This window comes from Leclercia sp. UBA1284 (assembly GCF_002308415.1).
GTDB classification, from domain to species: Bacteria; Pseudomonadota; Gammaproteobacteria; order Enterobacterales; family Enterobacteriaceae; genus Enterobacter; species Enterobacter pneumoniae.
The window spans coordinates 1-57,671 of the sequence record NZ_DBUS01000007.1; the positions used below are offsets into that span (position 1 = coordinate 1).

At 54.4% G+C, this 57,671-nt stretch carries 51 protein-coding genes (1 of these 51 running past the window's edge); 16 read left to right on the forward strand and 35 right to left on the reverse strand.

Going from position 1 to position 57,671, the window contains the following annotated elements:
- Window positions 1-159: 159 nt before the first annotated feature.
- Window positions 160-720, reverse strand: a complete 561-nt coding sequence (gene gmhB / locus B3511_RS14760; RefSeq protein ID WP_286783687.1) for a D-glycero-beta-D-manno-heptose 1,7-bisphosphate 7-phosphatase — start codon at window positions 718-720, stop codon at window positions 160-162.
- A 188-nt stretch (window positions 721-908) separates the two neighbouring features.
- Between gmhB and metN the strand changes: the two genes are divergently transcribed.
- The 6 genes from metN (at window position 909) to proS (ending at window position 6,487) form a co-directional block, all read left to right on the forward strand.
- The gene (gene metN / locus B3511_RS14765; RefSeq protein WP_040077066.1) at window positions 909-1,940 is read left to right on the forward strand and encodes a methionine ABC transporter ATP-binding protein MetN; all 1,032 of its coding nucleotides are present in this window, start codon (window positions 909-911) and stop codon (window positions 1,938-1,940) included.
- Window positions 1,933-2,586, forward strand: a complete 654-nt coding sequence (locus B3511_RS14770; RefSeq protein ID WP_040077067.1) for a methionine ABC transporter permease MetI — start codon at window positions 1,933-1,935, stop codon at window positions 2,584-2,586. Before metN ends, B3511_RS14770 begins: the two co-directional genes overlap by 8 nt.
- Before the next feature lie 38 nt (window positions 2,587-2,624).
- Window positions 2,625-3,440 (forward strand): methionine ABC transporter substrate-binding lipoprotein MetQ, encoded by an 816-nt coding sequence (gene metQ, locus B3511_RS14775; protein ID WP_040077068.1) that lies wholly within the window; start codon window positions 2,625-2,627, stop codon window positions 3,438-3,440.
- 107 nt (window positions 3,441-3,547) lie between these two features.
- Window positions 3,548-3,952, forward strand: coding sequence for an Rcs stress response system protein RcsF (gene rcsF, locus B3511_RS14780; RefSeq protein ID WP_040077069.1), 405 nt, complete (start codon window positions 3,548-3,550; stop codon window positions 3,950-3,952).
- The gene (gene tsaA, locus B3511_RS14785; RefSeq protein ID WP_207293035.1) at window positions 3,949-4,656 is read left to right on the forward strand and encodes a tRNA (N6-threonylcarbamoyladenosine(37)-N6)-methyltransferase TrmO; all 708 of its coding nucleotides are present in this window, start codon (window positions 3,949-3,951) and stop codon (window positions 4,654-4,656) included. The genes rcsF and tsaA overlap by 4 nt, the downstream gene beginning before the upstream one ends.
- A 112-nt stretch (window positions 4,657-4,768) precedes the next feature.
- On the forward strand, window positions 4,769-6,487 hold the full coding sequence (proS, locus tag B3511_RS14790; RefSeq protein ID WP_040077071.1) for a proline--tRNA ligase: 1,719 nt from the start codon (window positions 4,769-4,771) through the stop codon (window positions 6,485-6,487).
- A 37-nt stretch (window positions 6,488-6,524) separates the two neighbouring features.
- Here the strand turns inward: proS and nlpE are convergent, their stop codons facing one another.
- Genes nlpE through B3511_RS14805 form a run of 3 tightly spaced genes read right to left on the reverse strand, consistent with a single transcriptional unit; the run spans window position 6,525 to window position 8,221 of the window.
- Window positions 6,525-7,223, reverse strand: a complete 699-nt coding sequence (gene nlpE, locus B3511_RS14795; protein ID WP_040077072.1) for an envelope stress response activation lipoprotein NlpE — start codon at window positions 7,221-7,223, stop codon at window positions 6,525-6,527.
- A 33-nt stretch (window positions 7,224-7,256) separates the two neighbouring features.
- Window positions 7,257-7,679: an alternative ribosome rescue aminoacyl-tRNA hydrolase ArfB gene (gene arfB / locus B3511_RS14800; protein WP_207293032.1), complete on the reverse strand. Its 423-nt coding sequence runs from the start codon at window positions 7,677-7,679 to the stop codon at window positions 7,257-7,259.
- Window positions 7,676-8,221 carry a YaeQ family protein gene (locus B3511_RS14805; RefSeq protein ID WP_040077074.1) on the reverse strand — a complete coding sequence of 182 codons (546 nt, stop codon included), beginning with the start codon at window positions 8,219-8,221 and terminating at the stop codon, window positions 7,676-7,678. Before B3511_RS14805 ends, arfB begins: the two co-directional genes overlap by 4 nt.
- 198 nt (window positions 8,222-8,419) lie before the next feature.
- Between B3511_RS14805 and B3511_RS14810 the strand changes: the two genes are divergently transcribed.
- Together B3511_RS14810 and rof are read left to right on the forward strand one after the other, a co-directional pair.
- Window positions 8,420-8,620, forward strand: a complete 201-nt coding sequence (locus B3511_RS14810; protein ID WP_040077076.1) for a YaeP family protein — start codon at window positions 8,420-8,422, stop codon at window positions 8,618-8,620.
- The gene (gene rof, locus B3511_RS14815) at window positions 8,607-8,867 is read left to right on the forward strand and encodes a Rho-binding antiterminator (protein ID WP_040077077.1); all 261 of its coding nucleotides are present in this window, start codon (window positions 8,607-8,609) and stop codon (window positions 8,865-8,867) included. The genes B3511_RS14810 and rof overlap by 14 nt, the downstream gene beginning before the upstream one ends.
- A gap of 28 nt (window positions 8,868-8,895) precedes the next feature.
- Here the strand turns inward: rof and tilS are convergent, their stop codons facing one another.
- The 20 genes from tilS to rpsB all read right to left on the reverse strand — a co-directional run bounded on the left by tilS (window position 8,896) and on the right by rpsB (window position 32,386).
- Window positions 8,896-10,194 (reverse strand): tRNA lysidine(34) synthetase TilS, encoded by a 1,299-nt coding sequence (gene tilS, locus B3511_RS14820; protein WP_286783688.1) that lies wholly within the window; start codon window positions 10,192-10,194, stop codon window positions 8,896-8,898.
- A 56-nt stretch (window positions 10,195-10,250) separates the two neighbouring features.
- Window positions 10,251-10,640 carry a VOC family protein gene (locus B3511_RS14825; RefSeq protein WP_040077080.1) on the reverse strand — a complete coding sequence of 130 codons (390 nt, stop codon included), beginning with the start codon at window positions 10,638-10,640 and terminating at the stop codon, window positions 10,251-10,253.
- A 59-nt stretch (window positions 10,641-10,699) separates the two neighbouring features.
- Window positions 10,700-12,838, reverse strand: a complete 2,139-nt coding sequence (locus tag B3511_RS14830) for a lysine decarboxylase LdcC (RefSeq protein WP_040077081.1) — start codon at window positions 12,836-12,838, stop codon at window positions 10,700-10,702.
- Window positions 12,839-12,940: 102 nt separating this feature from the next.
- Window positions 12,941-13,900: an acetyl-CoA carboxylase carboxyl transferase subunit alpha gene (accA, locus tag B3511_RS14835; RefSeq protein ID WP_040077082.1), complete on the reverse strand. Its 960-nt coding sequence runs from the start codon at window positions 13,898-13,900 to the stop codon at window positions 12,941-12,943.
- A 12-nt stretch (window positions 13,901-13,912) separates the two neighbouring features.
- Complete coding sequence (dnaE, locus tag B3511_RS14840; RefSeq protein ID WP_286783689.1) at window positions 13,913-17,395, reverse strand: DNA polymerase III subunit alpha; 3,483 nt, start codon at window positions 17,393-17,395, stop codon at window positions 13,913-13,915.
- 38 nt (window positions 17,396-17,433) lie between these two features.
- Entirely contained in the window at window positions 17,434-18,030 is a 597-nt protein-coding gene (gene rnhB, locus B3511_RS14845; RefSeq protein ID WP_040077084.1) for a ribonuclease HII, read from the reverse strand.
- The gene (gene lpxB / locus B3511_RS14850) at window positions 18,027-19,175 is read right to left on the reverse strand and encodes a lipid-A-disaccharide synthase (RefSeq protein ID WP_286783690.1); all 1,149 of its coding nucleotides are present in this window, start codon (window positions 19,173-19,175) and stop codon (window positions 18,027-18,029) included. Before lpxB ends, rnhB begins: the two co-directional genes overlap by 4 nt.
- A complete protein-coding gene (gene lpxA / locus B3511_RS14855) occupies window positions 19,175-19,963 on the reverse strand; it encodes an acyl-ACP--UDP-N-acetylglucosamine O-acyltransferase (RefSeq protein ID WP_286783691.1) in 789 nt (262 codons plus the stop codon). The genes lpxB and lpxA overlap by 1 nt, the downstream gene beginning before the upstream one ends.
- A 3-nt stretch (window positions 19,964-19,966) precedes the next feature.
- On the reverse strand, window positions 19,967-20,422 hold the full coding sequence (gene fabZ / locus B3511_RS14860) for a 3-hydroxyacyl-ACP dehydratase FabZ (RefSeq protein ID WP_007373234.1): 456 nt from the start codon (window positions 20,420-20,422) through the stop codon (window positions 19,967-19,969).
- Between the two features lie 103 nt (window positions 20,423-20,525).
- Window positions 20,526-21,551, reverse strand: coding sequence for a UDP-3-O-(3-hydroxymyristoyl)glucosamine N-acyltransferase (gene lpxD, locus B3511_RS14865; protein ID WP_040077087.1), 1,026 nt, complete (start codon window positions 21,549-21,551; stop codon window positions 20,526-20,528).
- A gap of 3 nt (window positions 21,552-21,554) precedes the next feature.
- Entirely contained in the window at window positions 21,555-22,049 is a 495-nt protein-coding gene (gene skp, locus B3511_RS14870) for a molecular chaperone Skp (protein ID WP_286783692.1), read from the reverse strand.
- 118 nt (window positions 22,050-22,167) lie between these two features.
- Window positions 22,168-24,585 carry an outer membrane protein assembly factor BamA gene (gene bamA / locus B3511_RS14875; RefSeq protein ID WP_040077089.1) on the reverse strand — a complete coding sequence of 806 codons (2,418 nt, stop codon included), beginning with the start codon at window positions 24,583-24,585 and terminating at the stop codon, window positions 22,168-22,170.
- 31 nt (window positions 24,586-24,616) lie between these two features.
- A complete protein-coding gene (gene rseP / locus B3511_RS14880; protein ID WP_040077090.1) occupies window positions 24,617-25,969 on the reverse strand; it encodes a sigma E protease regulator RseP in 1,353 nt (450 codons plus the stop codon).
- Window positions 25,970-25,980: 11 nt separating this feature from the next.
- Window positions 25,981-26,838: a phosphatidate cytidylyltransferase gene (gene cdsA / locus B3511_RS14885; RefSeq protein WP_040077091.1), complete on the reverse strand. Its 858-nt coding sequence runs from the start codon at window positions 26,836-26,838 to the stop codon at window positions 25,981-25,983.
- 12 nt (window positions 26,839-26,850) lie between these two features.
- Window positions 26,851-27,609 (reverse strand): (2E,6E)-farnesyl-diphosphate-specific ditrans,polycis-undecaprenyl-diphosphate synthase, encoded by a 759-nt coding sequence (gene ispU / locus B3511_RS14890; RefSeq protein WP_040077092.1) that lies wholly within the window; start codon window positions 27,607-27,609, stop codon window positions 26,851-26,853.
- Window positions 27,610-27,794: 185 nt separating this feature from the next.
- Window positions 27,795-28,994 carry a 1-deoxy-D-xylulose-5-phosphate reductoisomerase gene (gene ispC / locus B3511_RS14895; protein ID WP_286783693.1) on the reverse strand — a complete coding sequence of 400 codons (1,200 nt, stop codon included), beginning with the start codon at window positions 28,992-28,994 and terminating at the stop codon, window positions 27,795-27,797.
- 95 nt (window positions 28,995-29,089) lie between these two features.
- On the reverse strand, window positions 29,090-29,647 hold the full coding sequence (frr, locus tag B3511_RS14900; RefSeq protein WP_040077093.1) for a ribosome recycling factor: 558 nt from the start codon (window positions 29,645-29,647) through the stop codon (window positions 29,090-29,092).
- A gap of 168 nt (window positions 29,648-29,815) precedes the next feature.
- Entirely contained in the window at window positions 29,816-30,541 is a 726-nt protein-coding gene (gene pyrH / locus B3511_RS14905) for a UMP kinase (protein ID WP_004098747.1), read from the reverse strand.
- Between the two features lie 150 nt (window positions 30,542-30,691).
- The gene (gene tsf / locus B3511_RS14910; protein ID WP_028015579.1) at window positions 30,692-31,543 is read right to left on the reverse strand and encodes a translation elongation factor Ts; all 852 of its coding nucleotides are present in this window, start codon (window positions 31,541-31,543) and stop codon (window positions 30,692-30,694) included.
- Between the two features lie 117 nt (window positions 31,544-31,660).
- Window positions 31,661-32,386: a 30S ribosomal protein S2 gene (gene rpsB / locus B3511_RS14915; protein WP_040077096.1), complete on the reverse strand. Its 726-nt coding sequence runs from the start codon at window positions 32,384-32,386 to the stop codon at window positions 31,661-31,663.
- 321 nt (window positions 32,387-32,707) lie between these two features.
- Between rpsB and map the strand changes: the two genes are divergently transcribed.
- The 4 genes from map to B3511_RS14935 all read left to right on the forward strand — a co-directional run bounded on the left by map (window position 32,708) and on the right by B3511_RS14935 (window position 37,598).
- Window positions 32,708-33,502 (forward strand): type I methionyl aminopeptidase, encoded by a 795-nt coding sequence (gene map, locus B3511_RS14920; RefSeq protein WP_040077097.1) that lies wholly within the window; start codon window positions 32,708-32,710, stop codon window positions 33,500-33,502.
- Between the two features lie 62 nt (window positions 33,503-33,564).
- The gene (gene glnD, locus B3511_RS14925) at window positions 33,565-36,240 is read left to right on the forward strand and encodes a bifunctional uridylyltransferase/uridylyl-removing protein GlnD (protein WP_207293027.1); all 2,676 of its coding nucleotides are present in this window, start codon (window positions 33,565-33,567) and stop codon (window positions 36,238-36,240) included.
- A 32-nt stretch (window positions 36,241-36,272) separates the two neighbouring features.
- On the forward strand, window positions 36,273-37,097 hold the full coding sequence (dapD, locus tag B3511_RS14930) for a 2,3,4,5-tetrahydropyridine-2,6-dicarboxylate N-succinyltransferase (RefSeq protein WP_008501915.1): 825 nt from the start codon (window positions 36,273-36,275) through the stop codon (window positions 37,095-37,097).
- A 111-nt stretch (window positions 37,098-37,208) separates the two neighbouring features.
- Window positions 37,209-37,598, forward strand: coding sequence for a DUF3461 family protein (locus tag B3511_RS14935; protein ID WP_008501916.1), 390 nt, complete (start codon window positions 37,209-37,211; stop codon window positions 37,596-37,598).
- Between the two features lie 55 nt (window positions 37,599-37,653).
- Here the strand turns inward: B3511_RS14935 and cdaR are convergent, their stop codons facing one another.
- From cdaR to dgt, 3 genes are all read right to left on the reverse strand, one after another.
- Complete coding sequence (gene cdaR, locus B3511_RS14940; protein ID WP_040077098.1) at window positions 37,654-38,811, reverse strand: DNA-binding transcriptional regulator CdaR; 1,158 nt, start codon at window positions 38,809-38,811, stop codon at window positions 37,654-37,656.
- Between the two features lie 154 nt (window positions 38,812-38,965).
- Window positions 38,966-40,393, reverse strand: a complete 1,428-nt coding sequence (gene degP, locus B3511_RS14945; RefSeq protein ID WP_040077099.1) for a serine endoprotease DegP — start codon at window positions 40,391-40,393, stop codon at window positions 38,966-38,968.
- A gap of 131 nt (window positions 40,394-40,524) precedes the next feature.
- Window positions 40,525-42,039: a dGTPase gene (dgt, locus tag B3511_RS14950; protein WP_046884953.1), complete on the reverse strand. Its 1,515-nt coding sequence runs from the start codon at window positions 42,037-42,039 to the stop codon at window positions 40,525-40,527.
- Between the two features lie 83 nt (window positions 42,040-42,122).
- Here dgt and mtnN point away from each other — a divergent pair, with 83 nt between their 5' ends.
- The 3 genes from mtnN to B3511_RS14965 are packed head-to-tail and all read left to right on the forward strand — an operon-like array spanning window position 42,123 to window position 44,258.
- Window positions 42,123-42,821, forward strand: a complete 699-nt coding sequence (gene mtnN, locus B3511_RS14955; RefSeq protein ID WP_286783694.1) for a 5'-methylthioadenosine/S-adenosylhomocysteine nucleosidase — start codon at window positions 42,123-42,125, stop codon at window positions 42,819-42,821.
- The gene (gene btuF / locus B3511_RS14960; RefSeq protein WP_286783695.1) at window positions 42,814-43,614 is read left to right on the forward strand and encodes a vitamin B12 ABC transporter substrate-binding protein BtuF; all 801 of its coding nucleotides are present in this window, start codon (window positions 42,814-42,816) and stop codon (window positions 43,612-43,614) included. Before mtnN ends, btuF begins: the two co-directional genes overlap by 8 nt.
- Window positions 43,615-43,634: 20 nt before the next feature.
- Entirely contained in the window at window positions 43,635-44,258 is a 624-nt protein-coding gene (locus tag B3511_RS14965; protein WP_040077103.1) for a TRIC cation channel family protein, read from the forward strand.
- 54 nt (window positions 44,259-44,312) lie between these two features.
- Here the strand turns inward: B3511_RS14965 and erpA are convergent, their stop codons facing one another.
- Complete coding sequence (gene erpA / locus B3511_RS14970; RefSeq protein ID WP_040077104.1) at window positions 44,313-44,657, reverse strand: iron-sulfur cluster insertion protein ErpA; 345 nt, start codon at window positions 44,655-44,657, stop codon at window positions 44,313-44,315.
- Between the two features lie 80 nt (window positions 44,658-44,737).
- Window positions 44,738-46,126, reverse strand: a complete 1,389-nt coding sequence (gene clcA / locus B3511_RS14975; RefSeq protein WP_046884956.1) for a H(+)/Cl(-) exchange transporter ClcA — start codon at window positions 46,124-46,126, stop codon at window positions 44,738-44,740.
- Between the two features lie 278 nt (window positions 46,127-46,404).
- Between clcA and hemL the strand changes: the two genes are divergently transcribed.
- The gene (gene hemL, locus B3511_RS14980; RefSeq protein WP_040077106.1) at window positions 46,405-47,685 is read left to right on the forward strand and encodes a glutamate-1-semialdehyde 2,1-aminomutase; all 1,281 of its coding nucleotides are present in this window, start codon (window positions 46,405-46,407) and stop codon (window positions 47,683-47,685) included.
- Between the two features lie 183 nt (window positions 47,686-47,868).
- Here the strand turns inward: hemL and fhuB are convergent, their stop codons facing one another.
- The 6 genes from fhuB to hrpB form a co-directional block, all read right to left on the reverse strand.
- Entirely contained in the window at window positions 47,869-49,851 is a 1,983-nt protein-coding gene (gene fhuB / locus B3511_RS14985; RefSeq protein ID WP_286783696.1) for a Fe(3+)-hydroxamate ABC transporter permease FhuB, read from the reverse strand.
- Complete coding sequence (fhuD, locus tag B3511_RS14990) at window positions 49,848-50,738, reverse strand: Fe(3+)-hydroxamate ABC transporter substrate-binding protein FhuD (protein WP_412098725.1); 891 nt, start codon at window positions 50,736-50,738, stop codon at window positions 49,848-49,850. Before fhuD ends, fhuB begins: the two co-directional genes overlap by 4 nt.
- Window positions 50,738-51,535, reverse strand: a complete 798-nt coding sequence (fhuC, locus tag B3511_RS14995) for a Fe3+-hydroxamate ABC transporter ATP-binding protein FhuC (protein WP_233802014.1) — start codon at window positions 51,533-51,535, stop codon at window positions 50,738-50,740. The genes fhuD and fhuC overlap by 1 nt, the downstream gene beginning before the upstream one ends.
- Window positions 51,536-51,583: 48 nt before the next feature.
- On the reverse strand, window positions 51,584-53,833 hold the full coding sequence (fhuA, locus tag B3511_RS15000; RefSeq protein WP_286783697.1) for a ferrichrome porin FhuA: 2,250 nt from the start codon (window positions 53,831-53,833) through the stop codon (window positions 51,584-51,586).
- 234 nt (window positions 53,834-54,067) lie between these two features.
- Window positions 54,068-56,593, reverse strand: a complete 2,526-nt coding sequence (gene mrcB / locus B3511_RS15005) for a bifunctional glycosyl transferase/transpeptidase (protein WP_286783698.1) — start codon at window positions 56,591-56,593, stop codon at window positions 54,068-54,070.
- Window positions 56,594-56,681: 88 nt separating this feature from the next.
- Window positions 56,682-57,671 carry the end of an ATP-dependent helicase HrpB gene (gene hrpB / locus B3511_RS15010; protein WP_286783699.1) on the reverse strand. The gene runs 1,440 nt beyond the window's last position, so the window shows 990 of its 2,430 coding nt (coding positions 1,441-2,430); its start codon lies off the right edge, out of view — the gene reads right to left on this strand; its stop codon occupies window positions 56,682-56,684.

Consider the following 57,671-nt stretch of genomic DNA (forward strand, 5'->3'; position numbering starts at 1 on the left):
TTTCAGGATTTTTTCTCTTCAACCGAACCGGCTGTTTGTGTGAATTGATTCAGATCAGCCGTGTCGCTGGAGGCGCATTATAGGGTGCTCCCGAGGAATGACAAGCGGAAAAATACAATTTTATTTCAACCGCTCACCTTTTCACCAAAACGACCGTTTTTAGCGCTTTTTAATGGCCTGAGGCAGCTCCGCAAGGCTATTAATCACCCAGTCTGCAGCATTCTCTGCTTCTGGCGTCACAGGTTTACCGGTACGTACCAGCACTTTATTACCTACACCCGCCGCTGCAGCTGCCTGCATATCTTCCAGTCTATCGCCCACCATATAAGAAGAAGCCATATCGATGTTCAGGAACTCTTGCGCTGAAAGCAGCATTCCCGGATGCGGCTTACGGCAGTCACAAGTCTGACGAAACTCTTCAACGGTTCCTTGAGGGTGGTGAGGACAGAAATAGATACCGTCCAGATCAACACCGCGATCGGCCAGAGACCAGTCCATCCACTCAGTTAATGTCTCAAACTGCGCCTCGGTAAATTTGCCACGCGCGATCCCAGACTGGTTGGTCACGACCACCAGCGCATAACCCATCTCTTTAAGTTCGCGCATGGCATCAATGACGCCTTCGATAAATTCGAATTCATCGATCTCATGTACGTAACCGTGATCGACATTAATAGTGCCGTCACGATCGAGAAAAATTGCTGGTACTGATTTTGCCACCGCTTTGCTCCTGAAAAAGGCATGTACGCTTAGTATCTCATGAATCCGGAGACAAGAAAGTGCTCATCGAACAGAGTTACATTGATTTAGACGTCTGGATGCCTTAACATCCATTTCGTTGACGGTTAACACCCGTATCAGGCAGAAGAAAATGCCACGGCAAACTCACATATGATTAAAAAAGTCTAATGATCAAACTTTCAAACATTACTAAAGTGTTCCAGCAAGGAACCCGAACGATTCAGGCGCTGAACAACGTTAGCCTGCACGTTCCGGCTGGACAGATTTATGGCGTTATTGGCGCCTCTGGCGCAGGTAAAAGTACGCTGATTCGTTGCGTCAACCTGCTTGAGCGTCCAACCGAAGGCAGCGTCCAGGTTGGCGGTCAGGAGTTGACCAAACTCTCTGAATCAGAATTAACCAAAGCACGCCGTCAGATTGGCATGATCTTCCAGCATTTTAACTTGCTGGCTTCCCGCACCGTTTTTGGAAACGTTGCGCTGCCTTTAGAACTGGATAACACGTCTAAAGATGAGATCAAACGTCGCGTTACTGAACTGCTGGACCTTGTCGGTTTGGGTGATAAGCATGATAGCTATCCCGCCAACCTGTCCGGCGGTCAAAAGCAGCGTGTCGCAATTGCCCGAGCGCTGGCAAGCAACCCAAAGGTGCTGTTATGCGATGAAGCCACCAGTGCGCTCGACCCGGCAACAACACGCTCTATCCTGGAATTACTGAAAGATATTAACCGTCGCCTGGGACTGACCATTCTTCTTATTACGCACGAGATGGATGTCGTTAAACGTATCTGCGACTGTGTCGCCGTTATCAGTAATGGTGAACTGATCGAGCAGGACACCGTCAGTGAAGTCTTCTCGCATCCGAAAACGCCGTTGGCACAGCAGTTTATTCAGTCCACGCTGCATCTGGATATTCCGGAAGATTATCTTGAACGTTTAAAAGCGCAGCCTGAAGCCAGTAGTGTGCCGATGCTGCGTATGGAATTTACCGGCCAGTCCGTCGATGCGCCGCTGCTGTCGGAAACGGCGCGTCGTTTCAATGTAAATAACAACATTATTAGCGCGCAGATGGATTATGCCGGCGGCGTGAAGTTCGGCATTATGTTGACCGAGATGCACGGCACGCAAGAAGAGACGCAAGCGGCCATTGCCTGGCTGCAAGAACACCATGTAAAAGTAGAGGTACTGGGTTATGTCTGAACCGATGATGTGGCTGCTGGTTCGCGGCGTATGGGAAACGCTGGCAATGACCTTTGTATCCGGCTTTTTCGGCTTTGTGATTGGTCTGCCGGTTGGCGTGCTGCTGTACGTTACGCGCCCGGGCCAAATTGTTGAGAACGCAAAGCTCTACCGCGCTCTTTCCGCCGTGGTGAATATCTTCCGTTCCATTCCTTTTATTATCCTGCTGGTGTGGATGATTCCCTTTACTCGCGTTATCGTCGGGACGTCTATCGGCTTACAGGCCGCTATTGTTCCGCTGACCGTTGGGGCTGCCCCCTTTATTGCCCGTATGGTGGAAAACGCCCTGCTGGAAATCCCGACCGGTTTGATTGAAGCCTCCCGCGCAATGGGCGCCACGCCGATGCAGATCGTACGCAAAGTGCTGCTGCCTGAAGCGCTGCCCGGACTGGTGAATGCCGCAACCATCACCCTGATTACCCTGGTCGGTTATTCCGCGATGGGCGGTGCCGTCGGCGCTGGCGGTCTGGGTCAGATTGGTTACCAGTACGGTTATATTGGTTATAACGCTACCGTAATGAACACCGTTCTGGTATTGCTGGTAGTACTGGTCTATCTCATTCAGTTCTCGGGCGATCGCATCGTTCGTACTGTGACGCACAAATAACGTTAAACATTATAAACACGACGAATTAAGGAAATATCATGACGTTTAAATTTAAGACCTTTGCAGCGGTAGGCGCGCTGATCGGCTCTCTGGCACTGGTGGGTTGCGGTCAGGACGAGAAAGACCCGAACCACATCAAAGTGGGCGTTATCGTAGGTGCAGAACAGCAGGTTGCTGAAACAGCAGTGAAAGTCGCTAAAGAGAAGTATGGCCTGGACGTCGAGCTGGTTACATTCAATGATTACGTACTGCCTAACGAAGCGCTGAGCAAAGGCGATATCGATGCCAACGCCTTCCAGCACAAACCGTATCTGGATCAGCAGATCAAAGATCGCGGTTATAAACTGGTTCCAGCGGGTAACACCTTCGTTTATCCGATTGCCGGTTACTCTAAGAAAATTAAATCTCTGGACGAACTGCAGGATGGCTCTCAGGTCGCGGTACCAAATGACCCAACCAACCTGGGCCGCTCTTTACTGCTGCTGCAGAAACAGGGTTTGATCAAACTGAAAGACGGTGTTGGCCTGCTGCCGACCGTTCTGGACGTGACCGAAAATCCAAAAAATCTGAAAATTGTTGAGCTGGAAGCGCCACAGCTGCCACGCTCTCTGGACGATGCACAGATCGCGCTGGCCGTTATCAATACCACCTATGCTAGCCAGATCGGCCTGACGCCGGCGAAAGACGGTATCTTCGTAGAAGATAAAGACTCCCCTTATGTGAACCTGATCGTGACTCGTGAAGACAACAAAGACGCAGAGAACGTGAAGAAGTTCGTTCAGGCTTACCAGTCTGATGAAGTTTACGAAGAGGCGAACAAAGTCTTTAACGGTGGTGCAGTTAAAGGCTGGTAATCTTCTCTTTGTGTAATATCATTCAGGACGGGCGAAAGCCCGTCTTGTCATTTATGCGGGCAACTGATTCAATAACTGACGTTTTGATTATTCATTGAGGAAAGAATATGCGTGCTTTACCGATCTGTCTCTTAGCATTGATGCTGAGCGGATGTTCTATGCTAAGCAGATCTCCTGTTGAACCTGTTCAAAGCACTGCAACCCCGCCAAAAGCGGAGCCAGCAAAACCGAAAGCGCCACGCGCTGCGCCGGTACGCATTTACACCAACGCGGAAGCTCTGATTGGCAAACCGTTCCGCGATCTGGGTGAAGTTTCAGGCGACTCCTGTCAGGCAACAAATCAGGACTCCCCACCAAACATCCCAACGGCGCGTAAGCGTATGCAGATCAACGCCTCCAAAATGAAAGCGAACGCCGTGCTGCTGCACAGCTGCGAAGTAACCAGCGGTACGCCGGGTTGTTATCGTCAGGCTGTGTGCGTAGGTTCTGCCCTTAACGTTTCGGCGAAATGAGTACATTCCAGTTCGAGCAGATAGGTGTTATCCGCTCACCCTATAAAGAGAAGTTTGCCGTACCTCGTCAGCCAGGGCTGGTGAAAAGCGGTGGCGGTGAACTTCACTTAATCGCTCCGTATAACCAGGCTGATGCTGTGCGCGGACTGGAAGCTTTTAGCCATCTCTGGGTGCTGTTTATCTTCCATCAAACGATGGAAGGCGGCTGGCGCCCAACGGTACGCCCTCCCCGGCTTGGCGGCAACGCCAGAATGGGGGTGTTTGCCACGCGTTCTACTTTCCGCCCTAACCCGGTGGGGATGTCGCTCGTCGAACTAAACGGCATTCGCTGCCAGAAGGATCAGGTCATTCTGGAGCTCGGCGGGCTGGACCTGGTGGATGGCACCCCCGTCGTCGATATCAAACCTTATCTGCCGTTTGCCGAAGCCCTGCCCGATGCCCGCGCCAGCTATGCCCAACAGGCGCCACAGGCCGATATGCCGGTTTACTTTACCGACGCGCTGGCTGCCGAACTGGTTCACCTTGAAAAACGCTACCCACGTCTGCGTGAGTTTATCGTCGATGTGCTGGCGCAGGATCCTCGCCCCGCCTATCGTAAAGAGGAAGACGCCGGGAAAGCGTATGCCGTCTGGTTGCTTGATTTTAACGTCCGCTGGCGCGTAACGGACTCAGGCTTCGAAGTGTTTGCGCTTGAGCCGCAGTAATTTTATTGTCCTCTCTTTTGGCATCTTTGCCACACTGGTAAACTAAACCACTTTTTTTGTGTCAGGCTGGCGTTTCAGCCTGTTCCAATAGTCGAAATGGAACCGTAACAACATGCGTACTAGCCAATATCTGCTCTCCACTCTGAAGGAGACACCTGCCGACGCCGAAGTGATCAGCCACCAGCTGATGCTTCGCGCCGGGATGATCCGCAAGCTGGCCTCCGGGTTATATACCTGGCTGCCGACCGGCGTGCGCGTCCTGAAAAAAGTCGAAAACATCGTGCGTGAAGAGATGAACAACGCCGGTGCAATCGAGGTGTTAATGCCTGTGGTTCAGCCCTCTGAACTGTGGCAGGAGAGTGGTCGCTGGGAACAGTACGGTCCTGAACTGCTGCGTATTGCCGATCGCGGCGATCGTCCGTTTGTTCTCGGTCCAACGCATGAAGAGGTCATTACCGATCTGATCCGCAACGAGCTGAGCTCTTACAAGCAGTTGCCGCTGAACTTCTTCCAGATCCAGACCAAGTTCCGTGACGAAGTGCGTCCACGTTTTGGCGTCATGCGCTCCCGCGAATTCCTGATGAAAGATGCTTACTCTTTCCATACCTCTCAGGAGTCTCTGCAGGAGACCTACGACAAAATGTATGAGGCTTACAGCAAAATCTTCTCCCGCATGGGTCTGGATTTCCGTGCTGTCCAGGCTGATACCGGCTCTATCGGCGGTAGCGCATCCCACGAGTTCCAGGTTCTGGCGCAGAGCGGTGAAGACGATGTAATCTTCTCTGACTCCTCTGATTACGCCGCTAACATCGAGTTTGCAGAAGCCCTGGCTCCAAAAGCGCCACGCGCCGCCGCAACCGAAGAGATGACCCTGGTTGATACCCCGAACGCAAAAACCATCGCCGAACTGGTTGAGCAATACAACCTGCCCATCGAGAAGACGGTAAAAACTCTGCTGGTCAAAGCGGTAGAAGACAGTGCCTACCCGCTGGTCGCTCTGCTGGTACGTGGCGATCACGAACTGAATGAAGTGAAGGCAGAAAAGCTGCCGCAGGTTGCCAGCCCGCTGACCTTCGCTACCGAAGCAGAAATCCGCGCGGTTGTTAACGCGGGTCCTGGCTCTCTTGGCCCGGTGAACATGCCTATCCCGGTCGTTATCGACCGTACCGTTGCCGCGATGAGCGATTTCTCTGCGGGTGCCAACATTGATGGCAAACACTACTTCGGCATCAACTGGGATCGCGACGTCGCCACGCCAGAAGTGGCAGATATCCGTAACGTGGTTGCCGGCGATCCGAGCCCGGATGGTCAAGGCACACTGATGATTAAGCGCGGCATCGAAGTGGGTCACATCTTCCAGTTGGGTAACAAGTACTCTCAGGCGATGAACGCGGCTGTGCAGGGTGAAGATGGTCGTAACCAGATCCTGACGATGGGCTGCTATGGCATCGGTGTCACCCGTGTGGTTGCCGCTGCTATTGAGCAGAATTACGATGACCGCGGTATTGTCTGGCCGGATAATATCGCGCCATTCCAGGTTGCGATTTTGCCGATGAACATGCACAAATCCTACCGTGTGCAGGAGCTGGCTGAAAAATTCTATAACGAACTGCGCGCGCAGGGCATTGAAGTGCTGATGGACGACCGTAAAGAGCGTCCGGGCGTAATGTTTGCCGATATGGAATTGATCGGTATCCCGCACACCATCGTTATTGGTGACCGTAACCTCGACAACGATGATATCGAATACAAATATCGTCGCAACGGCGAGAAGCAGATGATTAAGACCGGTGACGTTGTGGATTACCTTGTTAAAGCCATCAAAGGCTAATTAAAAAACCCCGCCGCGGCGGGGTTTTTTATCGCTGTTATTGGCTGTTGCAGTCTTTACCCTGCTCAAACCTGGCGTTGCGATCCGCCACCAGCGTTTTCACGCTCTCACCGCTATCCGGGTTCGCTTCCAGCGTGAAGTGACCGTCTACCGTCAGCAGCACCGGCTTGGTATCGCCTCCGCGTGCCGCGGCGTAATCCCGTTCCAGTTGTGCGTTATTGGCCACGCTCACCTTCTTACCGGTGGCGCAGTCCGTAAAGATCGCCGCATCCGCCATATAGAAATACATGCCGCGCATCGCCATCGGTGTCGTCGGCAGCGCCGCTTTTACTGGCTGAAGCGTATAGTTAAATTGCGATTCAATGGGGTTTCCCTCGGTATCGAGCATTTCCAGCCCTTCGCCTTTAGCCCGGAAGTAGTGCTTTTCCCCTTCATTATCGGTCAGCACCAGCTTCTCTGCGGTACGCGCCCAGTTGCCGTAACTGGCGAATGTGGCAGGTTCTTTAGCGCCCTGATAGCGCTGGTTCATTACCCAGGTACCATCTTTTTCAAGGAACAACGAGGTTTCAATGCCTTCGCAATCGGCACATGGCAACACGCCGCGCCAGCTTTGCTGCATGGGGGCCAGCGCTTCAGATTGCGTAGGCTGAAGCGTCTGCGTTTCCGAACGGTGGTTACAGCCCAGTAATACAAACAGTGTGCTTGCGGCCATCACTGAAAAAATCGCTGTTTTCACGCTACTTTCCTTCTGAAATATGTGTGTCACGCCCTACTCCTGGGGTCGACGAATTTTACCGCGCAAAGATTTAACGGTCGATTTTTGCGATTTTGCAGACAAGCGACGCTCTTTCGACGCACGCGTCGGCCGGGTGGCTCTTCGGCTTTTCTGCTCGGTCGTTAATTCCTGTATGACCGCCACCAGCCGCGAAAGTGCCGCTTCACGGTTTAACTCCTGGCTACGATACTCTTGAGCCTTTATCACGATCATGCCATCGCTGGTTAACAGATGATGGCTGGCGGCAAGTAACCGCTCCTTATAATACTCTGGCAGGCTGGAGGCCCGAATGTCAAAGCGCAGATGAATTGCCGTAGAAGCCTTGTTCACATGCTGCCCACCGGCCCCCTGAGCACGGATCGCAGTGATTTCCACCTCGCTATCCGCCAGCGAGACATTGCGCGAGATGACAATCATGAGCGCTGCTGCCACGCAGTCAGATGAATTTCAAGATTATTCTGGTTATCTGACAGCCAGATGGCACCGTCCTGAATCGTCGCCTGTAAGTTCATGGTGCGCTCTGCAAAGGCGCTAAGCTGCGCCAGTTGCTCATCGTCCAGGTACCAGACGGAGAGATTGCTGTATTGTGCACATTTACTTTTATTCTGCTGCCACCAAATCTCTGCGGCACGGCTGTTATAGGCAAATAACGCCACTTCTGCTGCCTGGGTGCAGGCTTTCTTAATCCGGCGCTCGTCTGGAAGCCCCATTTCAATCCACAAATCGATCCCCAAATGGTCATTGCGCAGCCAGGCATCCGGCTCCTCCTCTGCACTCAGGCCACGGGTGAACTGCAAACGCTCATGCGCATGTTTGATCCATGCCAGCAGGCGCAGCATCAGGCGCTCCTGAGTTTCAGAAGGGTGACGCGCCAGCGTCAGGGTGGCATCGAGAAACTGGTTACGATCAAGGTCAGCTACATTGACCATCGCTTTATAAATTGTCGCTTTAAGCGCCATGGGCGAACTCCTTTCTAATCAGGTTCGCATTGTAGCGAAATAATGGTCAAATGGCTGTTAATGGCGCTTAAAAGCTCCACCTGGCAACCTGCTGATATTGCTTAAATGAGTATGGTATAGTCACCTTGCTAAACAGAGCTAATCTTCGTAGGCTTAGTGTTATCTCACAGTAACGTCAGCGCGCTGGCAGGAGGGGATGTGAATAATTATTGTGAGCTGATCCGCAAACGGTATGCGGAAATCGCCAGCGGAGACCTGGGGTATATCCCGGATGCGTTGGGCTGTGTGTTGAAAGTTCTGAATGACATCGCGTCGGACGACACGCTTTCAGAATCGGTCAGAGAAAAGGCGGCGTATGCCGCTGCGAATTTACTGGTGAGCGATTATGTCAATGAATGAAATCTATCAACCCATCAACTGTGATGACTATGACAATCTGGAACTCGCCTGCCAGCATCATCTATTGCTGACGCTGACGCTTAAAGATGGCGAAGTTTTGAAGGCTAAAGCCAACGATCTGGTTTCGCGTAAAAACGTTGAGTACCTGGTGGTGGAAGATGGCGGCGCAACGCGCGAGCTCCGTCTCGATAAAATTGCCAGCTTCAGCCATCCAGAAATCGGCACCGTCGTGGTGAGCGAGTCCTGATGCCTCATAACGGGCAGTCCCCTGCCCGTTATCTTTCCCACTTTAGTTGTAAACCTTTTCCTACCTCTGCTTCCCCTTCGCGCGTCACGAATTGCCCGGCTGCAGCAATCAGCGTTTCGCCATAAAAGAGAAGCGGCGTCGCATCGCGAAGCCATGGCGGGACATTGAGTTCTTGCCAGATTTTTTTAATCTTCCGTCCGCCGTTGCGCCCCACGATGTGTACCGTTCCACTGGCTTTAAAACGCACCGATACCGGCTCGTCCTTGCGCGGCGGGCGAATATTGCCACAGGGGCTCAATGATACCGTTCCCCAGCCCTTCGGCAGCAACAGCGGGGCGTTCAGTTCCAGCCAGGGAATGACCTCTTGCGCCAGCGATGGCTGTGGTCGTACCCACCAGAGCGCCTGGCGAAATCGTCGAATTTCTCCACCCGCCAGTTTCAGTACCGGGCTGGCATCTTCTCTGGCCTGCACTACCTCGTCCCAGATACGATTCACCATCGCACGGGACGGCATTAGCGCGCCGTTTGCCGCCAGCCAACGCCGTATTAACGCGGCCCGGCGCACGGCGCTCATCGTCAGGAGCGGGATTATCTGCATCCCGCCCGCGTCATCTGTCACTGTTGCCAAATCGTCGGCCAGCAACTCATCAAGCAGTTGTTCCTGCTCAGCACACAGCGCCGCACTGCGCGCGGTCGCCTCGGCAAAGTGTGGCCAACGCTGCATGAGTTGCGGTACGACCCGCAAACGCAGGAAGTTACGGTCGTAAGCATCGTCCTGATTGCTTTCGTCATCTATCCAGCGCAGATCGTGCTGTTGCGCCCAGCTTAGCAACGAAGCGCGGGGCTCCCCAAGCAGCGGACGCAACTGAAAAGTATCGGCAAAACGCGCCCGTTCGGGCATGGCAGATAACCCCGCCGGGCCGCTGCCGCGTTTCAGCGCCAGCAAGAATGTTTCGCACTGATCGTCCAGATGCTGCGCAGTGACCAGCGCCTCCCCCGGCAGCAGAGCGCATTTAAAGGCAGCATAGCGCGCCTTACGCGCCTGCGCTTCGGTTCCCAGCCCTTCATCCTGCAGCGTGACACGTTCAACGCGCAAAGGAATGTTCCACGCCCGGCAGAGCACTTCGCAGTGCGTCACCCAGCTATCGGCGTGCGAACTCAGCCCGTGGTGAATATGGATGGCGCGCAGTTCGACGTCGGGCTCTTGTTCGCGCCAGAGCATCAGCCGATGCAGTAGCACCGTCGAGTCCAGCCCACCGCTGAATCCCACCAGCAATCGGCGGAACGGAAAAACGGCTTGTTCAAGGGCGGGAATGGTCATAGTCATTATCTGAATGATGGTTTGCCCGGCACGTTACCGGGCAAAGCGTGCGGAGGCAAGCGTTACTGCTGATAGAGCTCCAGCGGCAAGCCATCCGGATCGTTGAAGAAGGTAAAGCGCTTATCGGTGAAGGGATCGACACGTATGGCTTCACACTTCACCCCCTTCGCTTCCAGATGCGCGACGGCCTGGTCAATGTTATCGACACTGAAGGCCAGATGGCGCAAACCGCAGGCTTCTGGACGTGACGGGCGCGCGGGCGGGAACGGGAACGAAAACAGTTCAATCACATACTGGCCGTTTAGCGCCAGGTCACCTTTCCACGAGTCGCGCTCTTCACGATAAGCCTCGCTCTGCAGCGTGAATCCGAGCGTATCGCAGTAAAATGCCTTACTGACCGCGTAGTCAGAAGCAATGATGGCAATATGATGAACCTGTTTTAAACCCAGCATAGCGTCTCCTTGTTGTTGTGCCTGCACGTTATAACTGAAACTCCTTGCCAGGCAAGGGGTCAAGGCGTTTTTAAGACTCGTACCCTGTAGACGCCGTTTTCATCACGTTTTGCGCCGTGAATGTCGGTGTCGAAGCCGGGGTAGTGGCGTCCAATAGAACAGAGCATCAGCAGGAAATCGAGAACTGGCCGGCTCTGTTCGGTAATCATTTCGCCGGGCATCAATAGCGGTACGCCAGGCGGATAAGGCAGGATCATATTTGCCGAGATCCGGCCGATCAGATTCTCCAGCTCAACCGTTTCAACCTCACCTTTCACCTGCCGCTGCCAGGCGTGATGCGGCGTGAGTTTCATCTCCGGCAATACGTCGAACGCCTGCAACATCAGACGCGGCAGATCGTGCTGGCGGATCAGTTTGTGGATCCCCTGCGCCAGATCCTGGATACGCATATTCCGATAGAAATCCGGATCTTCGGCATACAGATCCGGCAGCATATTCTTCACCCGCAAATTAAGATCGTAAGCGCGCTTAAACTCCATCAACCCACGTAAAAGCCCCATCGCCCGGGTCTTATCGATCCCGATACTGAACAAGAACAGCAGATTGTAAGGACCGGTTTTTTCAACCACGACGCCGCGTTCATCAAGGAATTTCGCTACCAGCGCCGCCGGAATACCGGTATCGCTCATGATGCCCTGCTCATCCATGCCGGGAGTCAGGATGGTGACTTTAACCGGATCGAGGAACATATGGTCGTCGTCGGCGTCGCGGAATCCGTGCCAGTTTTCACCCGGGGCGATCGGCCAACACTCCGCTTCGTCGATCTCCTCAGGCTGCCAGATATCAAAGAACCAGCCATCTGCCTCTTCCCTCAGCCGCTGCACCTCTTTACGGAAGTGCAGCGCGCGCTCTACCGAACGGTTGATCAGCCGTTTTCCCGGGTTACCCCGTAGCATGGCGGCAGCCGTTTCGATAGAGGCCACCAGCGGATAGCTTGGTGAGGTGGTGGTATGCATCATGAAGGCTTCATTAAAGGTCTCTTCGTCATACTCACCTTTGATATGAATGAGCGATGCCTGCGAAAACGCGGCCAACATTTTGTGCGTCGACTGGGTTTCATAGAAGACTTTGCCCGGCATGCGTTCACCGCTCATACCGCTCTTACCCGCATAGATAGGGTGAAAATTGGTATAGGGTACCCAGGCTGAGTCAAAATGAATCGAGGGGACATCCAGCGTCTGTTTTACCCAGTTGGTATTGTAAAGCAGCCCATCATAAGTGGAGTTGGTGATCACCGCATGGACCGGCCAACTGGCCTGCACGACATTCGCCACTTTGCGTTCGATTGCCGCGTGGGTAAATTCCCGTCTCGGGATCCCGCCCAGGATCCCCAGCGCATTGCGGGTGGGGGTGAGCCATAACGGCACCACGTCGCTCATCATCAACAGATGCGCCAGCGATTTATGACAGTTACGGTCAATCAACAAGGTGCTGCCTGCCGGTGCGGCATACATCCCTACGATCTTGTTCGAGGTAGAGGTGCCGTTGGTCACCATATAGCTCTGCTCAGCGCCAAAGGTGCGGGCGATGTACTCCTCCGCCTCCAGGTGCGGTCCGGTATGGTCCAGTAAGGATCCCAGCTCGGTGACCGAAATCGATACGTCGGCTTTCAGTGTATTGCCGCCGAAAAAATCATAGAACAGACAGCCGACAGGGCTTTTCTGATATGCCGTTCCGGCCATGTGGCCAGGCGTACAGAAGGTGTATTTACCCTCTTTGACGTAGGTGAAAAGCGCGCGGGTAAACGGCGGGGTGATATTATCGAGGTATTCTTCGGTGTATTGCTGAATGCGTGTCGCGATGTCGTCGGCCACGCCCAGCGCGTATTCGAAAAACCACAGCGCCATACGCATATCGTGTGCGCTAACATCCATCGTCGAGTGTGTATTGATAAAAGCATACAGCGGCAGGTATTCATTGAGCTGATTGATATCACTGCACAGTTCCAGGTCGTACTCGTCCCAGTCGAAAATCACGCCGCAAATCCGCGGATTGTGCTCGATAAACTTCAGCAGGTCGGCGCTGTTTTGCGGCCAGATAAGTTGATATCCGCGTTTTTGTAACGCGTTTTCCAGCTCCTTGATGGGTTCATCTTTATAAAAGACGCCGTGCGGCCCCATGATGGCAATGATATTCATGGTCTACCTCCTTGAAAAAACATCCACTAAGGATAGCCAGGGTAGACCGCAGACATAAAAAAAGCCGCAACATTGTGCGGCTTTTAGGATTAATGAAACGCCTTAGGCGTAACCGTAGCTCATCAGTCGCTGATAACGACGGTTGAGCAGGTCTTCTTTGCTCAGCACATCGAGATCGGCCAGATCGGCCAGCAGCTGTGCTTTCAACGATGCGGCCATTGCTTCCGGATTGCGGTGCGCGCCACCCAGCGGCTCCGGGATCACGGTGTCGATCAGCTTCAGCTCTTTCAGACGCGGGGCGATAATACCCATCGCTTCTGCCGCCAGCGGCGCCTTATCAGCGCTCTTCCACAGAATAGAGGCGCAACCTTCTGGTGAGATAACGGAATAGGTGCTGTACTGCAGCATATTCACTTTATCACCCACACCAATCGCCAGCGCACCGCCGGAGCCACCTTCACCGATAACGGTGCAGATAACCGGCACGTTCAGGCGAGACATTTCACGCAGGTTGCGGGCAATGGCTTCAGACTGGCCGCGCTCTTCTGCGCCCACACCCGGATACGCGCCCGGGGTGTCGATAAAGGTGATGATGGGCATGTTGAAACGCTCAGCCATCTCCATCAGACGCAGAGCTTTACGGTAGCCTTCTGGTGCAGGCATACCGAAGTTACGACGGATCTTCTCTTTCGTTTCACGGCCTTTCTGATGACCAATGATCATCACCGGGCGACCGTCGAGACGTGCGATACCGCCCACAATGGCTTTATCGTCCGCGTAGGCGCGATCGCCTGCCAGCTCGTCAAACTCATCAAACGCCAGGCGGAGATAATCCAGGGTGTACGGACGCTGAGGATGGCGTGCCAGCTGGGCAACCTGCCATGCGCCGAGATCGGCAAAGATTTTGCGCGTCAGTTCTACGCTTTTTTCACGCAGACGATGCACTTCTTCGTCGATGTTAATATCCAGTTTTTCATCCTGACGGCTAACAGCGGTCAGAGAATCGATTTTCGCTTCCAGCTCTGCAATCGGCTGTTCGAAATCAAGGAAATTCAGACTCATAGTATTCCTGTATTAGTCAAACTCTAGTTCCACCTGCTCCGAACCAATGAGGCCGCGGAGATCGTTTAATAAACGATCGCTCGGAGAGACACGCCACGTTGCGCCAAAGCGCAGTCGTGCGCGCGCATCCGCCCTCTGATAGTAGAGATGTACTGGAATTGTCCCCGAGCGGTGGGGTTCCAGAGACTGACGGAGTCGGTTTAAAAGCTGGTCATCAATTTGCCTGTCCGTCAGCGAGATAGCAAGCCCGCGAGCATATTTTTCCCGGGCTTCGTCAATGTCCATCACTTCGCGGGCGGTCATTTTAAGCCCCCCACTGAAGTCATCAAAGCTGACCTGTCCGCTGACGATAAGTATGCGGTCTTTTTCCAGCAATTGCTGGTATTTATCCAGCGCGTCGGTGAATAACATCACCTCCAGTCGCCCGGAACGGTCATCCAGCGTACAGATGCCAATACGATTGCCGCGCTTGGTGACCATTACCCTTGCAGCAATCACGAGCCCCGCAGCCGTGGTAATTTTACCACGTTCTGTCGGATGCATGTCTTTCAGGCGGTAGCCTCCGACATAGCGCTCAATTTCTTTAATGTACTGGTTGATCGGGTGCCCCGTCAGGTACAAGCCTAACGTTTCACGTTCCCCATCCAGCACCACCTGCTCTGGCCACGGCTGGCAGTTGGCGTAAGACTGCTCAATCTGTTCTGGCTCTTCGGCCAGCACGCCGAACATATCTGCCTGGCCAATAGCTTCCGCTTTTGCATGCTGATCGGCGGCCTTCAGGGCATCGCCTAGCGAGTTCATCAGTGCGGCGCGGTGCGGCCCCAGTCTGTCAAACGCGCCGGACATGATCAATTTTTCAAGCACGCGACGGTTAAGCTTTTTCGTATCAGTTCGGGCGCACAGATCAAACAACTCGCGGAAATAACCGCCCTCGTTGCGGGCGTCGATGATCGCTTCGATAGGACCTTCACCTACCCCTTTGATCGCGCCAATGCCGTACACTATCTCCCCGTCGTCATTAACGTGGAAATGGTACAGGCCCGAGTTGATATCCGGCGGCAGGATTTTTAACCCCATACGCCAGCATTCGTCTACCAGGCCAACCACCTTCTCGGTGTTGTCCATATCGGCCGTCATGACCGCAGCCATAAACTCAGCGGGATAGTGCGCCTTTAGCCACAGCGTTTGATACGAGACCAAAGCATAGGCGGCAGAGTGCGATTTGTTAAATCCATAACCGGCGAATTTCTCTACCAGGTCGAAGATTTTCATCGCCAGTTCGCCGTCGATGCCGTTCTTTTTCGCGCCGTCCTCAAAGATAGAACGTTGCTTGGCCATCTCTTCCGGCTTTTTCTTACCCATCGCACGACGCAGCATGTCCGCGCCGCCGAGGGTGTACCCGGACAGAACCTGGGCTATCTGCATCACCTGTTCCTGATACAGGATGATGCCGTAGGTCGGCTCCAGTACTGGCTTCAGGCTCTCATGCTGCCACTGGACGTCCGGATACGAGAGCTCTTCACGGCCGTGTTTACGGTCAATAAAGTTATCTACCATGCCGGACTGTAGCGGCCCCGGACGGAACAGGGCCACCAGTGCGATCATATCTTCGAAGCAGTCAGGCTGCAGACGTTTGATCAGATCTTTCATCCCGCGGGATTCAAGCTGGAAGACCGCTGTAGTCTCCGAGCGCTGCAGCATATCGAAACTTTTCTTGTCGTCGAGCGGGATGGCGGCGATGTCAATCGGCTCCAGTCCCTGCTTTGCCCGACGTGGGTTGATCATTTTCAACGCCCAGTCGATGATAGTGAGCGTTCGCAAACCCAGGAAGTCAAACTTCACCAGGCCCGCGTATTCTACGTCATTCTTATCGAACTGCGTGACCGGGTGTGAGCCCGTTTCATCGCAATACAGCGGCGCAAAATCGGTAATTTTAGTTGGTGCGATAACCACGCCACCGGCGTGCTTACCGGCGTTACGTGTTACGCCTTCAAGCTTACGCGCCATGTCGATCAGCGCTTTAACCTCTTCGTCGGCCTCGTAAATTTCCGGCAGCTGCGGCTCGGCTTCAAAGGCTTTCGCCAGGGTCATACCGGGATCAGGCGGCACCAGTTTTGAGATGCGGTCGACGAAGCCATAAGGGTGCCCCAGCACGCGGCCAACGTCGCGGATAACCGCTTTCGCCGCCATGGTACCGAAGGTAATGATCTGGGATACCGCATCACGGCCATACATATCCGCAACGTGTTCAATGACCTGGTCGCGCTTCTCCATGCAGAAATCGACGTCGAAGTCAGGCATCGAGACACGTTCCGGGTTAAGGAAACGTTCGAACAGCAGGTCAAATTCCAGCGGGTCGAGATCGGTAATTTTTAGCGCGTAGGCGACTAATGAGCCCGCACCAGAGCCACGGCCCGGCCCAACCGGCACGCCGTTATCCTTCGACCACTGGATAAATTCCATTACGATAAGGAAGTACCCAGGGAAGCCCATCTGGTTGATAACGTGGAGCTCGATATCCAGGCGTTCGTCATATTCAGGACGCTTTTCTGCCCGAACCGCCGGATCGGGGAAGAGGAATTCGAGACGCTCTTCCAGCCCCTCTTTCGATTTCATGACCAGGAAATCTTCGGTGGTCATATCCCCGGTCGGGAACTGCGGCAGGAAATACTCGCCCAGGCGTACCGTGACGTTACAACGTTTTGCAATCTCAACGCTGTTTTCTAGCGCTTCGGGGATATCAGAGAAGAGTTCACACATCTCCTCTTCGCTGCGCATGTACTGTTGCGCAGAGTAGTTGCGCGGGCGCTTGGGATCGTCGAGCGTAAAACCGTCATGAATGGCGACGCGAATTTCATGCGCATCAAAGTCGTCAGCGTTAATAAAGCGAACGTCATTGGTTGCGACCACCGGCAAACCGTGCGCTTCAGCAAGCGCAACTGCCGCATGAAGGTAGCTCTCTTCATCAGGGCGACCGGTACGAATCAGCTCCAGGTAAAAACGGTCCGGGAAATGCGTCTGATAAAAGTCGACACACTGCTCGACCAGCGCGCTGTTACCACGCATCAGGCATTTACCTAAGTCACCCATGCGTCCGCCGGAGATCAGCAGTAGCCCTTCATTCAGTTCGGCCAGCCACTCTCTGTCGATCCAGGGGCCCAGCGCGCCGTAGCCTCGCTGATAGGCACGGGAAATTAACAACGTCAGGTTCTGATAACCGGTATTGTTCATCGCCAGGACGGAGATTTGGGTCATCTCATCAGCGAGCAGTTCGCTCTGAACGTGGAAATCCGCCCCGATGATCGGTTTCATCCCGGCGCCGTGCGCTGCCCCGTAGAACTTCACCAGACCACACAGGTTAGTAAAATCAGTGATCGCCAGCGCAGGCATGCCGAGTGCAGCCGCCTTTTTTACCAGCGGCCCGGTTTTCGCCAGCCCATCAATCATGGAGTAGTCGCTGTGCACCCGCAGGTGTACGAAACGTGGTTCAGCCATCTTCAGATTCCGCGTTACTTAATTGCTTGCGTCTTGATTCAGGACACCTGTCCCATCGCGCGTTTCACCGGCCCAAAACTGCGGCGGTGATGTTCCGTTGCGCCATGTTCTGCCAGCCTTTCCAGATGGAAAGCGGTAGGATACCCCTTGTGCTGGCCGAAGCCGTACTGGGGAAATGTGAGATCCAGCGCGGCCATCTCGGCATCGCGAGTGACCTTAGCAAGAATGGAGGCCGCACTGATTTCTGCGACACGGCTGTCGCCTTTCACCACCGCCAGGGAGGGCATTGGCAATGCCGGACAGCGATTACCATCAACCAGCACATATTCCGGCACAATTGCCAGCCCCGCCACCGCGCGCTGCATCGCCAGCATGGTGGCATGGAGAATATTCAGCTCGTCAATTTCATGCGGTTCTGCGCGCCCGAGGCTCCAGGCCAGCGCCTTCTCTTTGATCTCATCGTATAACGCCAGGCGACGTTTTTCTGAGAGCTTTTTTGAATCGTTTAGCCCGACGATGGGGCGAGCCGGATCGAGAATAACGGCAGCAGTCACCACCGCCCCTACCAGCGGCCCACGACCGACTTCATCCACACCCGCCACCAGGTGCGTGTGTGGATAGATAAATTCCATCATTTTGCTAACTCCAGCACCGCATCTGCCGCTTGCTCATCGGCATTACAGCGGATCTGCTGATGCAGTTCGCGGAAGGTATCGTGCATCTCATGACTGGTTTTGCCATTGGCCAGCAACGGCAGTAGCGCCTCGGCAAGCTGCTGCGGTTGACACTCATCCTGCAGCAACTCTTTAACCAGCTCGCGCCTGGCAAGCAGGTTTGGCAACGAAACATAGTCCGTCTTCACCAGACGTTTCGCCAGCCAGAAGGTGAACGGCTTCATGCGATAGCCGACCACCATCGGGCATTTGGCCAGCATGCACTCCAGCGCTGCCGTTCCTGAAGCGAGCAGCGCGGCATCGCTTGCCACCATTGCTTCCCGCCCTTTACCGTCCAGCAGGCGGACATGCAGTTCTGGCGCAACTTCCGCTTTGATGCGTTCAAATTGCTCGCGCCGTTTCGCATTGACCAGCGGCACGACCACTTCCAGATCGGGGTAGGTTTGGCGGAGGATCTGCGCCGTTTTCAGGAAATCGGCGCTGAGCATCTCCACTTCCGCACCACGACTGCCGGGCAGCAGAGCCAGGCAGTGTACGTCGTGTGGAATACCTAATACATCACGTGCTGCGTTTTTATCAGGATCCAACGGCATGGCATCGGCCATGGTGTGGCCGATAAAGCGACACGGAACATTGAATTTGTCGTAAAACGCTTTTTCGAAAGGCAGGAAGGCCAGTACCAGATTGGTCGATCTGCCTATTTTGAAAACGCGTTTCTGTCGCCACGCCCAGACGGACGGACTGACATAATGAATGGTTTTAATGCCCTTCTTTTTCAAATTCCCTTCAAGGGTAATATTGAAATCGGGCGCGTCGATACCGACAAACACATCGGGCTTGAGTTCGGTAAAACGACGGGTAAGATCGGCACGAATGTGCAGCAGACGACGCAGGCGACCCAGCACTTCAACAATGCCCATCACCGCGAGCTCTTCCATTTCGTACCAAGCTTCACAGCCTTCGGCCTGCATCAGCGGACCAGCCACCCCCACAAAGCGGGCGTTGGGTACGCGGGCTTTGAGCGCGCGAATAAGGCCGGCACCAAGAATATCGCCGGAGGTTTCTCCGGCGACCAGGGCTATCGTAAGCGGGCGGTTATCAACCATTAACGAATCAGGCCGCGGGTTGAGCGTTCAAAGAACTCGGTGAACGCCTTCACCTCAGGGTACTGTTCCGCCAGGGCAGAAACTTCCGGCTTAGCCTCTTCCAGCGTTTTACCGCTACGGTACATAATTTTGTACGCATTGCGGATCGCGGTAATGGCTTCGCGCGTAAAGCCACGACGCTTCAGACCTTCGATATTGACGCCAAACGGCGTTGCGTGGTTGCCCTGCGCAATCACATACGGCGGGACATCTTGCGCCACACCGGAGCAGCCGCCGACCATCACGTGTGCACCAATGATGCAGAACTGATGGACTGCGGTCATACCACCAATGATTGCGAAATCGTCAACCGATACGTGTCCCGCCAGCGTTGCATTGTTGGCGAGGATGCAGCGGTTGCCTACCGTACAATCGTGCGCAATATGCGCATTGACCATAAAGAGGTTATCGCTGCCCACCTTCGTCAATCCACCACCCTGAGTTGTGCCACGATGAATGGTGACGCTTTCGCGAATGCGGTTACGATCGCCGATTTCCACACGGGTCGGCTCACCAGCATATTTAAGATCCTGATTAGCTTCACCGATGGAGGCGAACTGATAAATCTCATTATCGCGTCCAATGATCGTATGACCATTAACGACAATGTGAGATTTCAGTACGGTACCCTCACCAATTTCGACATGGGGTCCAACAATACAGAACGGGCCAATATGGACATTGGCACCAATAACGGCACCCTCTTCCACAATGGCGGTTGGATGAATAAAGGCGGATTTATCAATCACGTATCAGGCCTCCCGGCTACGCGCACACATCATGGTAGCTTCGCAAACAACTTTGCCGTCAACCAGAGCAACACCTTTGAAGCGAGTCAGGCCGCGACGCGTTTTCTCAAAAGTCACTTCCATGATCATCTGATCACCTGGTACGACTGGGCGCTTAAAGCGCGCTTCATCGATACCAGCGAAGTAATACAATTCACCCGGCTCCAGTTTACCCACGCTTTTAAACGCCAGAATACCGGTTGCCTGAGCCATTGCTTCCAGGATTAATACACCCGGGAAGATAGGCTTACCAGGGAAATGCCCCTGGAAGAATGGCTCATTTACGGAGACATTTTTCACTGCGCGCAGAAAACGACCTTCTTCAAAATCCAGCACACGATCTACCAGTAAGAACGGGTAGCGGTGAGGCAGAAGCTCTAAAATCTCTTCAATATGCAGAGTATGAGTGTCAGTAGTCAAAATACTCTTCCTGTCTAAAAATTCTGAATAGCAATAATAACACGGCCTGCCGGTTTAAAAGAAAGCCGACAGGCCGGGAAGTTTGCGTTACATGAATGAACGCTTAGTCTTGTTGATCGAATTTGCGCTCAATAGCCTTGAGGCGCTTGCTCATATCATCAATATTCATCACCAGAGCAGCTGTTTTACGCCACACCTTATTAGGTTGCAGCGGAATGCCCGAGGAATATACGCCCGGCTCGGTGATAGGACGCATAACCATACCCATCCCGGTCACCGTCACTTTGTCGCATATTTCCATATGCCCGTTAATGACGCTGGCACCGCCAATCATACAGTAACGGCCAATCTTCAGGCTGCCAGCCATAATCACGCCACCAGCAACGGCAGTATTGTCGCCAATCACTACATTATGTGCAATCTGGCATTGATTATCGATGATAACACCATTACCGATTATCGTGTCATCCAGCGCGCCACGGTCGATTGTGGTGCATGCGCCGATTTCAACGCGATCGCCGATGATCACGCGCCCCAACTGCGGGATCTTCACCCAGTTGCCGCGATCGTTGGCATAACCGAACCCATCCGAACCGATAACGGTGCTGGACTGGATCAGGCAGTTTTCGCCAATTTCAATCTCGTGGTAAACCGAGACGTTGGCCCACAAGCGAGAACCTGCGCCAATTTTGGTTTTTTTACCTACGAAGCAACCCGCGCCGATGACCACGTTATCGCCCAGCACAACGTCTGATTCAATAACCGCATTCGGGCCGATAGAAACGTTATTACCCAGCTGCGCCGTCGGGTCAATCACCGCACTGGGTGCGATGTTATGCGCTGGCTGCGGCGTGGTATCAAGAATTTGTGCCATACGGGCATACGTCAGGTAAGGGTTTTTTACTACCAGCGCGCTTCCGGAGGCAAAAGGCAGATCGTCCATCGTCAGCACGACAGCAGACGCCTGGCATTGAGCCAGATGTTCACGGTATTTAGGACTTACCATGAAAGTGATATTGCCTGCTTTAGCGGATTGCATGGACGCAACAGCGGTGATGACGATATCGCCATCACCGTGTAATTCTGCATCCAACTGCTGAGCTAAATCAGCCAGTCGAATTGAAGGCATTACTTATTTAACCTGTTTCAGTACATCAGCGGTGATGTCTTTTACATCGCTGCTGTTGAAGGCAACGGCGTTAGCATCTACAACCAGATCGATGCTCTGATCGGCAGCAACGCTTTTCACAGCTGACTGGATACGGGTAACCAGTTTGCCACGTTCTTCGTTAGAGCGACGTTGACGATCTTGCTCGAAAGCCTGTGCTTTCTGAGAGAAGGTCTGGCGCTGAGCCATTACGTCTTTCTCCATCTTGCTGCGCTCGCTTGCTTTCATGGTAGAACCATCACGCTGCAGACGCTGCATTTTAGATTGCAGATCGTTTTCCATGCGCTGAAGTTCGCCAGCACGGCCTTTGAACTCGTTCTCCAGTGTTGCAGAAACACCGGTTTTCTGCGCAACCTGCTGGAACAGGTTACCCATGTTCACGATTGCAATTTTGTCCGCTGCCTGAGCAGAGGTAGCCATCGCTAAACCGAGGCCTGCAGCTAATAACCACTTTTTCACAATTAACTCCTTACCATCCCATTGGCACCCGAAGGTACCGTTCTTTGCGTGGCAAGGCGATCATGCGATCGCCAGTTGTCAGCGCTACACTGCCATCACATTCCTTTGCTGCGGATAATTACCAGGTTTTACCAATGTTAAACTGGAATTGTTCCGCTTTGTCTCCATCGTATTTCTTAAACGGCTGGGCGTAGGAGAAGACCAACGGCCCCAGCGGTGACATCCATTGTAATGCGATACCTGCAGACATGCGAATGTTGCCTGGATCGCTATAGTCTGGAACACCTGCCGCACGCATCTGAGCCGTGTTATCCCAGTTGGTATCCCATACGGTACCCGCATCCCAGAAGAAGGAAGTACGTACGGAGTTAGCATACTTGTCGCTGATAAACGGCGTCGGTGTGATGAACTCCAGGCTGGCGACAGCCATTGCGTTACCGCCCACTGCGTCATCGGAACTACAGACTTCGCTTGAGGAGCTCTTCGCGCAGTTATCTTCGTCATTACCGCCGTAGTAGACCGCTTTCGGACCAATGTTATTGGACTGGAAGCCACGTACGGTGCTGGAACCACCTGCATAGAAGTTTTCGTAGAATGGCAGCTCTTTGCCACTCAAACCATCACCGTAACCCCAGCGGGTACGACCCAGGACAACCCATTTATGATCGTCGTCGATTGGGAAGTAGGACGCGGTATCCAGCGTTACTTTGTAGAACTCGTTATCGGAACCTGGGATAGTTACTTTACCGTTCAGGTTGACACGTGAACCTTCCGTCGGGAAGAAACCACGGTCAAGGCGGTTATATGTCCACCCGTAGTTGAAGGTGAAGTCATCCGCAGCAAAGCCATTGTCATCGCTGGAAGTGCTTGCAGACTGTCCGATAGAGTCCAGATAACGCCACATCGCCACCTGCGGCTGCATGTTGGACAGGTCGTTATGTACGTAACCTAAACCTGCACGCAGGGTGTTGTATTCGTTAATCGGGAAGCCAAGTGTTCCATCCAGACCATAACTTTTGTTGGTATAGGAGGACAGATCGGCATCGTCAGCTTTAAAGTCGTTATAGAAAATACGACCACCGAGACTCACACCGTCAACGGTGAAGTACGGGTTAGTGACGGAGAACTCTGAGTAGGTCTGATAGTCATTCTTGGTACCGTTGATACCGACGGAATAACCCGTGCCCAGCCAGTTATCCTGCTGAACGCCCACCTGGAAGCTCACGCCACTTTCAGTACCGTAGCCAACACCGAAGTTGAAGCTACCGGTGTTACGCTCTTTAACCTTATAAACCACGTCGACCTGATCCGGACGGCCAGGCACGCGTTGGGTATCGGTATCGACCGTTTCAAAGTAGCCCAGACGGTTCAGACGCTCTTTACCCTGGTCAACCAAATCGCTGCCAAGCCAGGCCCCTTCCATCTGACGCATTTCGCGACGCAGAACGGCATCTTTGGAGGTGTCGTTCCCTTCAAAACGGATCTTACGCACGTAGAAACGGTTACCTGCATCGACATTCACGTGCAGCTTAACGGTTTTATCCGTGTCGTTGATTTCTGGCTGGGTCTGAACGCGTGGGTAAGCGTAACCATAACGGCCGAGCAGCTTTTTAATGCCGTCTTCCATTTTGGTGACTTTCGCACCGCTATACAGTTCACCCGGCTGCAGTTTGGTCAGGCTCTCGATCTCAGCAGAATGGCCGGCGAGGTTACCGCTCACTTCAACACCAGAAAGCGTATATTTATCGCCTTCAGTAATGTTAACGGTAATGTAGATGCCTTTCTTGTCCGGAGTCAGACTCACTTGCGTCGAGTCGATATTGAAACGGGCATAGCCGCGGTCCAGATAGTAACTACGCAGGGTTTCAAGGTCGCCCGCCAGTTTCTGTTTCTGGTATTTGCGATCGCCTACCACGTTCCACCACGGCACTTCGTCGCGCAGCTGGAAAGTGGAGATCAGTTCATCGGTGCTGAACGCATGGTTGCCCACGATGTTGATCTGCTGGATTTTCGCGGACACCCCTTCCTGGAAGACGAGCTTCAGGTCAACGCGGTTACGCGGCAGCGGGGTCACAACGGCTTTTACGCTCGCGCTGTATTTACCCACGCTGTAGTAGAAATCTTCCAGCCCTTTTTCGATATCAGAGAGGGTAGTTCGGTCCAGGGATTCACCGACACGCACGCCAGACGCTTCAAGGTTCTGCTTGAGCATATCGTCTTTCACCGACTTGTTGCCGGAGAAGGTGATGCTGGCAATCGTCGGGCGTTCCTTCACCTGAACCAGTAAAGTATCACCATCGCGCAGGACGCGGACGTCCTCGAAGTTGCCAGTGGCAAACAACGCGCGAATGGTATTACTGATGTCTTCATCATTAACCGTGTCGCCTTGGCGCACTGGCATACTGAGGAGGGCCGCACCAACGGCGACACGCTGAAGACCTTCGAAATGAATATCCTTCACTACGAACCCTTCAGCACCGTATACGGTGGCGCTGCTAAACAGCAGCGACGCTATGAGCAACTTTTTCATCGCCATCGTTATTATGCGTTCTTCCTAACTATCTCTATTACAACCGAGAAAAATCATTGAAAAGTGCAAGCCCCATTAACAGCACCAGCAAAATCGAGCCAATGCGATAACTAAAGTCTTGAACTCGCTCGGACACCGGCCCGCCTTTTAGCTTCTCAATCGCTAAAAACAGCAGATGCCCCCCGTCTAACACCGGAAGTGGGAACAGGTTGATTATCCCGAGGTTCACGCTAATGAGCGCAAGAAACATCAGGTAGTAAATCACCCCGAACTCTGCTGACATCCCAGCCCCCTGAGCGATCGAAATCGGCCCACTGAGGTTGTTCAGTTTTACGTCACCAGTAATCAATTTCCCCAGCATTTGAACCGTCAGCTTCATCATTTGCCATGTTTTATCCGTGGCTTCAAGAATGGCGCTGAACGGCCCATACTGGCGTATTGTCTTGTACTCATCAGGCAGCGGGATCACTTTTGGCACCACGCCAGCAAACCCCTCAGCCTTTCCGCCACCCGATTTAGTATCCGGGATAAGCGTTAAGGAGAGCGGACTCCCCTGCCTTTCAACCTCCAGCGCCAACGGCGTACCTGGATTATCGCGCACCAGATTAACAAAGGTCATCCACTGCGTTAATGGCTGACCATCGACTTTAACGATCCTATCGCCCGCTTGCAAACCTGCTTTGCTTGCGGCGGACCCATCCTGTACTTCTGCAAGCACGGATTCAATCTGCGCACCGCGCGGACGGATACCCAATGCAGCAACGGGATCTTCTTTATCTGGTTCGAATGCCCAGTGGCGTAAATCCAGAACCTTATTCTGACGCTGGTTATCGCCAAAGTTTGCAACGCTTAGCGTGGTCTGCTCATCACCAATTTTGGCAACCAGCTGCAACCGCACCGCATCCCAATCAGGGGTTTCGATACCATCAATCGCTTTAAGTTCCATGCCTGGGGCAATTTGCGCGCTCGCCGCGATGGAGTTGGGAGTTATTTCACCAACAACCGGACGAACACCAGGGACACCGATGATAAACACCAGCCAGTAGGCGAAAGCGGCGAAGATAAAGTTTGCTACCGGACCGGCAGCGATGATGGCGGCGCGCTGGCCGACAGATTTGGTATTGAACGCGTAATGGCGCATTTCGGGTGCGACCGGCTCTACGCGCTCATCAAGCATTTTAACGTAACCCCCGAGCGGAATAAGGGCGATTACAAATTCTGTTCCCTGGCGATCGGTACGGCGCCAGAGAGCCTTACCAAAGCCGATAGAGAAACGCTCTACCCGCACGCCACAGCGCCGAGCAACCCAGAAATGGCCAAATTCATGCACGGTAATTAACACACCCAGTGCAACGATGAATGCCGCCAGATTCCAGAGAATGCTAAGCATAAAACCTTCCGTTAAATCGTTCCAAATACCAGCAAAAACAGGCAAGCAAACACCGGAACGGCTGCTGTCAGGCTGTCTATACGATCCAGGATACCACCGTGCCCCGGAATCAGATGGCCACTGTCTTTAATCCCTGCTTCACGCTTGAACATGCTCTCGGTTAAATCGCCCAGCACGGAGGCCAGAGCCGCAATAATAGAGCAAACCAGCAATGTTAGCGGAGCCACCTCGAGGTTGGCCCAAACGCCATATCCCCAGGAGATAATCGCTGCGGTAAACAGCCCGCCGATGAACCCCTGCCAGGTCTTACCCGGTGACACTTTTGGTGCCAGTTTATGTTTGCCAAACAGTTTACCAAACATATAGGCACCGGAGTCAGCCCCCCAGACGAGAATCATCACATAAAGCAACCAGATTGCGCCGCTGTAGTGGTTATCGTCATAGTGCCAGGCTCGTAGCGCGAGCATTCCCCAAAAGAAGGGAACGATGGTGAAGAGCCCGAAAATCAGGCGCAGCGTTTTAGAGTTACGCCATAGCGCTGCCGACCCCGGATAGAAGAGCACCAGCAATAGCGCAGCCAGCCACCAGACCAGCGATAGCCACAGCGATCCCGCGACCAGAGGTTGATGGATATTATGATGATACTCCGGCAGCATAAACAGCATCAGCGCCAGAATCAGGCCGCAGAGTACCGCCAGCCATACCCGCTGTGAGCGCGAAGTAAAACCACTAAGTTGCCCCCATTCCCACGCTGCCAGCATACAGACAACCAGCGTAACAATGGCAAATCCCACCGGAGGCAATAGAAACAGCGCCGCGATGACAATGGGTATTAAAACAAAAGCAGAAATCAGGCGATACTTCAGCAAAAGCTACCCCCATCAGGCGTCGTCGCCACCAGGCTCGGTGCCACCGAAGCGACGCTCTCGATTGGCAAAGGCATGCAGCGCACCTTCAAAGTCTTGTTCGTCAAAATCGGGCCAAAGAACATCTGTGAAGTAAAGTTCGGCATAGGCAATTTGCCAAAGCAAAAAGTTACTAATGCGATGTTCTCCCCCTGTCCTAATTACTAAATCCACGGGAGAAAGTTCACTCATGCAGATTTGCTTGCTCAGCGCCTCTTCATCAATCTGGTCCGGCCGTAACAGCCCTTCCTGAACTTGTTCAGCCAAATGCTGAACGCCCTGGATAATATCCCACCGTCCACCATAATTCGCCGCGATATTCAGCGTCAGGCCGGTGTTTTGTCCGGTTAGCGCTTCCGCTTTACGAATGCGTTCTTGCAGACGTGCATTAAAACGACTGGTATCACCAATGACGCGCAGGCGAACGTTGTGGCGGTGAAGGCTTTTTACTTCGCTGTCTAGCGCCCACACAAACAATTCCATCAACGCGCTTACTTCCTGCGCCGGTCGATTCCAGTTTTCACTGCTGAAAGCATAGAGCGTTAACGCATCAATGCCGTTATTGGCGGCAAAAGAAACGGCACGGCGCACAGATTTCGCCCCAGCTTTATGCCCAAAGGCTCGGATCTTCCCTTGTCTTTTCGCCCAGCGGCCATTGCCATCCATGATGATTGCTACATGGCGACAGCCATGTGCTGGCAAGTTTTCGCTCATTGGTTGATTCGCAGACAACATAACGCGTTTTTAGTCCCTGAAAGGATTTAACGGTACTCAGGAATACTGAAGCCTTTACGTAAAAAAGCCGTGTTCAACCACGGCTGCCCCAATCACGATAAGCCAAATACGTGCGATTGGGTGGCGCAGACTATATCACTGAAGCCCAACGCTAACAAATAGCATGACCACTAGTGGCTGGTTTATCACCAGCTTGCGAGGTGGGTCACCGCTTTTTGCGCCACTACCCTTGCTTGCGCATCTACGGCCAGCACATCATCGACACTTTGCGGTTCGCGTAAATCCATCGTTTCAAGCACCCGCTGATTTAATTCGGCAATATCCGTGAAGCGGATCTGTTGCGCTAAAAACGCGGCCACCGCGATTTCATTGGCGGCATTAAGCGCCGTCGTTGCGGCCTGGCCTTGATCAAAAGCCTCCATTGCCAGTTTAAGGCAAGGGTAGCGTTGGTAATCAGGCGCATTAAACGTTAACGAACTTAATTTGCAAAAATCGAGCGGCTTCACACCAGAGACTACGCGATTTGGCCACGCCATCGTATGTGCGATAGGCGTACGCATATCCGGTTCGCCTAATTGCGCTAACACGCTGCCGTCCAGATAACGCACCATCGAGTGGATCACCGATTGCGGATGAATCAATACCTCCATCTGCTTTGCAGAGGCATTAAACAACCATCGGGCTTCAATGTATTCCAGACCTTTATTCATCATGGTGGCGGAATCGACGGAAATTTTACGTCCCATCGACCAGTTCGGATGACGGCAAGCCTGATCGGGCGTCATTGCGCTCAGATCGGACAAAGGCGTGTCGCGAAAAGGGCCACCAGACCCGGTAAGCAATATGGAGGAGACCCCATTTTGCTCCAGATCAGCGTACCCCAGGTTCTGTTGAAAAGGTTGCGGTAAACTCTGAAAAATCGCGTTATGTTCGCTATCCACCGGCAACAAGCTGGCGCCGTTCTGTTTCACCGCCTCCATGAACAACCGTCCACAGGTGACTAACGACTCTTTATTCGCCAGTAAAACCGTTTTACTGGCGTCAATTGCCGCAAGCGTAGGCAACAAGCCCGCCGCACCCACAATCGCCGCCATAACCTGATCGACGTCATCCAGCGCTGCCATTTCGCACGCCGCCTGCTGGCCACTCAACACCTCAGTGCGGCTCCCCTGCTCTGACAGCAGCCGTTTCACTTGACGTGCGCTCTCGTCATCATCCATCACCGCATAGCGGGGTGTGAATTCCAGACACTGTTCCACCATGCGCGAGACATTCTTCCCCGCCACCAGCGCAGTAACGCGGTAGTGTTCAGGATTATGGCGAACGACGTCGAGGGTGCTGCAACCAATGGAGCCGGTTGAGCCGAGAAGAGTTAATTGCTTCATGAGATGTCCGGAAATAGTGAAACCAGCAAAGCAAAACGCCGTCAGCAAAGCCATAAAGGCCTTCTGGACGGCGTTTTATCAGATTACGTCAGAAATCAGAACTGCATCAGTTCCGCTTCTTTGTCTGCCAGCGCCGCATCGACTTTTTTGATAGCAGCGTCAGTCAGCTTCTGAACATCGTCCTGAGAACGACGATCATCATCTTCACTGATCTCTTTTTCTTTCAGCAGGGCTTTCACTTTGTCGTTCGCATCACGACGTACGTTACGTACGGCGACACGCGCGCCTTCAGCTTCACCACGAACAACTTTGATCAGCTCTTTACGACGCTCTTCCGTCAGCGGAGGCAGCGGAACGCGGATATCAGTACCCGCAGAGCTTGGGTTCAGACCCAGGTCGGAGGCCATGATCGCTTTCTCAACGGCTGGACCCATAGAACGATCGAAGACGTTGATTTTCAGCGTACGGGTATCTTCTACCGTGACGCTCGCCAGCTGGCGCAGCGGAGTTGGCGTACCGTAGTATTCAACAACAATGCCATCCAGCAGGCTTGGGGAAGCACGACCGGTGCGCACTTTGCTGATTTGGTTTTTGAACGCTTCTACGCATTTGTCCATGCGCACTTCAGCATCTTTTCTGATATCGCTAATCACGTTACGGATCCTTGAAAACTTGTCTCAGGCAGACTATCCGCCAGCACGGCCTCACGGGCTGTGCTAAGTATAGTCGCGTTTAAATCATGACAGCGCCAAAGGCGCGTCCAGGTGAGAATTCACTACAAAGTAAAGCGGAATCTTACCTGTATTTGTCGCCGACGGAAATTATTCCGTGATCAAAGTGCCTTCTTTTTCGCCCATCACGACGCGACGCAGCGCGCCAGGCTTGTTCATGTTGAAGACACGAATCGGCAGTTTGTGGTCACGAGCCAGCGTGAAGGCGGCAAGATCCATTACTTTCAGCTCTTTATCCAGCACTTCGCTGTAAGTCAGCTGATCGTACATGGTAGCTGAAGGATCTTTTGCCGGATCGGCAGTAAACACGCCATCCACTTTGGTGGCTTTCAGCACCACATCGGCTTCGATTTCGATACCGCGCAGGCAGGCCGCGGAATCGGTAGTAAAGAACGGATTACCGGTACCGGCGGAGAGGATCACCACACGGTTGTTACGCAGCAGGCTAATCGCTTCTGCCCAGCTGTAATTGTCGCACACGCCATTCAGCGGAATCGCGGACATCAGGCGCGCGTTCACATAGGCGCGGTGCAGAGCGTCACGCATGGCCAGACCATTCATCACGGTAGCCAGCATTCCCATATGGTCGCCCACAACGCGGTTCATCCCCGCTTTCGCCAGACCAGCACCACGGAAAAGGTTACCACCGCCAATGACCACGCCAACCTGGATACCCAGTTCGACCAGTTCTTTGATTTCCTGTGCCATGCGGTCAAGGATGCTTGCGTCAATACCGAAGCCTTCTGATCCCTGCAGCGCTTCGCCACTCAGCTTAAGCAGAATGCGTTTGTACACGGGTTTTGCATTGGTAGCCATGTTTCTTTCCTGAGACTGTCAACGATTAAGATGGGGGTTAATTCTGGCGACATGTTAAGCCGCAAACCAGAACAGCGATACTAGAGCCAGTCTGATTTTATATGACGGGTGACAAAAAGAAGCCGCCCTCAGGCGGCTTCTTTTCGCTGATTAAGACTGCTTGGACATTGCAGCAACTTCTGCTGCGAAGTCAGTCTCAACTTTCTCAATGCCTTCGCCCACTTCGAAGCGGATGAAGCCAGTTACGTCAGCGTTGTGCTCTTTCAGCAGCTGAGCAACAGACTTGCTTGGGTCCATTACGAAAGGCTGACCAGTCAGAGAAACTTCGCCGGTGAATTTCTTCATGCGGCCTTCAACCATTTTCTCTGCGATCTCTTTTGGCTTACCAGACTGCATCGCGATGTCCAGCTGAACCTGGTACTCTTTCTCTACCACTTCAGCAGACACGTCTTCTGGCTTAACGAATTCTGGTTTGCTTGCAGCGATGTGCATTGCCAGCTGTTTAACCAGCTCTTCGTCAGCGCCTTTAGCCGCAACCAGAACACCGATACGTGCGCCGTGCTGGTAAGAACCCAGTACTTCGCCTTCCAGAGAAGAAACGCGACGGATGTTGATGTTCTCACCGATTTTAGCAACCAGCGCAACACGCTCTTCTTCGAACTGAGCTTTCAGCACTTCAACGTCAGTGATTTTGCCAGCAACAGCTGCGTCCAGTACTTTGTTCGCAAATGCCTGGAAACCGCCATCTTTAGCAACGAAGTCAGTCTGGCAGTTAACTTCCAGAATGATGCCGTAGGTGCCGTCGATTTTGGTGATGATCACGCCGTCAGCAGCAACGTTGCCTGCTTTTTTAGCTGCTTTGATCGCACCGGATTTACGCATGTTTTCGATTGCCAGCTCGATGTCGCCGTTCGCTTCAGTCAGCGCTTTTTTGCAATCCATCATGCCTGCGCCAGTACGCTCACGCAGCTCTTTTACCAGGGATGCGGTAATTTCAGCCATTCTTAAATCCTCGGGAGATGTGAACTGCCCGGCCGGAGGCCAAACAGTATAAATTGAAAAAAGGGGCCGGTAATGGGCCCCTATTCATACACGGTACTAATAAGGGGTAAAACCTTATTATTCAGCTTCTACGAAGCTTTCTTCCGCCTGAGAAGCCAGATCCTGGGAACGGCCTTCACGAACGGTAGTAGCTACAGCGCTCAGGTACAGGCTAACAGCACGGATTGCGTCGTCGTTACCCGGGATAACGAAGTCAACACCGTCCGGATCGGAGTTGGTATCAACGATAGCGAATACCGGGATACCCAGGTTGTTAGCTTCTTTGATTGCGATGTGCTCGTGGTCTGCATCGATTACGAACAGCGCGTCTGGCAGGCCGCCCATATCTTTGATACCGCCCAGGCTGTTTTCCAGCTTGTCCAGTTCACGAGTGCGCATCAGCGCTTCTTTCTTAGTCAGCTTGTCGAAAGTACCGTCCTGAGACTGAGTTTCCAGATCTTTCAGGCGTTTGATTGACTGACGAACGGTTTTCCAGTTGGTCAGCATGCCGCCCAACCAGCGATGGTTCACGAAGAACTGGTCGCAGCTGTTAGCAGCATCTTTCACAGCTTCGCTTGCAGCGCGCTTAGTACCAACGAACAGAATCTTACCTTTACGGGAAGCAATCTTGTTCAGCTCAGCCAGGGCTTCGTTGAACATTGGTACAGTTTTCTCAAGGTTGATGATGTGAACTTTGTTACGTGCGCCGAAGATGAAAGGCTTCATTTTCGGGTTCCAGTAACGGGTCTGGTGACCGAAGTGAACACCAGCCTTGAGCATGTCGCGCATGGAAACAGTTGCCATGTTTAAAACCTCTATATTAAAAGTTGGGGTTATGCCTCCACGTATCCCATATTACCGACCCCAAAGGGCACCCCGGAATATGTGCCGATACGTGTGTGTTATTACACAAAGTGAGATTTGTCGCTTCCGTCCACCCTGTGTATCTGAGATGGATCGGAAGTCCGGCGCGCTTTATACCACAAAACGCCACCAGAAACCAACTGTTGTTGGCCGTGCGTGCTGCTTCTGATTCTCAATTTGGCAGGCAGTACGCCTGACTGATACCATTGACAGCACTCAGACTAGTATTGTCGAAAAAATCGACACCGATGGACAGATTACATGGCTATCTCTATTAAGACACCTGAAGAAATTGAAAAGATGCGCGTTGCCGGTCGTCTGGCCGCCGAAGTGCTGGAAATGATCGAGCCGTTCGTCAAACCGGGCGTGAGCACCGGCGAACTGGACCGTATCTGTAATGATTATATCGTGAACGAGCAGCACGCGGTCTCCGCCTGCCTCGGCTATCACGGTTTCCCGAAATCCGTCTGCATCTCTATTAATGAAGTGGTGTGTCACGGTATTCCGGACGATGAAAAACTGCTGAAAGATGGCGACATCGTCAATATCGATGTGACCGTGATTAAAGACGAGTACCACGGCGACACCTCAAAAATGTTCATCGTCGGTAAGCCGACGATTCAGGGCGAACGCCTGTGCCGTATTACCCAGGAGAGCCTCTACCTGGCGCTGAAAATGGTGAAGCCTGGTATTCGCCTGCGCACTATCGGTGCGGCCATTCAGAAATTCGTTGAAGCGGAAGGTTTCTCTGTGGTTCGCGAGTATTGCGGTCACGGTATTGGCCGCGTCTTCCACGAAGAGCCGCAGGTGCTGCATTACGATGCTGACGACGGCGGCGTGGTGCTGCAAAAAGGGATGACGTTTACCATTGAGCCGATGGTTAACGCCGGTGACTACCGTATCCGCACCATGAAAGATGGCTGGACGGTGAAAACCAAAGACAGAAGCTTGTCTGCGCAGTACGAGCATACTATTGTGGTGACAGATAACGGCTGCGAAATAATGACGTTACGCAAGGATGACACCATCCCGGCGATACTCTCGCACAACGAATGATAAGAAGCCGGCAAATGCCGGCTTTTTTAATGGCTATCATATTTTCTTATGGGTGGCGCGCTATGAGTAACCTTTTACCCGAACAGTATGCCAACACGGCACTCCCCACCCTGCCCGGCCAGCCGGATAACCCCGGCGTCTGGCCGAAGACAGATCTCACCTGTGCCGACATTAAAGCGCATATCGACACATTCCAGCACTGGCTGGGTGAAGCATTCGACAGCGGGATCTCTGCCGAATCACTCATCGAAGCGCGCACTGAATTTATTGATCAGCTGTTACAGCGCTTGTGGATTGATTATGGCTTTGGCCAAATTAGCGACGTGGCGCTGGTTGCGGTGGGCGGTTATGGCCGCGGCGAACTGCATCCCCTGTCGGATATCGACCTGTTAATCCTGAGCCGTAAAAAGCTGCCCGACGATCAGGCGCAAAAAATTGGTGAGCTGTTGACGCTGCTGTGGGACGTGAAGCTGGAAGTGGGCCACAGCGTGCGCACCCTGGAAGAGTGTCTGCTCGAGGGCTTAGCGGATCTTACCGTCGCCACCAACCTGATTGAGACTCGCCTCCTGATCGGCGACGTCGCGCTATTTCTGGAGCTGCAAAAACACATTTTCAGCGACGGATTCTGGCCTTCAGAAAAATTCTTTGCCGCCAAGGTCGACGAACAGCAGGTACGTCACCAGCGTTATCACGGCACCAGTTATAACCTGGAGCCGGATATTAAAAGCAGCCCCGGCGGCCTGCGCGATATCCACACCCTGCAATGGGTCGCTCGTCGCCATTTCGGGGCCACCTCGCTCGATGAGATGGTCGGCTTTGGTTTTTTAACTCCCGCCGAACGTATTGAGCTGAATGAGTGTCTGCACCTGCTTTGGCGTATCCGCTTCGCGCTGCATCTGGAAATCACACGCTACGATAACCGTCTGCTGTTCGACAGGCAGCTTAGCGTCGCCCAGCGCCTGAACTATAGCGGCGAAGGGAACGAGCCGGTAGAACAGATGATGAAAGACTTCTACCGCGTCACCCGTCGCGTCACCGAGCTGAATCAAATGCTGCTCCAGCTGTTTGATGAAGCCATTCTGGCGCTCACCGCCGATGAAAAACCGCGCCCCATTGACGACGATTTCCAATTGCGCGGCACGCTTATCGACCTGCGCGACGAAACGCTTTTTATCCGTGAGCCAGAAGCGATCCTGCGGATGTTTTATACCATGGTGCGTAACAGCACGATTACCGGGATCTACTCTACGACTCTGCGCCATCTGCGCCACGCTCGGCGTCACCTTCGCCAGCCGCTGTGCTACATCCCGGAAGCCCGCTCGCTGTTTCTTAGCATGCTTCGCCATCCGGGTGCCGTGAAACGCGGGCTACTGCCCATGCACCGCCACAGCGTGCTCTGGGCCTATATGCCCCAGTGGTCACATATTGTCGGACAGATGCAGTTCGATCTTTTTCATGCCTACACCGTGGATGAACACACCATTCGCGTATTGCTGAAGCTGGAAAGCTTCGCCCGGGAAGAGACCCGGAGCCAGCATCCGCTCTGCGTAGAGCTCTGGCCGCGCCTGAACCATCCGGAACTGATCCTTATTGCCGCCCTGTTCCATGATATTGCCAAAGGCCGGGGCGGAGACCACTCCGTGCTGGGTGCGCAAGACATACTGAAATTCGCCGAGCTTCACGGACTTAATTCACGCGAAACGCAGCTGGTCGCCTGGCTGGTTCGCCATCACCTGTTGATGTCGGTCACCGCGCAACGGCGAGATATCCAGGATCCGGAGGTGATCAAGCAGTTTGCCGAAGAGGTACAGACTGAGAATCGTCTGCGCTTCCTGGTGTGCCTGACGGTAGCTGATATCTGCGCTACCAATGAATCCTTATGGAATAGCTGGAAGCAGAGTTTGCTTCGCGAGCTCTACTTTGCCACGGAGAAACAGCTACGACGCGGGATGCAGAATACGCCAGACATGCGTGAACGCGTGCGCCACCATCAGCTACAGGCGTTGGCGTTATTGCGCATGGAGAGTATTAATGAAGAGGCGCTGCACCAGATCTGGGCGCGGTGTCGCGCTAATTACTTTGTGCGTCATACGCCAAATCAACTGGCATGGCACGCGCGACATCTGTTGAAGCACGACCTCACCAAACCGCTCATTCTGCTTAGCCCACAGGCCACGCGCGGCGGAACGGAGATCTTTATCTGGAGCCCGGACAGACCATATCTGTTCGCTGCGGTCTGTGCCGAGCTGGATAGACGTAATTTGAGCGTGCACGACGCACAGATTTTTACCACCCGCGACGGTATGGCGATGGACACCTTTATCGTGCTGGAGCCGGACGGCAGCCCGCTGGCGTCAGACCGCCACGAGCCGATCCGCTTCGGACTGGAGCAGGCGATCACCCAGAGCAGTTGGCAGCCGCCGCAGCCGCGTCGCCAGCCGGCAAAACTGCGTCACTTTACCGTGGACACCGAGGTTAATTTCCTGCCAACCCATACCGATCGCAAATCATTTATGGAGCTCATTGCGCTGGATCAGCCAGGGTTGTTGGCACGGGTCGGGCAGATCTTTGCCGACCTCGGTATTTCGCTCCACGGTGCCAGAATTACGACAATCGGTGAGCGAGTAGAAGATTTATTTATAATCGCCACCGCCGACCGGCGTGGCCTTAATAATGACCTGCAACTTGAAGTGCAACAACGGTTGACAGCAGCCCTCAATCCAAACGATAAAGGGTGACGTGTTTTTTAGTGAAATGGAAAGAGTAAACAATGCAGCAGTTACAGAACGTTATTGAGTCCGCCTTTGAGCGTCGCGCCGAGATCACTCCGGCAAATGTGGATACCGTAACCCGCGAAGCGGTTAACCAGGTGATTTCTTTGCTGGATTCCGGCGCGCTGCGTGTGGCAGAAAAAATCGACGGTCAGTGGGTCACTCACCAGTGGCTGAAGAAAGCCGTGCTGCTCTCTTTCCGTATCAACGATAACCAGGTTATTGACGGCGCAGAAAGCCGCTACTTCGATAAAGTCCCGATGAAATTCGCCGATTACGACGAAGCGCGCTTCCAGAAAGAGGGTTTCCGCGTAGTGCCGCCAGCCGCTGTTCGCCAGGGCGCCTTTATCGCACGTAACACTGTACTGATGCCGTCCTATGTGAACATCGGTGCGTACGTTGATGAAGGCACCATGGTAGATACCTGGGCGACCGTGGGCTCTTGTGCCCAGATCGGTAAAAACGTTCACCTTTCTGGTGGCGTAGGCATCGGTGGCGTTCTGGAGCCGCTGCAGGCTAACCCAACCATCATCGAAGACAACTGCTTCATCGGCGCACGCTCCGAAGTGGTTGAAGGCGTTATCGTTGAAGAAGGCTCGGTGATCTCCATGGGCGTTTACATCGGCCAGAGCACCCGTATTTACGATCGTGAAACCGGCGAAGTGCACTACGGCCGTGTACCAGCGGGCTCCGTAGTGGTCTCCGGCAACCTGCCTTCGAAAGATGGCAAATACAGCCTGTACTGCGCGGTGATCGTGAAGAAAGTCGATGCGAAAACCCGTGGCAAAGTCGGCATCAACGAACTGCTGCGTACCATCGATTAATCAGGTATAACAAAAAGCGGGGGCTACCCCGCTTTTTTTGTATCTGCTGGTGGCGAGAATAGATTTTTTCGTTAATTATTCATAGGTTATGTTGAGATCAAGGGTACCGCTATGTACGATAATCTAAAAAGTCTGGGCATTACCAATCCTGATGAAATTGATCGTTACAGCCTCCGGCAGGAAGCCAACAACGATATCCTGAAAATCTATTTCCACAAGGATAAGGGCGAGTTCTTCGCCAAGAGCGTGAAGTTCAAATACCCACGTCAACGTAAAACCGTTGTGGCGGATGGCGTTGGTCAGGGTTACAAAGAAGTGCAGGAGATCAGCCCGAATCTGCGCTATGTGATCGATGAACTCGATCAGATTTGCCAGCGCGATCGCACCGAAGTCGATCTCAAGCGTAAGATACTCGACGATCTTCGCCACCTGGAGAGCGTGGTCACCAACAAGATCAGTGAAATCGAAGCGGATCTTGAGAAGCTGACCCGTAATAAATAATACCGGGTGCGGTCAAACCTTTAAAACGGCAACCTGGTTGCCGTTTTGCTTTGCGTTATCTCTGCTCATCCAGCTGCAATGCCACATACAGCAACAGTCTGTCGTCAAAATTCCCCAGGTCCAGCCCCGTCAGCTCCGAGATACGGTTAAGACGATACTCCAGCGTATTACGGTGAATAAACAACGCCCGGGAAGTCGCCAGCGGTTGCACGTTGTGACGGAACCATGCCTGTAACGTACGGCGCAAAAGCCCATTGTTGTCCATCGCCTTCAGACGCGTCAGCGGGCGGGCCAGTTCATTCGCCTGCCAGCCCCCGCGCAGACTGTCGAGCAGTACCGGTAGCATCAAATCCTGGTAGAAATAGCTGCGGCTCTCGGGCATCCGCTGTTTCCCAACCATCATGGTAGTCCGCGCAGTACGCCAGGAGCGGGCAATGCTGCCCGGGCCGGTGAAGTAGTTTCCCAGCGCCACGCGAAAACGCAGTTGCCCGTTCTCTTTCATACGGGCAATAAGCTGCTCCACCCGACGGCGATGATCTTCGGCATCCCAGCGTCCAAACTGATTGAGCGCCGGTTTTAGCACCACCATCTCCGTTAACGAAACAATCGCGACGAGGTTGTTGCGCTCTGGCGTCGCCAGCGCGTTTTGCAGTTGCTGCAGTTCAACCATGGCACTGTCTACGCCCAGCTGACCGCTGTCGACCTCAATCACCGCGACCACGCGCGGTTGATTCAGATCGATACCCAGACGCTGGGCCCATTCGGTTAGCGCCGGGGTGTGTTCTTCAGCCTGAATCAGGTTCATCACCAGCTCTTCACGCAGACGACTATCCTGAGCCAGCAGGTGCATCAGGCGGGATTGTTCCAGCATCATCTCGGCGGTCATGCACACCAGCTCGCCATACTTGCGCAATGACTCTGGCTCGCCGGTCAGCCCGATAACGCCAACAATTTCTCCTTCCAGACGCAGCGGCAGGTTAATACCCTGTCGCACGCCGTGCAGATGGCGGGCCACCGCATCGTCGATGTCCACCACGCGCCCCTGAGAAAGCACCAGCAGTGCGCCTTCGTGCAATTCCCCAATACGCTCACGATCGCCGCTGCCTATGATCCGCCCGCGGGCATCCATAACGTTGATGTTCGTATCAATAATGCGCATCGTTCGTGCCACGATATCCTGCGCCATTTTGGTATCAAGATGCCAGCCAGCCATGTCGTCCTCCTCTGAGCAGAGCTCAAGCATAGGGAAGTTCAACCGGGGCTGCATTGTGCGAATGCACAAAAACGGGGGGAGATGTATGGACTTGTGGAAAGGGTCACAGAAAGAGGAAAAGCCCCTGCATCACCGGACGCAGGGGCTCTGGAGATTACTGCATTAACAAATAGAGAGAGGTGTCGCCACGCTGGATATTCAGCGCCAGCACCGAAGGTTTGCTGTCGAGAATTTTGCGCAACTCAGCGATGTTTTTCACCGGCTGCTGGTTAGCGCCCATAATCACGTCACCTTTCTTCAGGCCAATGCGCGCAGCCGGAGAGTTGGCTTTCACGTTACTCACCACCACGCCTTTATCTTGCCCTTTATTGCTCATCTCAGCGCCTTCGATGCCGCTGAAGATAGAGCTGGAATCGACCTGGCTCTGGCTGCTCTGCTGCAGTTCCAGGGTCACGTTGACCGGCTTACCTTCACGCAACAGGCCCAGCGAGACTTTACTGCCAACTGGCATAGAGCCCACTTCCGCACGCAGCGCGGCAAAGCTGCTTACTGGCTTGCCGTTCAGGGTAGTAATAACGTCACCCGCTTTAATACCGGCTTTCGCAGCGGAAGAGTTCGGCATCACCTGGCTGACAAAGGCACCGCGCTGAGCATCGACTTTCATCGCTTTCGCCAGTTCCGAGTTCAGCTCAGTCCCCATAATCCCCAGTTCGCCGCGTTTCACCTGGCCAAACTCAACCATCTGACTGGTCAGGTTTTTAACCATGTTGCTCGGAATAGCAAAGCCGATACCGATATTGCCGCCGTCCGGGGCCAGAATCGCGGTGTTGATACCGATCAGTTCACCATTCAGATTGACCAGCGCACCGCCGGAGTTACCGCGGTTAATCGCCGCATCGGTCTGGATGAAGTTTTCATAGTTTTCTGCATTGAGGCCGCTACGACCCAGCGCGGAGACAATACCAGAAGTAACTGTCTCGCCAAGGCCGAATGGGTTACCGATTGCTACCGTATAGTCACCCACCCGCAGAGCATCTGAATCGGCAAGCTTAATCGCCGTCAGGTTTTTCGGATCCTGAATCTGGATCAGGGCGATATCGGAGCGCGGATCTTTACCCACCACTTTGGCGTCAAACTTACGGCCATCGCTCATCTGCACTTTAATGCTGTTGGCGTTATCCACCACGTGGTTGTTTGTCACGACGTAGCCTTTAGCCGCATCGATGATGACACCGGAACCCAGTGCCATGAATTTTTGCTGCGGCGCTGCGCCGTCACCGCCGCCCTGACCGCCCTGGCAGAATGGCGAACTCTGGAACGGCGAACCATCCTGACAGAACGGCGAGTTGTCGCCGAAGAATTGCTGGAAGTTACGCGGCATACGCGGGGTGTTTACCGCGGTGCTGCCTTCAACGTTAATGCTCACCACCGATGGCATCACCTTTTCCAGCATCGGTGCCAGGCTTGGCATCTGCTGGGCGGTGGTTGCCGAAGCGGTCTCTGCAGCTGATGCAGAAAGTGGAGACAACGCCAATCCTAAACTCAACGCTAATGCACTCATTGCTAATGTGGTTTTTTTCATCTTTCTCAATCTCGATTTGCCAGTAACGCACAATTGCTGTGTACATGAGATTCGTTTTATAGCGCGAAGTTCCAGTATTACGATCTCAGGAAAAGTAAAAATTTATTGGCCATCTTTACAAAACTCACGCTTTATTCAACCGCCATTAAACGGCGATATTCATCCCAGGCATATAGGTCTGTCATGCCGCTGATATAATCCTGAATCAGGCGACAACGATAATAGTATTCATATACTGGCCAGTCTAACGCCTGTCGATCATATTTCCCGACGGCCTCAATGTAGGCCAGTCGATGACGGGTGGAGAGTTTCTGAAATAAACGTGATTCGATAGGTAAACGTCGTACCCGCTCTTTTTCTACCAGCTCGCTAAACTCATCGGTCGATAATTGCAATAAGGGACGATAGATCTCCAGCAAACCGCTAATAACGCGGTATCCCTGTAATTCGAGCTGTTCAACATCCGGGTGACTAAATACATGGCGAAGTGCAACATTTTTATACAAATCAAGTAATTGACTAAAATCACTGCCATCTTCAAGCAGAGCCTGATTAAAGTCGCCGCGATAAATCATCGGCAAATTATCAATAAAGCGGTTTGCCGCATAGGGCACCAGCTTATTAAGTGTATTGACGCGCAAATACATAAAGAACTGATCTTCAGCGCTGCGCCGCAGTGAATTCGCGCGCGATTTCTCCCAGGCGTTTTCTACAACCTGAGAAAATAGCGATCCTTTTTCATGCGTCCCCCAGGCGTCATAAAGATGCTGATAAAGCTCCTCTACGCTGAAGATTCTTTTTTCAACCGCATCCTCCAGGTCGGCCACGCAGTAGGAGATATCGTCCGCAGCCTCCATAATCCAGGTCAATGGAAAACGACCATGAGGCGTCAGCGACAACTCTTTACGCAACCGTTCGATATAGGCCTCTTCCGAGAGGTAATAGCCAGGCTTTTTCATCAAATAATGATGGCTGGCAGGAGGTTCTCCTTGCCACCAGGCTGGACGCGTATATTTTAAAATACAGCCCACCTGGGCCCAGGTGAGGTTCATGCGCATCAGAGAGTGCACCAGGCGTATCCCCTGCGCGTTACCCTCAAAATGACAGAGATCCTGGCGTACCTTGCGCCGCAGTTCATTCAGCGCCTCTTCGCCCTCCCGCAGGCGCAGGTCGCGCACAATACAGCGATCCTCGCTCAGCGGTTGGCTGGCGGCATCCGACGGGAACAAACGCTGGCGGAACCAGTCGTTGATAGCGGCCTCACCAAAATGGCCAAACGGCGGGTTACCGATATCGTGCATCAGACAGGCCATCTCAACGATGCTTTCGAACGGCCCCGTCAGTTCATCCAGACCGTAGGCCTCCAGCAGACGCTGCTCTTTGAGGCGGCTTAACACCTCTTTCGCGATGTAGCGGCCAACCTGCTGGACCTCCATTGAATGGGTGAGACGCGTACGCACGGCAGCGTTACGTTCGAGGGGAAAAACCTGCGTTTTTTGTTGCAGTCGGCGGATTGCCGCTGAGTTGATAATGCGCCCGCGATCGCTTTCGAAGATCCGCAGGATCTCATGTTCGCTTTTATGACCTTGCGGCGAGCGGTAACGCCGATGCCAGTTAATTTTGTTGCGAAAATCGATATGTGACATGTGCTCTCCCGCGCGGAAAATGCGTTTCCCCTGAAGCGCATGATAGACTATGCCTCTAATCATGGCACATCGCGAGTAAATCTATGAAAATCGGTATTATTGGAGCAATGGAAGAAGAAGTTACGCTGCTGCGTGACAAAATTGAGAACCGTCAGACCCTCACCCTGGGCGGCTGCGAGATCTATACCGGCCTGCTGAACGGAACTGAAGTTGCTCTGCTGAAATCCGGTATTGGTAAAGTGGCGGCCGCGCTGGGCACAACGCTGCTGTTAGAGTGCTGCAAGCCGGACGTGATTATCAATACTGGCTCCGCTGGCGGCCTGGCGCCAACTCTGACAGTGGGCGATATCGTCGTCTCTGATGAAGCGCGTTATCACGATGCCGACGTCACCGCCTTTGGTTACGAGCTGGGTCAACTCCCTGGCTGCCCGGCAGGCTTCAAGGCCAATGAGAAGCTGGTTACCGCAGCAGAAAACTGCATCGCTGAGCTGAACCTGAACGCGGTACGTGGCCTGATTGTCAGCGGCGATGCCTTCATCAACGGCTCCGTCTCCCTGGCGAAGATCCGCCATAACTTCCCACAGGCGATTGCCGTGGAGATGGAAGCGACCGCTATTGCCCATGTTTGTCATAACTTTAAGGTGCCGTTTGTGGTGGTTCGCGCCATCTCCGACGTGGCCGATCAGCAATCTCACCTGAGTTTCGATGAGTTCCTCGTCGTGGCGGCTAAGCAGTCCAGCCTGATGGTTGAGACCCTGGTGCAGAAACTGGCGCGTGGTTAAGTCGCTATACAGGGCGCTGTTCGCCCTGCTTCTGCTCACACCGGCGTGGCTGAATGCTGCGCCGCGTGTTATTACCCTCTCCCCTGCCAATACCGAGCTGGCCTTTGCCGCTGGCATCACGCCGGTTGGCGTAAGTAGCTATTCCGACTATCCGCCCGCCGCGAAAACTATCGAGCAGGTTGCCACCTGGCAGGGGATGAACGTCGAACGCATTGTGGCGCTAAAACCGGATCTGGTGCTGGCCTGGCGCGGAGGGAATGCCGAGAGGCAGATCAATCAACTATCCTCCCTGGGCATTAAGGTCGTCTGGGTTGACGCCATCAGTATCGAACAGGTCGCGCAAGCGATTCGCGATCTCGCCCCCTACAGTCCAGCGCCGCAAAAAGCGGAACGCGCAGCCCAACAAATGCTGGATGACTATCAGGCGTTAAAAGCGAAATACAACACGCCATCGCGCAAACGCGTCTTCTTACAGTTCGGCAGCCAGCCCCTGTTTACCACGGGTGCCGGATCACTGCAGCACCAGGTTCTGGAGCTGTGTGGCGGGGAGAATATCTTCGCTGAAAGCCGGGTGCCCTGGCCGCAGGTGAGCCGCGAACAGGTGTTGATGCGCCATCCTCAGGCGATTGTCGTTGCCGGTGGGGCAGGCGAAATTCCCAAAATCGAGCAATACTGGCATAGCCAGCTAAAAATACCCGTGATTCCACTCACCAGCGACTGGTTTGAGCGTGCAGGCCCGCGTATTATCCTCGCCGCAAAACAACTCTGTTCTGCGCTGGCGCAGAGTCATTAATCACTTTCGGGGATTTAACGATGCTCGTTTACTGGCTGGATATTCTCGGTACAGCCGTTTTTGCGATTTCCGGCGTTCTGCTGGCCGGTAAATTACGCATGGACCCGTTTGGCGTTCTGGTGTTAGGGGTGGTTACAGCCGTGGGCGGTGGCACTATCCGCGATATGGCGCTCGATCATGGTCCGGTATTCTGGGTGAAAGATCCTACCGACCTGGTGGTGGCAATGGTTACCTGCCTGCTTACCATCGTACTGGTGCGTCAGCCGCGACGTCTACCGAAGTGGATTCTGCCCGTGCTGGATGCCGTGGGGCTGGCGGTCTTCGTCGGCATTGGCGTGAACAAAGCCTTTATGGCAGGAACCGGTCCGATGGTCGCTATCTGCATGGGTGTATTGACCGGAGTCGGTGGCGGGATTATTCGCGATATTCTGGCCCGCGAGGTGCCCATGATTTTGCGCACTGAAATTTACGCCACAGCCTGTATCGTTGGCGGCATCGTTCACGCCACCGCCTGGTATACCTTTGGCATGCCGCTTGAAAGCGCTGCCATGCTAGGGATGGTGGTCACCTTGACCATTCGTCTGGCGGCTATTCGCTGGCACCTGAAGCTACCTACTTTTGCGCTGGACGAAAACGGGCGCTGAAAAGCAAAACGGCAACCCTGAGGTTGCCGTTTTTGTCTTCTGCACCGTGCAATTTTAGATGCTGAAGGAGGAGCCGCACCCGCAGGTGCTCTTGGCGTTCGGGTTAGTTACCACGAAACGGGAGCCTTCCAGGCCTTCGGTGTAGTCCACCGCACCACCCACCAGATATTGCAGGCTCATCGGGTCGACCACCAGGGCCACGCCCTGCTTTTCAATGGTCATATCGCCATCGTTAATCTGATCGTCAAAGGTAAATCCATACTGGAAGCCGCTACAACCGCCACCGGTAATATAAACACGCAATTTCAGCGCCGGGTTATCTTCATCGGCGATCAGGTCTTTTACTTTTTTAGCTGCTGCTTCAGTAAATTGCAGCGGCAGCGCGATGTCATCACTCATTTTATGCTCCCATGAATACTGCTATCGGGTTAAAAATCACCCAATTCTTGTTGTCATTATCTAATACCCTGGTATAGCAATCAAGTATTCTGCTCTGCCTCTTGCTTCGCCAGTGTGCGCGCAAGAATGGTGGAGTATAGCGGTTTACCGCCCAGGAATTGGGCTAATAGTGTCGCGCCGAGGCAGGTAATGATCATTGGCAAAATGAGCTGATAGTTGTCGGTCATCTCCAGCACCAGCACAATGCCGGTCAGAGGTGCGCGTAAAGAGGCCGCCAGCAACGCCCCCATTCCAGCAATGGCAAAGGTCCCGGCATCAAGGTGATACGCCGGAAATCCAGCCGCAGCGGCCATGCCAAAGGCGGTACCCAACAGCGTGCCCAGCGCCAGCATGGGCGCAAAAATTCCGCCAGGCGCGCCTGACGAAAAACATAACACCGTGGTAACGACGCGGGAGAGAAACATAAACAGCAGCAGGCCGATGCTGAAATTACCGGCGGCCGCAATCGGGATTAAGCCAAAACCGCCACCTGCAGCATTCGGTTCGATAAACCCCAGGATACCGCATATCCCCCCGAGCAGGCCGCCAACCAGCACCCATTTGGTGGTGTTTCCACCATGGATACGCTGGAACATATCCTGCGCCCGCAATATCAGCGTATTAAAAAGCGGCCCGACGATGCCAAAAATCATCCCCAACACCAGATAGAGCCACAGCGTATTCACCGGCGCGTTGGTCAGCTTGCCCACCTCTATCACCGCCCCTTCGCCATTGAAGATACGAAAGACGATGCTCGACATAATCACGCCGGTAAAGACCGCCTTAATGGAGATCAGGTTGTAACGAAACTGGGCGCGCATCTCTTCAATGATAAATAAGATGCCTGCCAGCGGCGCATTAAACGCGGCGCTAAGGCCTGCCGCAGCCCCGGTAGCCAACAGGGTATGACGTGCTTCCGGGCTACGCATGCGAAAAATATCACCCACCATGCGCCCCACGTTCCCGCCCAGTTGAACCGTGGGCCCTTCTCGCCCAAGCACCATACCGGCACCGAGCGTTCCCATACCGCCGATAAACTTGACGGGCAGTACGCGCCACCAGCGCACCGGGCGCAGCTCTTCGAGCGCGCCTTCAATTTCCGGAATGCCCGACCCCCCCGCTTCAGGGGCAAACTTACGCACCAGGAAATAACCTGTCGCCGCCAGAAGCGCGGACAGCCCAAAGGCCAGGCCCCACACCAGCCAGCTGCGATCGGCATAGCTTGCAACGGTGCCAATACGCCAGTTCAGCACTATGTTGACCGCTTTTTCGAAAGCGACGCCGACGAACCCTGCCAGGGTTCCCACCACCGCAGCGGCAAGCAGGATCGCCAAAGGCGTTTTATCACGGTTAAGCAAGCGGCGTATGCTGATACGCTGCCGGGCACGTGCCAGCTGCTGTTGTTCAAAAGAGGGAGTATCTGTTTTCATGGTCTGTTCTTTTTGATCATACAAATAGCCGGAAGGATTCTACCAGACGTATCCCGTCTGGCCTGCAAAAGTGCTGAATAAAATCGCAAATGAATGTGGCTAAAATTTTATATCCTCGATCATTCGAGCTGCCGGGTAAAAACGCCAGAGGCGAGGCCAGGGATGTGCAAGTTGGAAAGCCACCCCACAAGCAACTTGAAGTATCACGGGTATATAACCTTCCGCGAATCACTTAGAATAGTGTGCTTAATCATTTTATACGAACCAGGAACGACGCCATGAGCAAGTCAGAAACGCTTTACAGCGCTGCCCGCGAACTTATCCCGGGTGGTGTTAACTCCCCAGTACGCGCTTTTACCGGCGTAGGCGGTACGCCGCTGTTTATTGAACGTGCGGACGGCGCATACCTGTACGATGTGGATGGTAAAGCCTATATCGACTACGTCGGCTCGTGGGGCCCGATGGTGCTGGGACACAACCACCCGACCATTCGCAACGCGGTGATTGAAGCTGCCCAGCGCGGCTTAAGCTTCGGCGCCCCGACCGAAATGGAGGTCAAAATGGCCGCCCTGGTCACCGAGTTGGTTCCGACCATGGATATGGTGCGTATGGTGAACTCTGGTACCGAAGCGACCATGAGCGCAATCCGCCTGGCGCGTGGCTTTACTGGTCGCGACAAGATCATCAAATTTGAAGGTTGTTACCACGGCCACGCTGACTGCCTGCTGGTCAAAGCCGGTTCCGGTGCCCTGACTCTCGGTCAGCCGAACTCGCCGGGCGTTCCGGCGGATTTCGCGAAGCATACCCTGACCTGCACCTATAACGATCTCGACTCCGTGCGCGCGGCCTTTGAGCAATACCCGCAGGAGATCGCCTGTATCATCGTAGAGCCTGTTGCCGGCAATATGAACTGCATTCCACCGCAGCCTGAATTCCTGCCTGGCCTGCGTGCCCTGTGCGACGAGTTTAATGCCCTGCTGATCATCGATGAAGTGATGACCGGTTTCCGTGTCGCATTAGCGGGTGCCCAGTCTTACTACAACGTGGTGCCAGACCTGACCTGCCTCGGTAAAATCATCGGCGGCGGTATGCCGGTAGGGGCCTTTGGTGGCCGTAAAGAGGTGATGGATGCGCTGGCACCTACCGGACCGGTCTACCAGGCGGGCACGCTTTCCGGCAACCCGATTGCGATGGCGGCGGGCTTTGCCTGCCTGACCGAAGTGGCCCAGCCGGGTGTTCATGAGACCCTGAGCGACCTGACTACGCAGTTGGCAAACGGCCTGCTGGAAGCGGCACAAGAAGCCGGTATTCCGCTGGTGGTAAACCATGTGGGCGGCATGTTCGGCCTCTTCTTTACCGATGCCGCAACCGTGACCTGCTATCAGGATGTTGTGAAGTGCGACGTGGAGCGTTTCAAACGTTTCTTCCACCTGATGCTGGAAGAGGGGGTCTACCTGGCGCCGTCGGCGTTTGAGGCGGGCTTTATGTCAGTTGCGCATAGCGTTGAGGATATCAATAACACCATTGATGCGGCGCGCAGAGTGTTCGCGAAGCTCTAAGGGCCTGATGCCCTCACCCTGGCCCTCTCCCACGGGGAGAGGGAACAAACACTAAAAACGGCAACCTGAGGTTGCCGTTTTGCTTTGACCCGGTGCGGTCTGATGCCCTCACCCTGGCCCTCTCCCACAGGGAGAGGGTACAAACACTAAAAACGGCAACCAGAGGTTGCCGTTTTGCTTTTATCACCTGCTCTGCTTTCTCAGCAGCCAGATAAAGTACGGCGCGCCGATAAAGGTCGACAGCAGCCCCGCCGGGATCTGATAAGGGAAAAGCACCATTCGCCCGCACCAGTCCGCGAACACCAGCAAAATACCCCCCGTCAGCGCCGACATCACAATGTGCGGCATCGTACGACGAAAACCCATCATACGGGCAATGTGCGGCGCCATCAGGCCGATAAAGCTCAACGGGCCGATGGTCATGGTCGCCGTGGCGGTCAGGCACGCCGCCAGTAAGAGTAAGCCCACGCGAGACGGCGTCAGCGCTATGCCTACCGCCCGGGCGGTGTCGCCCCCCAGCGGCAGCACCGTCAGCCAGCGACGACAAAGTGGTACGATAGCCATAAGCACCACCAGCGCGATGCCCGTGCTCACCACCTGCGCGGTAGAGGCGTTATAGGTAGACCCCGCAAGCCAGGTGAGGATCTGCGCCATACGCGGGTCACCACTGGCCTGCAGCATCATTAATAGCATGGTAAAGGCGGTGCTGAGCGCCATCCCGGCCAGCAGCATACGGTGAGGCGAAAAGCCCCCGCGCCCGGCCGAGACCATAATGATCAGCAGGGTTACCGCCGCACCCAAGCTGCCCGCCGGCATCAGCCAGGCGAAGGCATTGCCAGGGACGAAGAAAAGCATTAAGACGACGCCGAAGGCCGCGCCAGAGCTGATACCCAGCACTTCCGGGCTCGCCATCGGATTGCCGGTCAGGCGCTGAATAATACAGCCCGCGACCGCCAGCATTACCCCGGCAATCAGCGCCGCCATGACCCGCGACCAGCGCCACGGCATCAGCTCATCCAGCAGCGCCCCGCTCGCCCAGTGCCAGCCTGTGGCATCACGCCCAAAGGCCAGCGCGGCCATCACCGCCAGTAACAGCAGCAGGCCGCCCCCCAGGGCATACCACAGCACGTGATGACGTTCGGCAGCAACATGGTTCCCGGCGTTCATCGCGGGCGCGCTCATGCTTCGCAGGCGCGGCAGGAGCCACAGCAGCAGCGGTGCCCCCACGATCGCCGTCACCGAGCCAGTCGAGACCTCCATCCATACGCGGGTTAGCCACAAAATAATCTGATCTGACAGCCAGAGGATAAGGGCCCCAATCAGGGGAGCGACCAGCAGCCGGGTTAGCAGGCGACGGGCACCGACCATTTTCGCCAGCAATGGCGCAAACAGGCCGATAAAACCAATGATCCCGACGGCATTGACCAACAGGGCGCTGATCACAATCGCCAGCGTCAGCGCGGCCAGACGCGCCAGCGACAGCGCCAGCCCGAGATTACGCGCCACGCCGTCATCCAGCCCCATCAACGTCAGCGGGCGCAGCAGTAACAGCGTGAGCAAGACGCCGCCCAGCAGTTGTGGCCACAGCCGCTGCACAATGCTCCAGTCGGTCTGCGTTAGCGTACCGGTACTCCAGAGGAACATGCTTTGCAATTCATCGTGATGGAAGATCACCAGCAGCTGGTTGATCGCACCGCAGTAGAGACTGACGACCAGACCGGCAAGGATCAGCGTCACCGGTGATAACCGCTTGCCCCAGGCCACGCCAAAGACCAGCGCACCGACCACGCAGGCGCCAATCAGCGCCGCGAACTGCGGTGCCAGTGCGCCCGGCAACGCCCACAGGGTGGCGATAGTCATCCCCAACTGCGCGCCGGTCGCCACCCCCAGGGTGGTGGGTTCCGCCAGGGGATTGCGTAGCACTTGCTGGAAGAGTACCCCCACCAGACCCAGGCCTGCCCCCACCAGCAGCGAGATCACCAGACGCGGCAACAGGCTGTAGTGGAAGATCATCTGTTCGATCTTATCAATATTTGGCGCAACAACCGCTTCGCCCCACTGGGCTCGCGGCAACGCGGTCGTCAGGTTGCTCCAGGTTAAACCCAGCGCCAGCACAAACAGCGCGACCAGCAGTAGCCCGGGCAGCAATGTTATCCGTGATTTCATGCTTTGCCTCCCAGGGCGCTATCCAGTACCCGGGCAAAGTGCATCGCCGACAGGGTCGCGCCGTAGAACCACACGGCCGGTACGCGCTGGAAACGCTGCTGGCGGACAAAGGGCATCGCCTGCCATAGCGGGGTTTTCATCAATGTCTGCATTTCACGCTCATTGCCATGATCAAAACAGAGCACATCGACATCACGAAACGCCGCCAGCCTGTCAATGCCTATCGCGGTGCTGCCCCAGAAGGTCATCTCCCCTTCCCAGGCATTGTTTATTCCGTAGCGATCCATCACCTCCTGGAAGAGGCAGTTTTTGCCGAACACCAGTACGTGGCGGGCGTCCAGCAGCGTAATCATTAGCAGAGGCCGATCGCCGCGCCCGGCAAAGCGCGGTTTGTAGCTATCAATGACGCTGTCGAAGTGATCAAGATGCTGGCGGGCAGCGGCCTCCAGGTTTAACAACTGGGCCATCTCGTTAAGCGAGTGACGTGCTTGCGTTAGCGGGGCTTTCCCGTCGCTAAACGAGAACCCCCGGCCTGGCGCAATCCGCGCCAGCTTCTCCTCTGAGGGGCCATACCCTGCCGACCAGACCAGATAGGAGGGTTTCATTTGCGTCAGCAATTCGAGATTGGGCTCGGTGCGCAAACCGATGTCGATGACCGAGTCAGGGAGGCTGGGCTCGTTTACCCACAGCCGATAGTTGGGGATATCCGCAACGCCATAAGGCGTGACGCCGAGCGCGAGCAACAGCTCAACGGGCAGCCACTCCAGGGCGACAATACGGTCGTTATTGATGGCGGCTGCGGCATGCGCGGTGCCCATTTTCCAGAGCAACGGCGAAAGGGCCATCGCCGTCAACAACCGACGGCGGCTAATCGTTAAATCAGACATCAATAGACAAAGCTCACCGGTGCCGCCCCGGCAGGGTGCGGCAGAATTCCCATCGGAATACCGTAAATGGTTTCCAGCGTCTCACTGCGCATCAGCTCTGAAGGCGTGCCCTGGGCAATCATTTCCCCCCCGCGCAGCGCTACCAGATAATCACAGTAGCGGGCGGCCATGTTGATATCATGCAGCACCGCAATGACCGTTAGCCCACGCTGCTGGCTTAAACGATGCACCAACGCCAGCACATCGACCTGATGGGCGATATCCAGTGCGGAGGTAGGTTCATCCAGCAGCAGACAACGGCTATCTTGCGCCACCAGCATCGCGATCCACGCCCGCTGACGTTCACCGCCAGAGAGGCTATCAACCAGGCGATGTGCCAGTGGTTTTAATCCCACCAGGGCGATGGCTTCTTCCACTTTTTCACGGTCGGCTACGCCAAAACGTCCCAACGCCCCATGCCACGGATAACGCCCAATCGCGACCAGTTCGCGCACGGTCATCCCTTCGGCCTGCGGCAGTTGCTGCGGCAGATAGGCCACCTTGCGGGCAAAGGCCTTACTGTTCCAGCTTTCCAGCGGCTGTCCATCCAGCAAAATATCGCCTTCTGACGGCGGCTGATGCCGACCAAGCATTTTCAGTAAGGTGGATTTGCCGGAGCCGTTATGGCCGATCAGGCCGGTGACCTGGCCTGCAGGAAAGGTCAGCGAAAGGGGGTGCAGCAGCGTGCGCCCAGGCACGCGAAAGGAGGTGGCATTTAGCGAAAAGGTTGTATCGGATTGCGTTGTTTTGTCCTGCATCGTAGCCAACTTAGTAAAAGGGCACGGCGAACCGTGCCCGAAGGAAGATTAGAAGCGGAAGGTCGCGGTGGCGACAACCTGGCGTTCAGCACCCCAGAAGCAGCCGTAGGTATTGAAGCAGCTTGAGACGTATTCACGATCGAACAGGTTGTTGACGTGCAGCGCTACGTTAGAGCCGGCCATACCAAGGCGAGCCAGATCGTAACGGACCAGTGCATCAACTACGGTGTAGCTGCCCACTTTGAAACTGTTTGCTGCATCGCCATAGCTGGAGCCAGAGTAACGACCACCCGTACCCAGCGTCAGGCCAGAGAGCGCACCGTCATAGATGGTGTAATCCGCCCACAATGACGCCATATGTTTAGGCACCTGAACCGGAGTATTACCTTTTAAGGTAGTATCCGTTGTGTATTCGATGTCAGTGTAGGTGTAAGAGCCGACAAGGTTAACGCTGGCAGATAGCGCCGCTTTCGCTTCAATTTCTGCCCCACGAGAGCGAATTTCGCCACCTTCAACCGAGAACAACGAACCCGCCGGGTCTGCCATCAGGTTGTTGGTTTTCGTCAGGTCAAACAGTGCAGCCGTTACCACAACTGGACGATCGCCTGGGATGTACTTCACGCCCACTTCGTACTGTTTGCCTTTTGACGGTGCAAAAGGTTTACCCTGCGCGTCGGTTTGTGAAGACGGCTCAAAGGATTCGCTGTAGCTGAAGTACGGCGTTACACCATTGTCGAACAGGTAGTTAACACCACCGCGCCAGGTGAACTGGTTATCATCGCGCGAAGCAGTAGTGTTAAAGACGCGGTTAAAGGAGTTTTGTTTAGCCCAGTCATAACGACCGCCCAGGGTAACCAAAACTTTATCCCACTGCGCCTGATCCTGAACGTACAAACCGGTTTGTTCTTGCTTATTCAGAATCTGATAAGGACCGGAGTTTGCTGGATTTTTCGAGTTAAAGTCGAAATCAGCATTAACCGGGTTGTACAGGTCGAGCAGCGGAACAGAGTCGTCATAACCGAACCATGCGTTGATGTCATTACGCATACGCATATAGTCAACGCCGGTCAGCAAGGTATGCTCAATGGCACCCGTAGCAAATTTACTCTGCAACTGAGTATCAACAGAAAGGTTTTGCAGTTTTTCATCATCAGCAACGTATTTACGCGCCAGAGTGTGACCTTTGTCTGCTGGCGCAATCGCTGCACACTGCTTGCTGGCTGCGTTTGCTGGATCCGAACAGACGCCATAGCCATAAACGCTGTTTTGAGAGGTTTTGTTCTCAGCAAAGCGCAGATTCTGGCGCAGCGTAAAGGTGTCGTTGAATTCGTGATCGAAGCTGTAACCGACCATTTTCTGGTTACGAGAATAGGTATTATTGGTCGCACCTTCGTTGAAGTCGGTTGGCAGACGTTTGCCGTTTGGCAGCGGCTCTACCGTACCTTCTTTTGGCAGCCAGCCGTAATAACCCGTTTCCGGTTCATTCTGGAAGTAAGAGAGGAAGGTAAAGTTCGTTTTATCATCCGGACGCCAGGAGAAAGAGGGAGCGATGGTGTAGCGCTGCTCTTCCGCCCCCTTCTGCTGGGCATTGGCAGAACGGGCCAGGCCTGTTAAGCGGTATGAGTAAACGCCGTCGTCATCCAGCGCATCGCTGAAGTCAAAGCCGGTCTGGAACAGGCTGTTAGTACCCGCTTTGAACTGAATCTCTTTCAGGGGTTCAGTCGTTGGACGCTTGCTGACCATGTTCAACAAGCCACCCGGGCTGCTTTTTCCGTACAGAACTGAGGCCGGCCCGCGCAGCACTTCTGCACGCTCCAGCATATAGGGATCGATTACCGCGTCGTTGTAGAAGTTACCCTGCATTTTCAGGCCATCCAGATAGTTGTTCTGGGTTTGCCCGTCCGCGGCGAAGCCACGGATAATCAGGTGATCGTAGGTATTAGATGCGCCTCGAGTACCAACAGAGACACCCGGCGTATAGCTAAGTGCTTCTTTGACAGACTTAGGCTGATGCAATGCCATCTCTTCCGCCGTCACGACGGAAATGGACTGCGGCACCTTCTCAATAGAGGTGTCGGTCTTGGTCCCGGTGGCAGATTGCCGTGCCGCGATGGTCGCAGCGGGTCCCCATGCGCTCTCCTGTGGAGCTGGCGCTGCGGTAACGGTAATCGTCTCTTCTTTTTTCGGGGTTTCAGCGGCCTGTGCATAGGCAGACATGCCGCTAACCGCTGTGGCTACAACCACTGCGATTTTACGCAGTGAGTAATTGATTGGCTGAGCAGTTTTTGAAAGCGCCATTGGTATCTCTCTGAGCAAGAGTGAATGATAACGTAAACGAGAATTATTATTATGACCGCAGCATATTATGCGAAACGCTGGCGGCATAGCAAGCGAATAGCGGCCCTACGGAAATTGAGGGGATAAGAAATAAACAAGAGAAAAACGGGGGTTATAAAGAGGGAATAAACCGGTTAGAGAAATGTTTGTTTTACGTGAAATCCCCCTCTCCTCTCGAAGAGGGGGTCTGGCACGTTAATTACCGCCGAACATATCCTTAATCCAGCCAGCGACACCGTCGCTCTCTTTCTTCTCATTCTGCTGCTGCGGCTGCTGTTGTTGCGGCTGCTGTTGCGGCTGAGAAGATTGCTCGAACGGATTACCCGTGGGTTCCGGAGCGGCCTGCTGACACAGTGAATCCGGATTGCTGGTCCAGACCGGCAGGCTTCGCATCCCGCCGCCACAGACGAAGGTACCCGACTCATCCACGCCCATATCCACGATATCTTCCGGTGGCGTCAGAACTAACGGCACTGGCGACTGGTTAGTCAGATAACGCTGATAGATAGACATCGCACCGCTGGCACCGTACAGCTTAGTGGGCTGGTTGTTATCACGACCCACCCAGGTAATCACCACTTCACGTCCATCAATACCGGCAAACCAGGTGTCGACGTTGTTATTGGTGGTACCGGTTTTACCCGCCAGATGCAGGCCCGGATACTTCGCGCCCAGCTGGCGCCCTGTACCACGCTGCACAACCTGCTGCATGGTCCACAACGTCATGTATGCCGCCTGCGCCGGAACGGCACGCTCTGCCTGCGGGAAGCTCTGATACAGCACCGTACCATCTTCGGCAATGACCGAACGCAGCGCAGAGAGAGGAGCGCGATTACCGCCGCTGGCGATGGTCTGGAACGCCTGCGCCACTTCGATTGGCGTCAGGTTCAGTGCGCCGAGGATCATCGCCGGAACCGGATGCAGCTGGTTTTTAGGCACACCCAGTTTTACCCAGGTATCGGTAATCGCCGGCAGGCCAAGCGCCATACCCAGGTTTACCGTCGGTACGTTCATGGAACGCGTCAACGCATCCACCAACATCACCTGTCCGCTGAACTGACGATCGTCGTTCTGCGGCGACCAGACCTGGCCATTCGGCTGGCGCAGAGAGATCGGCGCATCCGCAATCCAGGTGTTCAGGCGATACTGGTTCGGCTGGCTCAGCGCCGTCAGATAGGTGGCCGGTTTCGCCAGAGAACCAATCGAACGACGCGCCTGCATGGCACGGTTATAACCGGCATACTGCGGCTCTGCCCCGCCTACCATGGCGCGCACTTCCCCGCTGTAGCGGTCAACCACCACCATCGCGGTTTCCAGATCGCTCAGCTTACGCTGTTTCTTCAGGACCGGAATACCTTCCACGGCCGCTTTTTCCGCAGCATCCTGCGCCACGGAGTCGAACGTGGTGAAGATCTTCACGCCGGAGAGATCTTTCACTTTATCGCCAAGCTTCGCCTGCAACTCCTGGCGAACCATCTGCATAAACGCAGGCTGCGGGGAGATAACGCCACCGCGCGGCTGTACGCCCAGCGGACGTGCGCTCAGCATTTCGTACAGCTCCTGGTCGATCACTTGCTGCTGTTGCAGCAGGCGCAGCACCAGGTTACGGCGCTCCAGCGCCAGTTTCGGGTTGCGCCATGGGTTGTAGATCGACGCCCCTTTCACCATGCCCACCAGCAGCGCCTGTTGGTCAAGGCTCAGCTCTTCGACCGGACGGCCAAAGTAGTACAGGCTCGCCAGCGGGAAACCACGGATCTCGTTATCGCCGCTCTGACCGAGGTACACCTCGTTCATATACAGTTCAAGGATACGATCCTTGCTGTAGCGGGCATCCATCAGGACTGCCATGTAGGCTTCGTTAGCCTTACGCCAGTACGAGCGCTCGCTGGAGAGGAACAGGTTTTTCACCAGTTGCTGGGTCAGGGTACTCGCCCCCTGCACCGTGCGGCCGGCCGTCAGGTTGGCCAGTACCGCACGGCCAATAGAGTAAAGACTCACCCCGTCATGCTCGTAGAAATGACGGTCTTCGGTTGCCAGCAGAGTATCGACCAGCAGATCCGGGAAGCCATTTCGCGCCACAAACAGGCGCTGCTCGCCGTTCGGCGAAGAGAGCATGGTGATCAGGCGCGGATCGAGACGGAAGAAACCGAACTGGCGGTTATTATCCATGTTCTCGATGGTATCCAGATGATCGCCATCGAAGGTCAGACGCGCGCGCACCTGCCCCTCTTTGCTGTCCGGGAAATCGAACGGACGGCGGATCATCTCAATGCTGTTCGCCTGCACGGTAAATTCGCCAGGACGCGTCATTTTCGTCACCTGACGATATTGCGTCGCCTCCAGCAGTTTGACCATCTCGTTCTTGCTGATGGACATGTCCGGCTCAAGGTTCACCATCCGCCCGTAAACGGCCGCAGGCAGTTGCCATACTTTACCGTCGATACGGCTACGGATTTTTTGATCCAGATAGACGCCATAGATCGCCATCAGGGCGATAAACACAATAAAGAGCTTCAGTAACAGCCAGAACCAGCCGCGTTTTCCACGAGGCTTACGCCCTTTGCCTTTTCCTTTGCGCGGCATCGGTTCTTCATCCTCATAATCGTCTTCATAGTCATCGTCGCGCTCTTGATTTCTGAGTCGACGACGGCTTACTTTCTCTTTTGCCGGACGCGTCGGTTTCCCTTTACGTCCAATAGGCTCGCGGTCATTCCCCGCCATGCTTTTTCTCCGCAACTATCAGGCGCAAAGGCCCGATTCTCTGTTCTTAATCCCGTAGGAGAAAGAAGAAATCTCTCAAATATAATGACTACGAATATTTCTTCGTCCGTCGTGTCGGTGCCGCGTTCGCCGGATCGTCCGGCCAGACATGTTTAGGGTAACGCCCCTTCATCTCTTTTTGCACCTCACGGTAGCTTCCTGCCCAGAATGCGCTCAGATCGCGGGTGATCTGCAGCGGACGCTGCGCCGGTGAAAGCAGCTCCAGTACCAGCGGGACACGCCCCTGCGCAATTGCCGGGGTAGTGGCTTCACCGAACATCTCCTGCATTCGCACGGCCAGCACGGGTGGATTATCTTCATGATAACGAATGGCTATCCGGCTTCCGGTTGGCACAGTGTAATGCTCTGGCAGCTCAGTATCCAGCCGTTGACGTAATGACCAGTCGGTCAGATTCTGTAACGCTGCCTTAACATCCAGCGCTTTCAGGGCGCGCAAAGAGTGTACGCCACCCATTTGCGGCAGTAACCAGTTTTCGAGGTTGGCCAGCAGCGAGGCATCATCTACGGCAGGCCAGTCATATTCCGGCAACCAGCGAGCCGCACACAGCAGACGAAGACGAAATTGTTCGGCCTGCGGACTCCAGGTCAATACCTCCAGCCCCTTATCGCGGATGCCGTTCAGCATCGCCTGGTGCAACTCCTCTTCAGAAGGTTTAGCCAGCGGCTTTACGCTCAGGGTCAGGCGGCCGATTTGCGCCCGACGCAGCGCTTTTAGCGTGCCCTGTGTCTCGTCCCACTCAATGGTATCTGACTGCTCAACCAGCTGCGGGCAGCGGCTGACCAGCGCCTCGATATCTACGGCAACGGCCTGCAGGATGCGGGCGTCTGGGGACTGGCTGCCCTGTAATAAGAGTGGCGCAATGAGCCACTCATGCCGCGTTAACCCGTCAACACGATCCAACATCGCCCCCATGCCGTTCGCCAACTGGTAACGGCCTTCCAGCCCGCGACGACGTGCCAGGCGATCCGGAAAGGCCCTGGCCAGCAGCGCCGGGATCCTGGCTGCATCGGGCGATCC

What these genes read in the sequence shown, in the direction of transcription:
- metN (WP_040077066.1), top strand. Translation starts at nt 909, where the DNA reads ATGATCAAACTTTCAAACATTACTAAAGTGTTCCAGCAAGGAACCCGA.
- B3511_RS14770 (WP_040077067.1), top strand. Translation starts at nt 1,933, where the DNA reads ATGTCTGAACCGATGATGTGGCTGCTGGTTCGCGGCGTATGGGAAACG.
- metQ (WP_040077068.1), top strand. Translation starts at nt 2,625, where the DNA reads ATGACGTTTAAATTTAAGACCTTTGCAGCGGTAGGCGCGCTGATCGGC.
- rcsF (WP_040077069.1), top strand. Translation starts at nt 3,548, where the DNA reads ATGCGTGCTTTACCGATCTGTCTCTTAGCATTGATGCTGAGCGGATGT.
- tsaA (WP_207293035.1), top strand. Translation starts at nt 3,949, where the DNA reads ATGAGTACATTCCAGTTCGAGCAGATAGGTGTTATCCGCTCACCCTAT.
- proS (WP_040077071.1), top strand. Translation starts at nt 4,769, where the DNA reads ATGCGTACTAGCCAATATCTGCTCTCCACTCTGAAGGAGACACCTGCC.
- arfB (WP_207293032.1), bottom strand. Translation starts at nt 7,679, where the DNA reads ATGATTGTCATCTCGCGCAATGTCTCGCTGGCGGATAGCGAGGTGGAA.
- B3511_RS14805 (WP_040077074.1), bottom strand. Translation starts at nt 8,221, where the DNA reads ATGGCGCTTAAAGCGACAATTTATAAAGCGATGGTCAATGTAGCTGAC.
- rof (WP_040077077.1), top strand. Translation starts at nt 8,607, where the DNA reads ATGTCAATGAATGAAATCTATCAACCCATCAACTGTGATGACTATGAC.
- tilS (WP_286783688.1), bottom strand. Translation starts at nt 10,194, where the DNA reads ATGACTATGACCATTCCCGCCCTTGAACAAGCCGTTTTTCCGTTCCGC.
- B3511_RS14825 (WP_040077080.1), bottom strand. Translation starts at nt 10,640, where the DNA reads ATGCTGGGTTTAAAACAGGTTCATCATATTGCCATCATTGCTTCTGAC.
- B3511_RS14830 (WP_040077081.1), bottom strand. Translation starts at nt 12,838, where the DNA reads ATGAATATCATTGCCATCATGGGGCCGCACGGCGTCTTTTATAAAGAT.
- accA (WP_040077082.1), bottom strand. Translation starts at nt 13,900, where the DNA reads ATGAGTCTGAATTTCCTTGATTTCGAACAGCCGATTGCAGAGCTGGAA.
- dnaE (WP_286783689.1), bottom strand. Translation starts at nt 17,395, where the DNA reads ATGGCTGAACCACGTTTCGTACACCTGCGGGTGCACAGCGACTACTCC.
- rnhB (WP_040077084.1), bottom strand. Translation starts at nt 18,030, where the DNA reads ATGATGGAATTTATCTATCCACACACGCACCTGGTGGCGGGTGTGGAT.
- lpxB (WP_286783690.1), bottom strand. Translation starts at nt 19,175, where the DNA reads ATGGTTGATAACCGCCCGCTTACGATAGCCCTGGTCGCCGGAGAAACC.
- lpxD (WP_040077087.1), bottom strand. Translation starts at nt 21,551, where the DNA reads ATGCCTTCAATTCGACTGGCTGATTTAGCTCAGCAGTTGGATGCAGAA.
- bamA (WP_040077089.1), bottom strand. Translation starts at nt 24,585, where the DNA reads ATGGCGATGAAAAAGTTGCTCATAGCGTCGCTGCTGTTTAGCAGCGCC.
- rseP (WP_040077090.1), bottom strand. Translation starts at nt 25,969, where the DNA reads ATGCTTAGCATTCTCTGGAATCTGGCGGCATTCATCGTTGCACTGGGT.
- ispU (WP_040077092.1), bottom strand. Translation starts at nt 27,609, where the DNA reads ATGTTGTCTGCGAATCAACCAATGAGCGAAAACTTGCCAGCACATGGC.
- ispC (WP_286783693.1), bottom strand. Translation starts at nt 28,994, where the DNA reads ATGAAGCAATTAACTCTTCTCGGCTCAACCGGCTCCATTGGTTGCAGC.
- pyrH (WP_004098747.1), bottom strand. Translation starts at nt 30,541, where the DNA reads ATGGCTACCAATGCAAAACCCGTGTACAAACGCATTCTGCTTAAGCTG.
- tsf (WP_028015579.1), bottom strand. Translation starts at nt 31,543, where the DNA reads ATGGCTGAAATTACCGCATCCCTGGTAAAAGAGCTGCGTGAGCGTACT.
- rpsB (WP_040077096.1), bottom strand. Translation starts at nt 32,386, where the DNA reads ATGGCAACTGTTTCCATGCGCGACATGCTCAAGGCTGGTGTTCACTTC.
- map (WP_040077097.1), top strand. Translation starts at nt 32,708, where the DNA reads ATGGCTATCTCTATTAAGACACCTGAAGAAATTGAAAAGATGCGCGTT.
- glnD (WP_207293027.1), top strand. Translation starts at nt 33,565, where the DNA reads ATGAGTAACCTTTTACCCGAACAGTATGCCAACACGGCACTCCCCACC.
- dapD (WP_008501915.1), top strand. Translation starts at nt 36,273, where the DNA reads ATGCAGCAGTTACAGAACGTTATTGAGTCCGCCTTTGAGCGTCGCGCC.
- B3511_RS14935 (WP_008501916.1), top strand. Translation starts at nt 37,209, where the DNA reads ATGTACGATAATCTAAAAAGTCTGGGCATTACCAATCCTGATGAAATT.
- cdaR (WP_040077098.1), bottom strand. Translation starts at nt 38,811, where the DNA reads ATGGCTGGCTGGCATCTTGATACCAAAATGGCGCAGGATATCGTGGCA.
- degP (WP_040077099.1), bottom strand. Translation starts at nt 40,393, where the DNA reads ATGAAAAAAACCACATTAGCAATGAGTGCATTAGCGTTGAGTTTAGGA.
- dgt (WP_046884953.1), bottom strand. Translation starts at nt 42,039, where the DNA reads ATGTCACATATCGATTTTCGCAACAAAATTAACTGGCATCGGCGTTAC.
- mtnN (WP_286783694.1), top strand. Translation starts at nt 42,123, where the DNA reads ATGAAAATCGGTATTATTGGAGCAATGGAAGAAGAAGTTACGCTGCTG.
- B3511_RS14965 (WP_040077103.1), top strand. Translation starts at nt 43,635, where the DNA reads ATGCTCGTTTACTGGCTGGATATTCTCGGTACAGCCGTTTTTGCGATT.
- erpA (WP_040077104.1), bottom strand. Translation starts at nt 44,657, where the DNA reads ATGAGTGATGACATCGCGCTGCCGCTGCAATTTACTGAAGCAGCAGCT.
- clcA (WP_046884956.1), bottom strand. Translation starts at nt 46,126, where the DNA reads ATGAAAACAGATACTCCCTCTTTTGAACAACAGCAGCTGGCACGTGCC.
- hemL (WP_040077106.1), top strand. Translation starts at nt 46,405, where the DNA reads ATGAGCAAGTCAGAAACGCTTTACAGCGCTGCCCGCGAACTTATCCCG.
- fhuB (WP_286783696.1), bottom strand. Translation starts at nt 49,851, where the DNA reads ATGAAATCACGGATAACATTGCTGCCCGGGCTACTGCTGGTCGCGCTG.
- fhuD (WP_412098725.1), bottom strand. Translation starts at nt 50,738, where the DNA reads ATGTCTGATTTAACGATTAGCCGCCGTCGGTTGTTGACGGCGATGGCC.
- fhuC (WP_233802014.1), bottom strand. Translation starts at nt 51,535, where the DNA reads ATGCAGGACAAAACAACGCAATCCGATACAACCTTTTCGCTAAATGCC.
- fhuA (WP_286783697.1), bottom strand. Translation starts at nt 53,833, where the DNA reads ATGGCGCTTTCAAAAACTGCTCAGCCAATCAATTACTCACTGCGTAAA.
- mrcB (WP_286783698.1), bottom strand. Translation starts at nt 56,593, where the DNA reads ATGGCGGGGAATGACCGCGAGCCTATTGGACGTAAAGGGAAACCGACG.